Source organism: Pseudomonas sp. TE3644 (assembly GCF_056278815.1).
In genome coordinates this window covers 1-56,620 of record NZ_JBWBQF010000001.1, presented here as the reverse complement: position 1 = coordinate 56,620, position 56,620 = coordinate 1, and the positions used below count along the sequence as shown (strand labels likewise).

Sequence of the window (56,620 nt, the reverse complement as noted above, 5' to 3'; positions counted from 1 at the left end):
AAAGGCACGCGTTGTACCTGTAGCCGCTGCCGCCAGGCTGCGCTGGGCCTGAGCCACACTCAACAGCTCCAGTGCACATCAGGGCCAGCGCAGCTTGGCGGCAGCGGCTACTGGGGATAGGGGGTTGATCGCTGGACCAGGGCCTGCACGTCGAGGCCGCGCGGCAGCGCGCCGTAGACGCGGCCGCTGCCACTCAAACGGCTGGCGATGAAGGCATCGCTGACTACAGCATTGCCTGCTTCCAGGAGCAGCTTGGCCTGCACCGCCAGCGCGATATCTTCAGTGAGCTGCCGGGCCCGGTACTGGATGTCACCGGTGTCCTGGAACGCCGCCTTCAACCCATCGATGTGCGCCGCCAGCCGCCGATCACCATGACCATCGCCCAGTTCGGCGAACAGCGCATCCAGCACACCCGGTTCCTTGGACAAGGCCCGCAGCACGTCCAGGCACTGCACATTGCCCGAACCTTCCCACGTGGAGTTGACCGGCGCCTCGCGGTACAGCCGCGGCAGGATGCTGTCCTCGACATAACCGGCGCCGCCCATGCACTCGGCGGCTTCGTTGATCATGGCCGGGGCGCGCTTGCAGATCCAATATTTGCCCACCGCCGTCATCAGGCGGGCGAACTTGGCTTGCTGATCGTCATGCAGATGGTCCAGCGCCTGGCCCATGCGTAGGCTCAAGGCCAAGGCTGCTTCGCTTTCCAGGGCCAAATCGGCCAGTACGTTCTGCATCAACGGCTGATCGGCCAGCACCCGGCCGCCCACTTGCCGCCAGGCGCAGTGGTGGGCCGCCTGGGTCAGGGCCTGGCGCATCAGGGCGCTGGAGCCGACCATGCAGTCGAAGCGGGTCATGGCCACCATCTCGATGATGGTCGGCACCCCGCGCCCCTCCTCGCCGATCATCCACGCCAGTGCGCCACGAAACTCCACTTCGCTGGAGGCATTGGAGCAGTTGCCCAGCTTGTTTTTCAGGCGCTGGATGTAGAACTCATTGCGGGTGTCATCAGGGCGATGGCGCGGCAGCAGAAAGCAACTCAGGCCCTTGTCGGTCTGCGCCAGGGTCAGGAAGGCGTCGCACATGGGCGCCGAGCAGAACCATTTGTGGCCCACCAGTTCATAAGCCTGCCCCGGCCCGGGCGTGCCCACGGCAAAGGCACGAGTGGTGTTGGCGCGCACGTCGGTGCCGCCCTGCTTCTCGGTCATGGCCATGCCCAGGGTGACCCCTGCCTTGTGCGCCATGCCGACGTTGCGCGGGTCGTACTCGGTGGCCAGCACTTTGGGCAGCCACTGTTCGGCCAGGTCGGGCTGCAGGCGCAGGGCGGGCACGCTGGCGAATGTCATGGTCAGCGGGCAGCCGCTGCCGGCCTCGGCCTGGGTGTGCAGGTAGGTCATGCCGGCACGGGCCACGTGGGCGCCAGGGCGAGGATCGGTCCAGGGCAGCGACGGCAGGCCGTGCTCGACGGCAGCGCGCATCAGTTCGTGGTAGGCGGGATGAAACTCCACCAGATCGATGCGATGGCCAAATCGGTCATGGCTGCTGAACACGGGTTTGTTCTGGTTGGCCAGGAAGCCTGCCGCCATCAGCGGGCCGCCGGCCAGCGCGCCGTAGGCATCGATGCGCGACTCGGCCCAGCCACCGCCACTGCGCCGCACCCAGTCCTGCAACGGCAGGTCGATTCGCCACAGATTGACGCCGTCCAGCGCGGGCGGCTGATTGGTGACTTCGTGGGTTTCGGCGAACTGATGCAGGTTCATCGCAGGCTCCTGGGGACAGGTTCATGCCCCAGTGAACCATGCCCCCCACCTGCATCAAAGTGACATATCGGCCTAAATGTCGGCGCTTTCGCCCTGCGCCTTGACCAGCAACCAGCGGTGCAGTGCGGTCTGCAGGTCTTCGAAGCGCACGGGACGATTCAGGCATTCCGTCATCCCGGCTTCCAGGCAGCGCTCGCGCTCGTGGCGATGGGCGACCACCGCCAGCACTGGCAGACGCGCGCAACCGGGCAGCTCGCGCAGGCGGCGACAGGTGGCGAAGGCGTCGGTCAACGGCGTCTGGCAGTCCAGCAACACCGCGTCGAAGCGTTCACGGTGCAGCAGTTCCAGCGCGGTGATGCCGTCATCGGCGGTGCGTACCCGGTAACCCAGTTTCAGCAGCATGCCGCGGATCACCAACTGGTTGATGCTGTTGTCATCCACCAGCAGCACAGTGCAGTCATGGGGCGCACGCTGCATGCTCTGCGGGTTGGGGCGCAGGCCCGAAGGCGTGACGCCAGCGTGGTGCACTAGGCCCAGTTGCACCGTCAGCTCAAACCAGCTGCCATGCCCGAGCTCGGAATGATGGTGGATTTCGCCGCCCATCAGGTCCGCCAACTGACGGCAGATCGCCAGGCCGATGCCCAGGCCGCCGTACTCGCGGGTCATGGAGCCGTCGACCTGGAAAAAGCGTTGGTACAGGGTGGCGTCGGCCAATTGGTTGAAGCCGATACCGGTGTCGGTAACCCGGAACGTCAGCGCCAGGCTATCGGCGGTGCGGGCACCGACGCGCACGCGCAGGCCGACTGCGCCCTGGCGGGTGAATTTGATGGCGTTGTCCAGCAGGCAGCCCAGGCACAACGCGAGCTTTTTCGAGTCGCCCTGCAGGCGCTCGGGCAGGTCGCTGTCGGTTTCCACCGAGAACGCCAGGTGCTTGGCCTGGGCGGCGCGTGAGTACTGCATCTGCAGGCTGTCCAGCAGGGCCTGCACGCCGAACGGCTCGTGGCGCGGGTACAGTCTGCCGGCCTGCAGTTCGGTGAGGATCAGCATGTCATCGACCATGCGCATCATGTCCCGCGCCGAGCCCGAGGCGGTTTGCTGATACTGCGCCAGCTCCGCGTCCATGGGCACGGTCTGCATCAGTTCCAGCGAACCGATCACGCCATTCATCGGCGTGCGCAGTTCGTGGGTGACGGTGGCCAGGAACTCGTCTTTCAAGCGGTTGCTGTTGGCCAGTTGCTGGTTGAGCAGCTCCAGCTTCTGCCCGGCCTCCAGCAGTACGCGGGCCTGTTGCTCGCGCATGGAATTGATGCGGTCGGCCAGCGCCAGCGACAGTAGGCCCACTTCCAGGGCGGAGCCGATCTGGCTGGCGTACATGGTGATGAACACGTTGGGCAGGTAGCCCAGCACCATCAGGGTATTGATGATGCCGCCGGCCAGGAAGGCGGTCCAGGCAATGATGAAGTAGCGCGCCAGGCGCAGGCCACGCCACCAGGCAATCAGGCCGGCACTGAAGACCACTACCGTGAACACCAGCGCCAGCGCCGTGGCCAGGCGCAGGGCCAGGCCGTAGGTGGAGGTCAGCGACAGCATCATCGTGACCAGGCCCCAGCCCATCAACCCCATCAGCAGACGGTCCAGCCAGCGGCTGTGTTCGGCGGTCTGCAGGAAGCTGCGGGCAAACTGGCAACCGAACAGGGCGGCCGAGCCGATCAGGAAGGGTGTGGCAGCATTGGCCCACCACGGGCTCTCGGGCCAGAAATACTGCACGCCGGCGCCGTTGACCGACACCTGGTACATGCCGAACGAGGCGATGTAGAGGATGTAGTAAAGGTAGCTGCGATCACGCACGCTGAGGTAGATGAACAGGTTGTACACCAGCATCCCCAGCAGCACGCCATAGATCAGACCCAGCACGTACAGGCGCGTGGGCTGGTCTTCGATGTAGGCGTCATAAGACCACAGGTTCAGCGGCGCCTGCACCGAGCCTTCGCTGTGGATGCGCAGGTAGACGGTCTTTTGCTGATTGGCCGGGAACGGGATGGCGAACACATAGTTGTTCTGCTTGATCTGGCGCACCGAGTACGGCAGCTCGTCGCCCGTGCTCTGGGACAGGCGGAACCTGCCAGTGCTGTCGGGCAGGAACAGCTCGATGCTGTCCATCGGCGGGTAAGCCAGCTCCAGCAGCCAATTGCCGACGGCCTCCGGGTCTTTCGGGGTGAAGCGCAGATCAACGCGCAGCCAGAACACCGAACGCGAATAGCCGGCGTTGAGCACGGCTTCGCCTTGCCGATGAAATTTATCGGCAAAGGCCGCGGAGGTCACCTGCTCGATGCTGGCATTGCCTTCGACGTCTTCATACACCTGCATCACGTGCCCCAGGGGAAGGGTCCGCGTGGTCTCGTCAAAATCGAGCGCGCAGGCCAGCAGCGGTAGCCAGCCCACCAGTAAAATCAGGAAATAGCGCATACAGCCCCAGCGTAGCCTGTCCGAGCGCGTCAGGAAGCCCCCATTCCCTTTGAGACGACGTCGTCCGGCAGTGCCTGTTATCGGTTTCGGAGCACTCTAGCATAGCTTCTTGCCACCAGTGCACCGCCCGTTAAAAAATGTAACAGAGGCTCTAAATCAGCGCTCCCAGCGAATGTAGCAAAATCGTACAAATGCGCTGCGGGAAAAAATCCATCTGCCCCGGCAAACCCCGCAAAAGCGATTGGTGGTAAGCTCGCGCACCATGAATATCTATAGCTCCCGCCCCGTTGTCCTCTGTCTCTCCGGCCACGACCCCAGTGGCGGCGCCGGCCTGCAGGCAGATATCGAAGCCCTGATTGCCCAAGGTTGTCACGCCGCCCCCGCGGTGACCGCCCTGACCGTTCAGGACACCGTCAATGTCACCGACTTCCGCGTGCTGGATCGCGAGTGGGTATTGGCCCAGGCCAATGCCGTGCTCAACGATTCAGACGTGGCGGCGGTCAAGCTGGGCATGCTCGGCTCGCTGGAAATGGTCGACACTGTGGTCGAACTGCTCAGCCAGCACCCGCACCTGCCGATGGTCTGCGACCCCGTGCTGCGTGCCGGCGGCGGCGGACGCCTGGGCAAGGACGAGGTGGGCTACGCCATGCGCGAACGCCTGCTGCCCCTGGCCATCATTGCCACCCCCAACCTGCCCGAAGCGCGCATCCTGGCCGAACTGCCCGAAGGCACTGCCGACGAGTGCGCGGAAAAACTGCTGCCCTACGTGCGTAACCTGCTGATCACCGGCGGCCACGGCGATGAAGTGGAAATCCACAACCGCCTGTATAGCCGCGACGGCCGCCGCCAGACCTTCACCTGCCAGCGCCTGCCGGGCAGCTATCATGGTTCGGGTTGCACCCTGGCCAGCACCCTCGCCGGCCGCCTGGCCCTGGGCGAGCAACTGGACAGCGCGGTGCAGTCGGCGCTCAATTACACATGGCGCACCCTGCGTGACGCCGAACAGCTGGGCAAGGGCCAATACGTACCCCGCCGCCTGCCGCTGGACTTCTGCTCGTAACGCCACGCCATTTAGAGGTGCGCTTGATGAAACTACGTGGCCTTTACGCCATTACCGACAGCCAACTGTTGGCCGGCAAGTTCCTTGATTACGTCAAGGCGGCCCTGGACGGCGGCATCGTGCTGTTGCAATACCGCGACAAAAGCAGTGACGAGGCCCGCCGCCTGCGCGAGGCCGAAGCCCTGCGCAAGGTGTGCGAACCGTACAAGACCCAGCTGATCATCAACGATGACGCCGAGCTGGCCGCCAAGCTGGGCGTGGGTGTGCACCTGGGCCAGACCGACGGCCCGCTGACCCCGGCCCGCGCGCTGCTGGGCCGCAACGCCATCATCGGTTCCACCTGCCACGGCCAGTTGCCGCTGGCCGAGCAGGCTGCTCGCGAGGGCGCCAGCTACGTGGCCTTCGGTGCGTTCTTCGATTCCAGCACCAAGCCCGATGCCGGCCTGGTACCGCTGGACACCCTCAGCCAGGCCCGCGCCCAGTTGAAGCTGCCGATCTGCGCGATTGGCGGCATCACCCTGGACAACGCCCCACGACTACTGGAACAGGGCGCCGACCTGCTCGCCGTGGTCAATGCCCTGTTTGGCGCCGACACCGCCCAGGACGTGACCCGCCGTGCCCGCGCCTTCAATGCCCTGTTCGAATCCGCCTGATTAAAAGAGACGACTGCCATGTCCCGCTCCGAAACCCTGTTTGCCAACGCCCAGAAACACATCCCCGGCGGCGTCAACTCGCCCGTCCGTGCCTTCAAGAGCGTGGGCGGTACGCCGCTGTTCTTCAAGCACGCGGCCGGCGCCTACGTCACTGACGAAGACGACAAGCGCTATGTCGACTACGTGGGCTCCTGGGGCCCGATGATTCTGGGCCACAGCCACCCTGACGTGCTGGACGCGGTGCGCAAGCAACTGGAGCACGGCCTGTCCTACGGCGCGCCAACCGAGATGGAAACCCAGATGGCCGACCTGGTCTGCTCGCTGGTACCGTCCATGGAAATGGTGCGCATGGTCAGCTCGGGCACCGAAGCCACCATGAGCGCCATTCGCCTGGCCCGTGGCTTCACTGGCCGCGACAGCATCATCAAGTTCGAAGGCTGCTACCACGGCCACTCCGACAGCCTGCTGGTGAAAGCCGGTTCCGGCGCCCTGACCCTGGGCGTGCCAAGCTCGCCGGGCGTGCCCGCAGCGTTTGCCAAGCACACCCTGACCCTGCCGTTCAACGACCTGGCCGCCGTGGCCGAAATGCTCGGTGAAGTGGGCCAGGAAGTGGCCTGCATCATCGTCGAGCCGGTGGCTGGCAACATGAACTGCGTCCCCCCGGCGCCTGGCTACCTGCAAGGCCTGCGCGAGCTGTGCGACCAGCACGGCGTGGTGCTGATCTTCGACGAAGTGATGACCGGCTTCCGCGTGGCCCTGGGCGGCGCCCAGGCCTACTACGGCGTTACCCCGGACCTGAGCACCTTCGGCAAGATCATCGGCGGCGGCATGCCGGTGGGCTGCTTCGGCGGCAAGCGTGAAATCATGTCGCACATCGCCCCCCTGGGCCCGGTCTACCAGGCCGGCACGCTGTCGGGCAACCCGCTGGCCATGGCCGCCGGCCTGACCACCCTGAACCTGATCAGCCGCCCGGGCTTCCACGACGAGCTGAGCGACTACACCTCGCGCCTGCTCGACGGCCTGCAACAGCGCGCCGACGCTGCCGGCATCCCGTTCGTGACCACCCAGGCGGGCGGCATGTTCGGTCTGTACTTCAGCGGTGCCGATGACATTGTCACCTTTGAAGACGTGATGACCAGCGACGCCGAGCGCTTCAAGCGCTTCTTCCACCTGATGCTGGAAGGCGGCGTGTACCTGGCGCCTAGCGCGTTCGAGGCGGGCTTCACCTCCATTGCCCATGGCGATGCGGAACTGAAGATCACCCTGGACGCGGCCGAGCGCGCTTTCGCGGCCCTCAAGTAACCACCGCACCCGTAGCCGCTGCCGCAGGCTGCGCTGGCCCTTTCATCCGCAGGTGATTCCTGGGTTGAAACACAGGGCCAGCGCAGCCTGTCGGCAGCGGCTACAGTGGTCCATGTGGCCCGCAGAGCAGAAAAACGAGTAAAGACTTTGTAAGGACGGCCCGGCTTATTTCATAATGTGCCACCAGTCCATTGTTCTGGCCGGGTCCGCCCGTTTCCTGTTGAGGTAAGTCGATCCCCATGAACCGCACCGGCCGCGCCCTTGCCCTGGGCTGCCTGTTGCTTCTTCAGCCTCTGCTGGCATCTGCCGGCGGCAATTCGTTGTTGATCCCGGCGATGGGTCGCTGCACCCTCAACACACAGCCGCAGGACCTGCCACAGGCCCTGGCTGCCTGCCAGAAAGCCGCCAAGTCCGGTGATGCCCAGGCGCAGTACGAGCTGGGGCAGTTCTACTACGATGGCAAAGCCACCCCTCGCGACCTGAACCAGGCGCTCAATTACTTCGAGCAGGCTTCGCTGCAAGGCCATGCCGATGCGCAATACCATCTGGGCATGATGTTCTTCCACGGCGAAGGCGTGGCCGCCAACAATGTGCAGGCCTACATCGTGCTGAAGATGGCCGCGGTCAATGGCCAGGAAGATGCGCTGGACAGCGCTGACGAAGTGGCCGCGCAGATGCCGCGCGACCAGCTGGAAATGGCGACCCAGGTGCTGGGCCAGATTTTCCGCAAATACCTGCTGGAATTGCAGACCGCTGATGGGCGTTCGCCCTTCTCGCCGCTGCCTTGAGTCCAAGGCTGGCGACGCCGCTCTAACAGGCCATGGCACGTTGCAACAAATGTAGGACCGGGTTCTACCCGGGAAGCGCCGCGCGGGCGGCGCTCGATCTCAAGGGCGATAGAAAAACATCGCCTGGCACCTAGTGGCTGTGACGCGACCTCCAGCCGAACCCTCGAAGAACACCCGAAGTGCCTGTCGTGAAACTGCATCAGGGCTTAAAGGTGCATGCCTTGGTTTTTCTATCGCCTTTGAGATCGCGCGCCGCCCGCGCGGCGCTTCCCGAGCTTCGCCCGGTCCCACATCTGTTTCGGGCCAGTTATGTCTGTGGGATCACCTGGTCCGCCTTGGGTTTTACTTCTCCGGCATCGGCATCGGGAACGGCATCACGTTGCTCACGCCGCGCGCTTCGCTGATTTTCGGCGTGCCCAGGCGTTCCACTTCGTCAATGCGCACGATGGAGTGCATGGGCACGAAGCTGCGTACCACACCTTCGAACTGGGCCTTGAGCTTTTCTTCGCTCGGGTCCACGACCACTTGGGTGCGCTCGCCAAAGACGAATTCCTCGATTTCCAGGAAACCCCACAGATCGCTCTGGAAGATCTGCTTGGCGTACATCTCGAAGACCTGGCCCTGGCTGAGGAAAATCACTTTGTAGATTGGAGCTTCGCGTTTGGTCATCTTGGGTGGGTATACAGTCGGGGGAGGTAAAGAGGGCGAAAACTATAGCATAGGCGCCGGGCAGGCAATGCTAGGAAGGTCGACCGTTGGCCCCTATAATGTGCGGTTCTTTGAATGACCTGATGAGCTCGCATGGCCAAGAAGCTTTACATCGAAACTCACGGTTGCCAGATGAACGAGTACGACAGCTCGCGCATGGTCGACCTGCTGGGTGAACATCAAGCCCTGGAAGTCACTGCCCGCGCAGAAGACGCCGACGTCATCTTGCTCAACACCTGCTCCATCCGCGAGCGGGCCCAGGACCGCGTGTACTCGCAACTGGGCCGCTGGCGCGAACTGAAACTGGCCAACCCGGACATGGTGATTGCCGTGGGTGGCTGCGTGGCCAGCCAGGAAGGCGAAGCCATCCGCGACCGCGCGCCCTACGTGGACGTGGTGTTCGGCCCGCAAACCCTGCACCGCCTGCCGGAAATGATCGACGCGGCGCGGGTCACCAAGCTGCCCCAGGTGGACATCTCGTTCCCCGAGATCGAGAAGTTCGACCACCTGCCCGAGCCGCGCATCGACGGCCCCACCGCCTACGTGTCGGTGATGGAAGGCTGCAGCAAGTACTGCACCTTCTGCGTGGTGCCCTACACCCGTGGCGAGGAAGTCAGCCGACCGTTCGACGACGTGATCGCCGAGGTGTTCCACCTGGCCGAGAACGGCGTGCGCGAAGTGACCCTGCTGGGCCAGAACGTCAACGGTTACCGCGGCCTGACCCACGATGGCCGCCTGGCCGACCTGGCCGAGCTGATCCGCGTGGTGGCCGCTGTCGACGGCATCGACCGCATCCGCTACACCACCTCGCACCCGCTGGAGTTCTCCGACAGCCTGATCCAGGCCCACGCCGAGGTACCGGAGCTGGTCAAGCACCTGCACCTGCCCGTGCAGTCGGGCTCGGACCGTGTGCTGGCGGCCATGAAGCGCAACCACACGGTGCTGGAATACAAGTCCAAGCTGCGCAAGCTCAAGGCTGCCGTGCCGGGCATCTGCATCAGTTCGGACTTCATCGTCGGCTTCCCGGGGGAGACCGAGAAAGACTTCGAGCAGACCATGAAGCTGGTGGCTGACGTGGGCTTCGACTTCTCCTACTCGTTCGTCTACAGCCAGCGCCCGGGCACCCCGGCCGCCGATCTGGCCGACGACACCCCTGAAGCGTTGAAGAAACAGCGCCTGGAGGCCCTGCAACATCGCCTCAACCAGCAGGGTTTCGAGATCAGCCGACAGATGGTGGGTACCACCCAGCGGATTCTGGTCACCGACTACTCGCGCAAGGACCCGGGCGAGCTGCAGGGCCGTACCGAGAACAACCGCATCGTCAACTTCGCCTGCCTGGACGCCAAGCTGATCGGCCAGTTCGTCGACGTGCACATCGGCGAAGCCCGCCCGCACTCGCTGCGCGGCACGCTGATCTGACCCAGCGCGTTCCCCTGTAGCAGCTGCCGCAGGCGGCGTCCGCAGGCGCTGCGGTGTCGCGGCCGGACGCCGCCTTCGGCAGCTGCTACAGGGAACGTGCCAGGGCGTAGATGACCACTGGCCCACTGGGGCCTTTCGCCGGTGGCCCACTGGGGTTATCCTTGAAACCATCTCAATTGCCGTCGGGCGGCTAAAAACGACCTTGAACGCACCCATAGAACCTCATCGCTTTATCCTCGAGCCCTTCGAGGCTCGCCGTTTCGCCAACCTGTGCGGGCAGTTCGACGAACACCTGCGCCTGATCGAACAACGTCTCGACATCGAGATCCGCAACCGCGGCAATCAGTTCGAGCTCATTGGCGAACCTGCCCACACCACCTCCGCCGAAAACCTGCTGCGTCGCCTGTACCGCGAAACCAAGGGCACCGAGCTGTCGCCGGACCTGGTGCACCTGTACCTGCAGGAATCGGCCATCGAAGAGCTGGACAACCCTGCCAACAACGAAGTGCCGGTGTCGTTGCGCACGCGCAAGGGCATGATTCGCCCGCGCGGGCTGAACCAGCAGCGCTACGTGAAGGAGATCCTGGGCAACGACATCAACTTCGGCATCGGCCCGGCCGGTACCGGCAAGACCTACCTGGCCGTGGCCTGTGCAGTGGATGCACTGGAGCGCGAACAGGTGCGTCGCATCCTGCTGGTGCGCCCGGCGGTGGAAGCCGGTGAAAAGCTGGGCTTTTTGCCCGGCGACCTGGCCCAGAAGATCGACCCGTACCTGCGCCCGCTCTACGACGCGCTGTACGAGATGCTGGGTTTCGAACACGTGGCCAAGCTCATCGAGCGTCAGGTGATCGAGATTGCACCATTGGCCTACATGCGCGGTCGTACGTTGAACAACAGCTTCATCATCCTCGACGAAAGCCAGAACACCACCGTTGAACAGATGAAGATGTTCCTGACCCGTATCGGTTTCGGCTCCACCGCCGTGATCACCGGCGACATCACCCAGGTCGACCTGCCCAAGGGCACCAAGTCGGGGTTGTCCCATGTGATCGACGTGCTGGACGGCGTGCCGGGCATCAGCTTCACCCATTTCAAGCCCAAGGACGTGGTACGCCACCCCCTGGTACAGCGCATCGTCGAAGCCTACGAGCGCTTCGATGCCCGCACGGTCGACAAGGACAGCGCACGCAATGGTTGAACTGGACCTGCAGGTTGCCACCAATGACCCGGTGCCCAGCGAGACGCTCTTCCAGCAATGGTGCGAGACGGCGCTGGGCATGCGCAAGGGTGATTCGGAGCTGACCATCCGCCTGGTGGACGTGCCCGAAGGGCGCGAGCTCAATCACACCTACCGTCATAAAGATTACGCCACCAACGTCTTATCCTTTCCGGCAGACGTGCCTGACGACATGCTCGACATCCCCCTGCTAGGCGATCTGGTGATCTGCGTGGCGGTGGTGGAGCGCGAAGCGGCCGAACAGGGCAAATCGCTGGAAGCGCACTGGGCGCACCTGGTCATTCACGGCTGCCTGCACCTGCTTGGTTTCGACCATGAAGAGGACGAGGAAGCCGAGGAAATGGAAGGCCTGGAACGAGAGTTGCTTGCCAAACTGGGTCATCCTGACCCGTATGCAGACGACGATGAACACTAATTTCCACCACCGAAACAGCAAGGATCACGAGAAAAGGGCCATGAGCGAAGATCGATCGAGCAACGGGCAGAAGTCATGGCTGGGTAAAATCACCCAGGCTTTTGCCCATGAGCCGAAAAACCGCCAGGAGCTGCTGGAGCTGCTGCGCGAAGCCCACCAGAACAAGCTGCTCGACAGCGAAGCGCTGACCATTGTCGAAGGCGCCATCCAGGTTGCCGACCTGCAAGTGCGTGACATCATGGTCCCGCGTTCGCAGATGATCAGCATCAAGTCGACCCAGACCCCTCGCGAATTCCTGCCTGCGGTGATCGACGCCGCCCACTCTCGCTATCCGGTCATCGGCGACAGCCATGACGACGTGATCGGCGTGCTGCTGGCCAAGGACCTGCTGCCCCTGATCCTTCAGGAGAACGGCGCCGGTTTCAACATCAAGGATCTGCTGCGCCCGGCCACCTTCGTGCCCGAGTCCAAGCGCCTGAACGTGTTGCTGCGCGAGTTCCGCGCCAACCACAACCACATGGCCATCGTCATCGACGAATACGGCGGCGTGGCGGGCCTGGTGACCATCGAAGACGTGCTGGAACAGATCGTCGGTGACATCGAAGACGAGCACGACGTGGAAGAGGACAGCTACATCAAGCCTCTGCCCAGCGGTGACTTCCTGATCAAGGCGCTGACGCCGATCGAGAACTTCAACGAGTTCTTCGACAGCGAATTCTCCGACGATGAGTTCGACACCGTCGGCGGCCTGGTGATGAGCGCCTTTGGCCACCTGCCCAAACGCAACGAGACCACGGAAATCGGCGCTTACCGTTTCCGCATTCTCAATGCCGACAGCCGCCGGATACATTTGCTGCGCCTGACCCCCATTTCCCGCTGAAAACGCATTAAGGATCGAGATGCGCTGGATCACCCGCCCCGGCTGGCCCGGTAACCTGCTGGCCGTGGCGGCCGGTGCCCTGACTCCCCTGGCGCTGGCGCCTTTCGACATCTGGCCATTGTCGCTGTTGTCGCTGGCGCTGCTGTACCTGGGCCTGCGCGGGCTCAGCCCGCGCCAGGCGTTCATGCGTGGCTGGGCCTACGGCTTCGGTCTGTTCGGCGCCGGCACCAGCTGGATCTACGTCAGCATCCACAACTTCGGCGGTGCCTCGGTGCTGCTGGCCGGCTTCCTGATGCTGCTGTTCAGCATTGCCGTGGCGCTGTTCTTCGCCCTGCCCACCTGGCTGTGGGCACGCTGGATTCGCCGCAACGAAGCGCCACTGGCCGACGCCTTGGCGTTCGGCGCGCTGTGGGTGGCCCAGGAGGCTTTCCGCGGCTGGTTCCTGACCGGTTTCCCGTGGCTGTACGCCGGTTACAGCCAGCTCGACGGCCCGTTGGCCGGCCTGGCGCCGGTGGGCGGCATGTGGCTGATTTCCTTCGTGCTGGCAATGACCGCGGCGCTGCTGTGCAACCTGCACCGCCTGCGCCAGCGCACGTCCTTCCTGATCGCCGGTATTGTGTTGCTGCTCGCCCCCTGGGGCATCGGCATGGCGCTCAAACATCACGCCTGGACGGAGCCTTTGGGCCAGCCGCTGAGCGTGGCGGCGGTGCAAGGCAACATCGAGCAGGAAATGAAGTGGGACCCGGCCCAGGTGGATGCCCAGTTGGCGCTGTACCGCGACATGACCTTCACGGCGAAGAAGACCGACCTGATCATCTGGCCGGAAACCGCCGTACCGGTGCTGATGGACAACGCCCAGGGCTACCTGGACATGATGGGCAACTTCGCCAGCAGCCGTAATTCGGCGCTGATCACCGGGGTGCCGATCCGCCAGATCGTGCGTCACGAGAAGCAGTACTACAACGGCATCACCGTGGTGGGCCAGGGTGACGGTACGTACCTGAAGCAGAAACTGGTGCCCTTTGGCGAGTACGTGCCGCTGCAGGACCTGCTGCGCGGGTTGATCACCTTCTTCGACCTGCCCATGTCGGACTTCGCCCGGGGGCCGGCCGATCAGGCGTTGCTGCAGGCCAAGGGTTATCAGATCGCGCCGTTCATCTGCTACGAAGTGGTGTACCCGGAGTTCGCGGCAGGCGAGGCAGCGCGCGCGGACCTGTTGCTGACGATCAGCAACGACACCTGGTTCGGCACCTCCATCGGCCCGCTGCAACACTTGCAGATGGCGCAGATGCGCGCACTGGAAGCGGGGCGCTGGATGATTCGGGCGACCAACAATGGCGTGACGGCGCTGATCAACCCGTTTGGGCAGATCACCGAGCAGATTCCGCAGTTCCAGAAGGGGATCATGTACGGCGAGGTGGTGCCGATGCACAACCTGACGCCTTACCTGCAATGGCGCTCGTGGCCGTTGATCATTCTGTGCCTGGGGTTGTTTGGCTGGGCGCTGCTGGCCAGCCGGATTGCCAGGACTGTATAGCCTGTAGCCGCTGCCGCCAGGCTGCGCTGGCCCTTTTCTACACTGGAGATCTCCAGTGGGCATCAGGGCCAGCGCAGCCTTCGGCAGCGGCTACAGGTCAGCGGTAGAACAGCCGGTAACCGACCAACCCCACCGCCTCATTCAACAACTGCCCGCTCTGCCAGAACGCCTTCCCCTCCGGCATCCACCCGCCAAACGCGCGCGCATTGTCGATGCCCAGGAACCCCACCGGGGCACTCACCACCTCCAGCCCCGCATGCTCGAAACTCCAGCGCGCCCGTGGCATATGCCACGCCTGGGTCACCACGACCACACGATGGATACCCGCTGCCTTCAATATCTCTGCGCTCATGGTGGCGTTTTCCCACGTGGTGCGGCTGGCGCCCTCCTGCCATTGGGTCGCCACGCCGAAATCGTCACGCAACGAAGTGGCCATGATGTACGCCTCACTCGGCGGTGTGCCGTAGTGCAAGCCGCCCGACGTCAGCACCGGCAACCCCGACGCCTTGGCCAGCCGCGCCGCATAGCGCACGCGCTCGAGGTTCACGCCGGTGGGCTGGTCTTCGCCGCCCCAGGCCGGATCGCCACGCTCGCGGCCCGCGCCCAATATCACAATGGCGTCGGCACGCTGGGCCAGTTGCGACCATTGATCAAAGGTCAGCGCCGGCTCCTGCTCCAGCGCATGGGCCGACCCCTGCACCACCTTGGGCAAGCTCATCAGCCACAGCCCACCCAGCCCCAGCACGAAGAACACACCCGCCAGGCGCGGCCGCGAACGGCGCAGCCACCACGCCAGCAGCAGGCACAGGAAAAGAACGCCAGGTGGCAGGATCAATTGTTTGATGAAGTAACGAAAAGGCATCGAGCATCTCCCAGGATGCTCGAAGCCTAAGGGTAATGGCGCAAGGGCTCAATCTGTATGTAGCGCAGGATGCAGCGTCGGGGGTGTGGGTGCATGGGCATCACCTCCCGATCTATTTGAAATGCACTGACCTGGCTTTGTTCACAGGCTTCCTCGAAGCCTTGTCTTTGATCCACACTACATTGTTGTTGCTGGCGGCCGGCAGCGGTTCCTTGCGGTCGCGAACCACGGCACCAGCGTGCACGCCCACGGGCATCGAATCCAGATAGGCGTTGATAAGTTCCACCTCGGCACGGCTCAGGCCGCGCAACTCCAGCTCGTCAGGCGCTTCGTTGCGCAACCGAACCGACGTCCTGGCAACGTCCAGGGCCAGCCCCAGGCGATCGATCAAACGTTCAAACAGCTCCGGTTTCAAACCTTCCACATGTGACTCAACCATCCGTTCACCTCATTGAAGATAAAACACACTCCCCATTGATGAGCTTAGCGGTGCAAGCGAATCCAGCCCGCCGCTGCGACCAACGGCCAGTATCTGCGGGGCTTTGCTGGCATTCGGGCGACGGTTGCGGGCACTGTTTGATGCAATCAGGGTTTCCCTCCTTTGAGCGGGGTCATGTATGCTACGGCGTTTCAAGATCGCCACCGGATTGCCGGGTGCAGCGGATGTCGCGCTGCCTGGATAAGGTCACCCATTTCTCAGCGCAAAGTAGCCATGCACGAACTCTATCAGCCCCGCGAAATCGAAGCCGCCGCCCAGTCGTTCTGGGATGAGCAAAAGTCCTTTGAAGTAAGTGAGCAGCCAGGCAAGGAGACCTTCTACTGCCTGTCGATGTTCCCCTACCCCAGCGGCAAGCTACACATGGGGCACGTGCGCAACTACACCATTGGCGACGTGATCTCGCGCTACCACCGCATGCAGGGCAAGAACGTCCTGCAACCCATGGGGTGGGACGCCTTCGGCATGCCGGCAGAAAACGCCGCCATGAAGAACAAGGTCGCGCCGGCCAAGTGGACCTACGAAAACATCGCCTACATGAAAACCCAGCTCAAGAGCCTGGGCCTGGCGATCGACTGGTCGCGCGAAGTCACCACCTGCAAGCCCGACTACTACCGTTGGGAGCAGTGGCTGTTCACCCGCCTGTTCGAAAAAGGCGTGATCTACCGCAAGAACGGTACCGTGAACTGGGACCCGGTCGACCAGACCGTACTGGCCAACGAGCAAGTCATCGACGGCCGTGGCTGGCGTTCGGGCGCGCTGATCGAGAAGCGCGAAATCCCGATGTACTACTTCGCGATCACCGCTTACGCCGAGGAGCTGCTGGAAAGCCTGGACGAACTGGACGGCTGGCCTGAGCAGGTCAAGACCATGCAGCGCAACTGGATTGGCAAATCCCGCGGCATGGAAGTGCAGTTCCCCTACCACCAGGCATCGATCGGCGAAGCGGGCACCCTCAAGGTGTTCACCACTCGTCCCGACACCCTGATGGGCGCCACCTACGTGGCCGTGGCCGCCGAGCACCCGCTGGCCACCCTGGCGGCGCAAGGCAATCCTGAGCTGCAAGCGTTCATCAACGAATGCAAAAGCGGCAGCGTCGCCGAAGCCGACGTCGCCACCCAGGAAAAGAAAGGCATGCCGACGGCGCTGTTCGTCGAGCACCCACTGACTGGCGAAAAACTGCCGGTGTGGGTCGCCAACTACGTGCTGATGCACTACGGCGACGGCGCGGTCATGGCCGTGCCTGCGCACGACGAGCGTGACTTCGAGTTCGCCACCAAATACAGCCTGCCGATCAAGTCGGTAGTGCGCACCAGCGCCGGTGACACCAACCCTGCCCCATGGCAGGAGGCCTACGGCGAGCACGGTACCCTGATCAATTCCGGCGAGTTCGACGGCCTGGACTTCGCCGGCGCCTTCGACGCCATCGAAGTGGCACTGATCAAGAAAGAACTGGGCAAATCGCGTACCCAGTTCCGCCTGCGCGACTGGGGCATCAGCCGCCAGCGCTACTGGGGCTGCCCGATCCCGATCATCCATTGCGACACCTGCGGTGACGTACCGGTGCCGGAAGACCAACTGCCGGTCAAACTGCCGGAAGACGTGGTGCCGGACGGTGCTGGCTCGCCCCTGGCACGCATGCCCGAGTTCTACGAGTGCACCTGCCCTAAATGCGGCGCGGCGGCCAAGCGTGAAACCGACACCATGGACACCTTCGTGGAGTCGTCGTGGTACTACGCCCGCTACGCCTCGCCACAATACGACCAGGGCATGGTCGACCCGGCTGCGGCCAACCACTGGCTGCCGGTTGACCAGTACATCGGTGGTATCGAACACGCCATCCTGCACCTGCTGTACGCACGCTTCTTCCACAAGCTGATGCGCGACGAAGGCCTGGTCAGCTCCAACGAGCCGTTCAAGAACCTGCTGACCCAGGGCATGGTGGTCGCCGAGACCTACTACCGCCTGGAAGATAACGGCGGCAAGACCTGGTTCAACCCGGCTGACGTGGAGCTTGAGCGCGACAGCAAGGCCAAGGTCATCAGCGCCAAGCTGATCAGCGACGGCCTGCCAGTGGAAATCGGCGGCACCGAGAAGATGTCGAAGTCGAAAAACAATGGCGTCGACCCGCAGTCCATGATCGATCAGTACGGTGCCGACACCTGCCGTCTGTTCATGATGTTCGCCTCGCCGCCTGACATGAGCCTGGAATGGTCCGACTCCGGCGTCGAAGGTTCGCACCGCTTCATGCGCCGTGTATGGCGCCTGGCCCAGGCCCACGTGGCCCAGGGCTTGCCGGCAGCACTGGACGTTGCCAGCCTGAACGATGAGCAGAAGGCGATCCGCCGCGCCACGCACCTGGCCATCCGCCAGGCCAGCCAGGATATTGGCCAGCACCACAAGTTCAACACCGCCATCGCCCAGGTGATGACCCTGATGAACGTGCTGGAGAAAGCCCCGCTGGCCACCGAGCAGGACCGTGCCCTGGTCCAGGAAGGCCTGGAAACCGTAGCCCTGCTGCTGGCCCCGATCACCCCGCACATCTGCCACGAACTGTGGAATGCGCTGGGCCACGCCGGCGCCGTCATTGACGCCGCCTGGCCAGTACTGGACGAAAGCGCCCTGGTGCAGGACAGCCTGACCCTGGTCATCCAGGTCAATGGCAAGCTGCGCGGCCAGATCGAGATGCCGGCCAGCGCCAGCCGCGAAGAAATCGAAGCAGCAGCCCGGGTCAACGAAAACGTGTTGCGCTTCATCGACGGCCTGACGATCCGCAAGGTCATCGTCGTGCCTGGCAAACTGGTCAATATCGTCGCCAGCTGATCGGATCAGCGCGCCCGGGCAACCGGGCGCCCTATACAGAGTCGGCCTACAAGGTTTCTAGGGAGCATCAAGATGATCAAACGCAATCTACTGGTTATGGGCCTGGCCATGCTGCTGGGCGCCTGCGGTTTCCAGTTGCGCGGCACCGGCACCAACGAAATGGCTCTCAAAGAGCTGAACGTGACCGCCCGCGATGCCTACGGCCCTACCGTCACCCAACTGCGCAAGCAGATCCAGGCTGCCGGTGTGAAAGTCTATGACGGCGCACCGTACAAGCTGGTGTTGAGCCGCGAGCAGGAAGACCAGCGTTCGGCCAGCTACACCAGCGGTACGCGTTCGGCTGAGTACGAGCTGACCACCACCCTGAGCTACGACATTGTCGGCCACAACAACCTCAACCTGATCAGCGACAAGATCATTGTCGACAAGACCTACACCCAGGATGGCAACAACCTGGCAGGTTCCGACCAGGTGGCCCTGCAGACCCGCGAAGAAATCCGTCGCGAGCTGGTACAGCGCCTGATGTTGCGCCTGGAGCAGGTCAAGCCTGAGCAACTGGCAAAACTGCAGGCTGACGCCGACGCCAAGGCCAAGGCCCTGGAAGAGCAGGAAGCCGAGGCCCAGCGCATTCGTGACGCGACGCCTCAGCAGTCGCCGATTCAGATCCCTTCGAAGTAAAAGAGGAACGGGGCGCTCAGGCGCCCCTTCTTTCATCACCATGAAACTGACCCCCGCCCAGCTCAACAAGCACCTGCAAGGCAGCCTCGCGCCGATCTACGTGATCAGCGGCGATGACCCGCTGCTGTGCCAGGAAGCCGCCGACGCCGTGCGCGCCGCAGCCCGCCAACAAGGTTTCGACGAACGCCAGGTATTCAGCGCCGACGCCAGCTTCGACTGGGGCACCCTGCTGCAGGCCGGCGCCAGCCTGTCGCTGTTTGCCCAGCGCCGCCTGCTGGAACTGCGCCTGCCCTCGGGCAAGCCCGGTGACAAGGGCGCCGCGGCCTTGATCGAATACTGCGCCCGCCCTGCCGAAGACACCCTGCTGCTGATCAGCCTGCCCAAGCTGGATGGCAGCGCGCAGAAGACCAAGTGGGGCAAGGCCCTGATCGAGGGCCCGCAGACCCAGTTCGTGCAGATCTGGCCGGTGGATGCCAACCAGTTGCCGCAATGGATTCGCCAGCGCCTGTCCCAGGCCGGCCTGGCGGCCCAGCAGGATGCGGTGGAGCTGATTGCCGCGCGGGTGGAAGGCAACCTGCTGGCGGCCGCCCAGGAAATCGAAAAGCTCAAGCTGCTGGCCGAGAACAACCAGGTCACCCTGGAGACCGTGCAATCGGCGGTGGCCGACAGCGCGCGTTTCGACGTGTTCGGTCTGGTGGACGCCGTGCTCAATGGTGAAGCGGCCCACGCGTTGCGCATGCTCGAAGGGCTGCGTGGCGAGGGCGTGGAGCCGCCGGTGATCCTGTGGGCACTGGCGCGCGAGCTGCGCACCCTGGCCAATATCTCGCTGCAGTACAGCCAGGGCACGCCGCTGGACAAAGCCTTCAGCAGCGCCAAGCCACCGGTGTGGGACAAGCGCAAACCGCTGATGAGCAAGGCCCTGCAACGCCACTCGGCCAAGCGCTGGGGCGAGTTGCTGCAGGATGCCCAGCACATCGATGCGCAGATCAAGGGGCAGGCGCAAGGGTCGGTGTGGATCAGCCTGTCGCGGTTGTCGTTGTTGATGGCGGGGCAGCGGTTGGTGCTTCCGGCCCAGTAGCCGTCGCCCCCATCGCGACCAAGGTCGGCTCCTACGCTGACCGTGGTAGGAGCCGACCTTGGTCGCGATGCAGGCGACGCGGTTTCGAGGTATTGCGCTGGAGCACAGCAAGCGTATCATCGCGGCTCCAACCCAGGAGACCCGCCATGAGCAAAAAGCGCCCCAACAAGGCCAAGTCCATCATCGCCCAGCCCCTGTTCCGCAGCCGCCAGGAACGACCCACCAAGGGCAAGGGCAGCTACAAACGCGAAGCCTTCCAGTCGAAAAACTGGGAGGCTTCTCCTTTTCTGGCCGCCTGAAACCACCGTTCACCACGAACTTCCCCGCGCATCGCCCCTCGCCCCCCGCTCTCGTGATATGGTCCGCATCTGACTTGAAATACCTGGACCTGTGAATGTCTCTTCGTCGTCTCCAGCGTGTGCAAATGCGTCATCTGCTCGCTGCTTCCACCCTCGTTCTGCTGGGCGCCTGTGCTGAAAAGCCTACGGTTGCCGCCGATGCCCTGCCCGTCCCCGCGCAAAAAACCTCGCCCGCTGCCCCGCTGACTACTGCGGCGCCCGTGGATGCCGATGGCGTGATGCTGCCGGCCGAGACCTTTGCCCAGTGGGAGGACGGTTTCCGCCAGCAAGCGCTGCAGGCAGGCATTCGCCCTGATCTGTTCGATCGTGCGTTTGCCGGGGTTACCCCCGACCCTAGCGTGGTCAAGGCTGACCGCAGCCAACCGGAATTCACCCGGCCAGTATGGGAGTACCTGGACGGCGCCATCTCGCCGGTGCGCGTGCGCAAGGGCCAGGCACTGCTGAGCCAGTACGCCGACGCCTTGCAGCGCATCGAGCAACGCTATGGCGTGGATCGCCAGGCGCTGGTGGCGGTATGGGGCATGGAAAGCAGCTTCGGCCAGTTCCAGGGCGACAAATCGGTGATTCGTTCGCTCGCCACCCTGGCCTATGAGGGCCGTCGCCAGAGCTTCGCCCAGGACCAATTGATCGCGGCGTTGCAGATTCTGCAAAACGGCGATATCCAGCCCGAGGCCATGCTGGGCTCGTGGTCGGGCGCCATGGGCCAGACCCAGTTCATCCCCACCACCTACAACTCCCACGCCGTGGACTTCGACGGTGACGGGCGTCGCGACATCTGGAACAGCGCCCCGGATGCACTGGCCTCCACGGCCCACTACCTGCAAAGCTCGGGCTGGCAGCGTGGCCAGCCATGGGGCTTTGAGGTGCAACTGGCGCCGGGCTTTGACTACGCCCAGGCCGATGGTGCGCTGCGCAAGTCGGTGGCTGAATGGATACAGATGGGCGTCAAGATCACCCCGGGCACGCGCCTGCCGGCTGGCAGCGAGCAGTTGTCCGCGTCCCTGCTGTTGCCAGCGGGCTATCGCGGCCCAGCGTTCCTGGTGCTGGACAACTTCCGGGCGATCCTGAAGTACAACAACTCGTCGTCGTATGCGCTGGCGGTGAGCCTGTTGTCGCAACGCTTTGATGGCGGTGGTTACGTGATGGGCGACTGGCCCCGTGATGACCTGCCGCTGAGCCGCACCGAGCGGGTGGAACTGCAGACGTTGTTGACGGCCAAGGGTTACGAGGCCGGTACGCCGGACGGCATCATTGGTGCCAATACCCGCAAGTCGATTCGCCTGGCCCAGCAGGCGCTGGGGTGGCCGGCGGATGGGTATGCCAACCATAAGTTGCTGGATAGTCTGCGCGGCCAATAACCCGTAGCCGCTGCCGTCAGGCTGCGCTGGCCCTTGCGTACACTGGAGATTTTCAGCGGGGCACAGGGCCAGCGCAGCCTGGCGGCAGCGGCTACAGGGTTAACGCACTACATCCTGCTCCAGCATCAACGTCTTCTGCCCCGCATCCAGGCGCACCTGGGTGTTCAGCGGCAGGGTCAGGTTGGGGTCGCAGTGCCCGCTGCGCCAGCCGGCCAGTACGGGAATGCCCATCGGCCCAAACACTTCCTTGAGCAACGGCGTCAGCCGCGGCACATCCAGCCCCGCGAAATCCCCCACCAATACCCCGCGAAGGCCCTTGAAACGCCCTGCAAGGCGCAAGTGGGTCAGCAGGCGATCAACCCTGTACAAGGGCTCGCCGACGTCCTCAATGAACAGTATGGCGCCGTCCAGGTCGATCTCGTAATCAGTGGCCAACGTGGCGCAGATCATTGACAGGTTGCCGCCCGTCAGGCGGCCACTGGCAACGCCGTGCTCGATGCAGGTCAATGGATGCGCCACCGGGTGCGCCAGCAGGTCGCCCTTGCGTAACTGCCCGCGCAACAGACGACGCATGGAGTCTTCGGTGGGCGCCTGACGGTTGGCCAGCAGGTCGGAGGTCAGCATCGGCCCGTGGAAACTGACAAAGTTGCAGTGGCGCGCAAACGCCAGATGCAGCGCGGTCAGGTCGCTGTAGCCGATGAAGGGTTTGACGTGGCGGCCGATCAGGTCGTAGTCGATGCGGTCCAGCAGCCGTGGCGTGCCGTAGCCGCCACGCAGGCAGATGATGGCGTCGATCTCGGGGTCGGCGAAGGCGTCGTGCAGGTCTTTGAGACGTACATCGTCGCTGCCGGCCAGATAGCCCTGGTGTTGCAACACACCGGGGTAGACCTTGAGCCTGTGGCCACGGCTGCTCACCCAGCGCTCGGCCGCCTTGACGTCGAAGTCCTTGGGACCGGCAGGGGCGATCAGGGCGATGTTGGCTTCGGTGGGCACCCGACGCGGCAAAGTGGCAGCGTCGACAACGGGCGTGTGTTTCATTCGATGGGCTCCTTGCATGGATCGATAACCCCTACTGTAGAGGGTTCCCCATGACAGAACAGCATAGCCTTGTAACTGCATGCCTCGCAAAAACAACAATGCCGGCCGTGGTTGCATCAACCATCGTCCGGCATCGGTGTCGCAGGCGTGGATCAGAGCTTGATCTTGGCCTCGTGCGCTTGCTGGTCAGCGTGGTACGAAGAACGCACCAGCGGGCCGGAAGCCACGTTCTTGAAGCCCATCTTGTAGCCTTCCTCGGCGAACCAGGCGAAGGTGTCCGGGTGCACGAAACGCTGCACCGGCAAGTGGCTGCGCGACGGTTGCAGGTACTGGCCCAGGGTCAGCATGTCGATGTTGTGCTCGCGCATGCGATGCATCACTTCGATCACTTCTTCGTCGGTCTCGCCCAGGCCCAGCATCAGACCGGACTTGGTAGGCACGTGCGGCACCAGTTCCTTGAACTTCTGCAGCAGGGTCAGCGACCACTGGTAGTCCGAACCCGGACGCGCAGCCTTGTACAGGCGTGGCACGGTTTCCAGGTTGTGGTTGAACACATCCGGCGGCTCGGCGGCAGTGATTGCCAAGGCAACGTCCATGCGGCCGCGGTAGTCCGGCACCAGGGTTTCCAGTTGCACGCCCGGCGACAGCTTGCGGATTTCACGCAGGCAGTCGGCAAAGTGCTGGGCACCGCCGTCGCGCAGGTCGTCGCGGTCCACCGAGGTGATCACCACGTACTTGAGGCGCAGGTCGGCGATGGCCACCGCCAGGTTCATCGGCTCGTCGGCGTCCAGTGCTTTCGGACGGCCGTGGCCGACGTCGCAGAACGGGCAGCGACGGGTGCAGATGTCACCCATGATCATGAAGGTGGCGGTACCGCCGGAGAAGCACTCGCCCAGGTTCGGGCAGGACGCTTCTTCGCAGACGCTGTGCAGCTTGTGCTTGCGCAGCAGTTGCTTGATACGGTCGACTTCAGGCGAAACCGGGATGCGCACGCGGATCCAGTCGGGTTTCTTCGGCAGTTCGTCGGTGGGGATGATCTTCACCGGAATACGCGCAACCTTCTCGGCACCACGCAGCTTCACGCCAGCTTCGACTTTTGGCCGGGGCGGCGTCACGTTGGTCACCGGGATGATGGTTTGCACGGATTCAGCTGTGTCTTGCGCGGTAGTCATATCAATCGATTCCGCCCGTCAGGGTCGTCTGCTCAGCGTAGTCGAGGTGCTTGACGAGCTGCGCGCGCAGCCGGGCACCAACCTCGGCATATTCAATCTGTTCTGCATGATCGCACAGCTGGGTCATCGCCAGCCCGGCATATCCGCAGGGGTTGATACGGCGGAACGGCGCAAGGTCCATGTCCACGTTCAAGGCCAGGCCATGAAAGGAACAACCATTGCGTATCCGCAGGCCCAGCGAGGCGATTTTCGCGCCCTGGACATACACACCCGGGGCATCGGCCTTGGCCGCCGCCGGTACACCATACTCGTCCAGCAGCGCGACGAGGGTCTGTTCGATGCGCGTGACCAGGTCACGCACGCCGTAGCCCAGGCGTCGCACGTCCAGCAACAGATACGCCACCAGCTGGCCAGGGCCGTGGTAGGTCACCTGACCGCCGCGATCCACCTGCACCACCGGGATATCGCCGGGCACCAGCAGGTGCTCGGCCTTGCCCGCCTGGCCCTGGGTGAATACCGAGGGGTGCTGTACCAGCCACACCTCGTCACCCGTGGCCGGGGTACGCTGGTCGGTGAAACGCTGCATCGCGTGCCAGACCGGCTCGTAGGCCATCAGGCCCAGCTCGCGAAAGCCCAGGCATTGCGGCATCAGAGCACCATTTTCACGACGCCGGTGGCACGCAGCTCACTGTTGATGTCGTACAGCTGCTCCTGGCTGGTGGCCAGGATGTGCAATTGCAGCGTGGTGTAGTTGCCGTTGCTGCTTTGGCGCTCGGCGGTTTTCTCGTGCTCGATGGTGGCATGGCTGGCCACGATCGCGATCACTTTGTCTTTGAAGCCCACGCCGGTATCACCGATCACTTTGATCGGATAATCGGCGCAGGGGAATTCGATCTTAGGAGCCTTGACTTCGGTGTCTGTCATAGCAGTAACGGCCTCGCAAGCCGTGAAGACGGACAAACCCCCTGGCTGCACGGCGCGGCCAGGGGGCATGCTGTTCACGTAATCAGTTGAACAAGCCGTAGAAGAATAGACGAATGCTATCCCACATGCGGCGGATGAAGCCACCTTCCTCGACGCCGTCAAGGGCGATCAGGTCGGCGCTGTGGACAACCTGGTCACCATTCTTGACTTCCACTTTACCGATCACGTCGCCCTTGGCGATTGGCGCGGTCAGTTGCGGTTTCATGGTCATGGTGGCGGTCAGGCCTTTGAGCTGGCCTTTTGGCAGGGTCATGGTCAGGTCGTCGGCCAGGCCGGCGCGCACTTCATGAGTAGCGCCTTTCCATACCGGCGCCTTGGCCAGTTCGGTGCCCTTCTGGTAGAAGGTCTGGGTTTCGAAGAAGCGGAAACCGTAGGTCAGCAGCTTCTGGGTTTCAGCAGCACGCGCAGCTTCGCTGGTGGTACCGAACACGACCGCGATCAGGCGCATGCCATCACGTACGGCCGAGGCCGCCATGCAGTAGCCGGCTTCTTCGGTGTGGCCGGTTTTCAGACCGTCGACGGTCTTGTCGCGCCACAGCAGCAGGTTGCGGTTAGGCTGCTTGATGTTGTTCCAGAAGAACTCTTTCTGCGAGTAGATCGCGTAGTGGGCCGGGTCGATGTTGATGATCGCGCGGGCCAGCTTGGCGATGTCGTGCGGGGTGGAGTAGTGATCCGGGTTCGGCAGCCCGGTAGGGTTCATGAAGTGGCTGTTCTCCATGCCCAGGTCGCCGGCGGTCTTGTTCATCATGTCGGCGAAAGCGTCTTCGCTGCCGGCGATGTGCTCGGACAGGGCCACGGTGGCGTCGTTGCCCGACTGGATGATGATGCCGTGCAGCAGGTCGCTGACCGACACTTGCGAGCCGACCTTGAGGAACATCCGCGAACCACCGGTGCGCCAGGCGTTCTCGCTGACGGTCACCGGATCGTTCTCACCGATCTGGCCGCGCTTGATCTCCAGGGTGGCGATGTAGGCGCTCATCAGTTTGGTCAGGCTGGCTGGCGGCAGACGCTGATCGCCGTTGCTGTCCACCAGGACTTGCCCGCTGGATGCTTCCATCAGTACGTAGGCCTTGGCAGCCAGTTGCGGCGCCGCAGGCGTCATTTGCTCGGCCGACATGGCAACTGGGGCGATCAGCAGCAGTACAGGCAGGCACAGGCGTTTGGCAAAGGTGGTGATGTTCATCCGTCTCTCGAAATTGCTAATGGGCACATGCCCTCTCGGGCAAAATCTGGTTGTCGGGGCACACTGCCCCGGGTGTCGCTTGACCTTCTGCGGGCCTTTGTCTTAAACGATTGTCGACGGCCACAAGGCACAGTCGACAAGCGGGTTCCGACCTGTTGCCAGGCCGGGGAAATCATTCGGCGGTGACCACGCTCGGCGAGCCCAGGTTGGCCAGGCGCACGCTGTCCTGGGTCTGCTGCACTTCACCCGGCGTGCCGATCGGCCCCATCCGCACTCGATACAGTGTCTGCTGGTTGCGCACTATCGAGCTGACGAACACCGGGGCCCTCACCATCGAGCTCAGCTTGGACCTCAGCAGCTCCGCAGCGTCCGGATTGGCGAACGCTCCCACCTGGAGAAACTGGCCAGAGACTGGAACAGAAGCGTTTTTTTTTGCGTCGATCTGCGCAGGCAGGACGGCGGCGGCATGCTGTTGCGGCGGCGGCGTCCATTGCTCGATGGTACCCGCCGAGGCGGTGATGACCGGCTTCTGGGGCGCTTGCGCGACCTGCGGCTGATCCAGCATCAGCGGCGCCGGACGGCCACGCTGGGCCCAGTACTGGGCCGGGTCGATACCCTCGACCTTGACCCGCGCGGTGCCGATTTCGGCATAGCCCAGCTTCTTGGCTGCGGCGTACGACAGGTCGATGATGCGGTCGGAGTAGAACGGACCGCGGTCGTTGACCCGCAGGATCACGCTGCGGTTGTTGTCCAGGTTGGTGACGCGCACGTAGCTGGGCAACGGCAGGGTCTTGTGCGCGGCACTCATGCCGTACAGGTCATAGACCTCGCCATTGGCGGTGTTCTGGCCGTGGAACTTGGTGCCGTACCACGACGCCGTGCCCGTGGCCGCATAGTGGCTGGCATCGGTGAGCGGGAAGTAGGTCTTGCCCAGCACGGTATACGGGTTGGCCTTGTAGGGGCCGGTGTGCAGCGTCGGCACCGCGTCTGGGATGCGCGAGACATCGACGTCCCACCACGGCGCGCCGTCCTTGTGGGCCCGGTTGATGTCCAGGCCAGGCTGCGAACGCACGGCATAGCCGCCGCTTTGCGGGGCACGGCTGGTCGACGAACAGCTGGCGACCAGCAGGGCGAGGGCTGCGTAGCCCATCAGCTTCAGTGGTGTGCGAATCGGCATTGTCCGCATTACTTGACGCCCCGTGCTTGGACCAGTGCTTGCGACAGTTGATAGACCGCCATGGCATACATGGCGCTGCGATTATAGCGAGTGATGGTGTAGAAGTTGCCCAACCCCATCCAATATTCCGGACCGAACTCACCGTCGAAGCGGAAAGCAGTCACGGGCATATCGTCGCGCAGCGCATCATGACTCGACCAGCCCAGTGCTCGCAACTGTCCGACGTTCTTTACCGGATCAATGCCCGGGCTCAGGCCTTCGTCCACGTGCTCGCCGCGCACCGAGGCACGGCTTACCACCGGCTGGCCCATGACCCAGCCATGCTGCTTGAAGTAGTTGGCGACACTGCCGATGGCGTCATCGGGGTCACTCCAGATGTTGATGTGGCCATCGCCGTCGAAATCCACCGCATAGGCGCGGAAGCTGCTGGGCATGAACTGCGGCAGGCCCATGGCGCCGGCATAGGAACCCTTGATGCTGAGCGGGTCAACCTGCTCTTCACGCGACAGCAGCAGGAATTCGCGCAGCTCCTTGCGGAAGAAGTCGGCACGCGGCGGATAATCGAACGCCAGGGTGGAAAGTGCGTCGATCACCCGGTAGTTGCCGGTGTTTCTACCGAAAAACGTTTCGACACCAATGATAGACACGATTATCTGCGCCGGCACGCCGTATTCCTGCTCGGCGCGCTTGAGGGCGGCTTCATGCTGGCGCCAGAAGTCCACGCCACGGGCGATGCGCGCATCGGTGATGAACAGCGGGCGATAGTCCTTCCAGGGCTTGACGCGCTCGGCCGGCTTGGAAATGGCGTCGAGGATGGCCTGCTTGCGCTGCACTTCCTCGAACACGCCAATCACCTGTTCGCCGGCAAAGCCGTAGTCGCGGGTCATTTCACCGACGAACTGCGCCAGTTGCGGGGTGCCATCGTAATCGCCGGCCGTCGCCTGTTGCGACGACCCGAGGATGCCTACCAGGCCGACCCAGGGAATGCACCGAGCGGCCCAGTTGCATACTGCTTGCATGAAATTCTTCACCTTAATCAAACCTGCGCGATCCACTTGCGATGGGTATGGATCGACATCAAAACCCCAAACGCTGACATCAGCGTCACCAGCGAAGTTCCGCCGTAACTAATGAAGGGCAACGGCACGCCTACGACGGGCAACAGGCCGCTGACCATACCGATATTGACGAAAACGTAAACAAAAAACGTCATGGTCAGGCTGCCGGCCAGCAGCTTGCCGAACAGGGTCTGGGCCTGTGCGGTAATCACCAGGCCACGGCCGATCAGCGCCAGGTACAGCAGCAGCAAGGCGCAGATGCCCACCAGGCCGAACTCTTCACCCAGTACGGCGATGATGAAGTCGGTGTGGCTTTCAGGCAGGAAGTCCAGATGCGACTGGGTACCCAGCAGCCAGCCCTTGCCGAACACCCCGCCCGAACCGATGGCGGCCTTGGACTGGATGATGTTCCAGCCAGTGCCCAGCGGGTCGCTTTCGGGGTCGAGGAAGGTCAGGATCCGCTGCTTCTGGTAGTCGTGCATGATGAAAAACCACATGCCCACCGCCACCGGCACTGCCGCGGCAACCACGCTGATAATCCAGCGCCAGCGCAGGCCGGCCATGAAGAGTACAAATGTACCCGAGGCCAGAATCAGCAGCGAGGTGCCCAGGTCCGGCTGGCGGACGATGAGGATGAACGGGATGCCGATCAGCACCAGGCTGGCCCCCACGTGCTTGAGCGTGGGCGGCAGGGTGCGCTTGGCCAGGTACCAGGCGATGGTGGCCGGCATGATGATCTTCATGAATTCCGACGGCTGGAAGCGGATTACCCCCGGAATGTTGATCCAGCGCGTGGCGCCCATGGCGTTGTGCCCCATGACGTCCACCGCGACCAGCAGGATCACCCCCAGGCAATAGGCCAGCGGCACCCAGCGCGCCATGAAGCGGGGTTCAAGTTGCGCGATCAGCAGCATCGAGGCCAGGCCGATGCCGAACGAGGTGGCCTGCTTGATCAGCAGGTCCCAGCTTTTGCCGCTGGCCGAATACAACACGAACAGGCTGCCGGCGGCCAGGGTCAGCAGCAGGATCAGCAGCGGGCCGTCGATGTGGATGCGCTGCAGCAAGGTGGCGCGGCGGCGCATCACGTCCTCGCTGGAGAGCATGCGATCGAAATTACTCTTCACGTGCGGTGGTCTCCGTTGCGGTATTGCTGGCGTACTCGGGCTTGAGCTGGCCATCGGGGCCCAACAGCCAGGCGTCCATCACCTGGCGAACCACGGGGGCCGCGACACCGGAGCCGGACTCGCCGTTCTCCACCATCACCGCAACTACAATTTTGGGATTGTCAGCCGGCGCGAAACCCACGAACAGGGCGTGGTCGCGATGGCGTTCCTGAAGTTTGGAGCGGTCGTATTTCTCGCCCTGCTTGATGGCCACGACCTGGGCAGTGCCGCTTTTACCGGCAATGCGGTATTGGGCGCCCACCGAGGCCTTGCGGGCGGTACCACGGGCACCGTGCATCACTTGCTGCATGCCGTGGTTCACGCGGTCCCAGTCGTTGGGGTCGCGCAACACAATGTCTTCCATGGGGTTCTCGTCCACCGGCGGTTCACCTTCGATGGTGCGCGCCAGGTGCGGACGGTTCCACTTGCCCTTGTTGGCCACCAGCGCGGTGGCCTGGGCCAGTTGCAGCGGGGTGGCCTGCATGTAGCCCTGGCCAATCCCCAGAATCAGGGTTTCACCCGGGAACCACGCCTGGCGCCGGGTGATGCGTTTCCAGTCCCGCGACGGCATCAGCCCCGGGGACTCTTCGAACATGTCCAGCGAGACCTTCTGGCCGATACCGAAGCGGTTCAGGTAGCTGGACAGGCGATCGATACCCATCTTGTGGGCCAGATCGTAGAAGTAGGTGTCATTGGACCGCATGATCGCGGTATCCAGGTCTACCCAGCCATCGCCGCTGCGGTTCCAGTTGCGGTATTTGTGGTCAAAGTTGGGCAACTGGTAGTAACCAGGGTCGAACACCCGGGTACTGGCGGTGACCACACCGGTGTCCAGGCCGGCGATGGCCACGGCCGGCTTGATGGTCGAGCCTGGCGGGTACAGGCCGCGCAGCACGCGGTTGAACAGCGGGCGGTCGATGGAGTCCCGCAGCTCGGCATAGGCCTTGAAGCTGATGCCGGTGACGAACAGGTTGGGGTCGAAACTGGGTTGGCTGACCATGGCCAGCACTTCGCCGGTCCTTGGGTCGAGGGCCACGATGGCGCCACGACGCCCGCCCAGCGCGGCCTCGGCGGCCTCCTGCAACTGGATGTCGAGGCTCAGGACGATGTCCTTGCCGGGCACCGGGTCGGTACGCTTGAGCACGCGCAGCACGCGGCCACGGGCGTTGGTCTCGACTTCCTCGTAGCCCACCTGGCCGTGCAACTGCGGTTCGTAGAAGCGCTCGATGCCGGTCTTGCCGATGTGGTGGGTACCGCTGTAGGCCACGGGGTCGAGGGTTTTCAGCTCTTTTTCATTGATGCGCCCCATGTAGCCCACCGAGTGCGCGAAATGCGGCCCCTGCGGGTAATGGCGCACCAGTTGCGCCACCACTTCCACCCCGGGCAGGCGGAACTGGTTGACGGCAATTCGGGCGATCTGTTCTTCGCTGAGCTCGAACAGGATCGGGACCGGCTCGAACGGCCGGCGCCCCTGCTTCATGCGCTTTTCAAACAAGGCGCGGTCGTCAGGGGTCAGTTCCAGCACCTGGACGATGGTGTCCAGCACCTGCGCCCAGTCCCCCGCCCGCTCACGGGTCATGCTCAGGCTGAAACTGGGGCGGTTGTCGGCGATGATCACGCCATTGCGGTCATAGATCAGCCCACGTGACGGCGGCAGCGGCTGCACATGCACCCGGTTGTTTTCCGACAGCGTGGAGTGATACTCGTACTGAATGACCTGCAGGTAATACAGGCGTGCCACCAGCGCGCACACCATGACCATTACCACGATTGCCCCGACCACGACGCGGCCACGCACCAGGCGTGCATCTTTCTCGTGATCCTTGAGGCGAATCGGCTGGGACATGAAAGGCGGCTTATTTGTGGTAAGGGTGCCCGGACAGGACGGTCCAGGCGCGATACAGCTGCTCGCCGATCAGGATGCGTACCAGCGGGTGGGGCAAGGTCAGCGGCGACAGCGACCAGCGCTGATCGGCACGCGCGCACACTTCCGGCGCCAGCCCCTCGGGGCCACCGACCATGAAGTTGACGGTGCGCGAGTCCAGCCGCCACTTGTCCAGCTCCACCGCCAACTGCTCGGTGCTCCACGGCTTGCCGTGTACTTCGAGCGTGACAATGCGCTCACCCGGCTGCACCTTGGACAACATGGCTTCGCCTTCCTGACGGATGAAGCGCGCCACGTCGGCGTTCTTGCCACGGGTGTTGAGCGGTATTTCCACCAGATCAAGCGCAAGCTCGGACGGCAGACGCTTGGCGTATTCCTGCCAACCGTCTTCCACCCACTTCGGCATGCGCGAGCCGACCGCAATCAGACGCAGACGCATGGCCCGGCCTTATTCGTTGCCTGGGGTGTGATGCGCGCCGCTGGCGGCACGGCTTTGCTCGGCACCCTGCCACAGACGTTCCAGGTCGTAGAACTGACGGGCAGCGGCGGTCATCATGTGCACGATGACGTCGCCCAGGTCCAGCAGTACCCAGTCGCTTTCGCCCTTGCCTTCTTCACCCAGTGGCTGTGCGCCCTTGGCCTTCACGTTCTCGCGAACCTTGTCCAGCATGGCGTTGATCTGGCGGTTCGAAGTACCGGTAGCGATGACCATGTAGTCGGTCAGGCTGTGCTTGTCTTTCACGTCGATGACCAGGATGTCCTGGGCCTTGACGTCTTCCAGGGCGGCCTTGGCCAGTTCGACCAGCTCTTCGCCGGATACGCTGATTTTTTGCTTAGTCATATAAAACTCGTTCAGTTCAATTGGACGCACGGTACAGCCCGTGCGCCTCGATGTAGGCCAGTACCGCGTCAGGCACCAGGAAACGTACCGACTTCCCGCTGGCCAGCAGTTGACGGATCTGGGTGGCCGACACCGCCAGGGGTGTCTGCCAGACGAAAGTAATATTCCCGCCGGGCCCTTCAAGGGCCAACGGGTCGCTGACCGACCGCGCGGCCAGCAGGTTGCGCAAGGCATCCGGCGGCTCGCTGTCGGCGTCAGGCCGCTGCAATACCAGAATATGGCAGTGCTGCAGCAGTTCTTCCCAGCGATGCCAGGAAGGCAGGCCACAGAAGGCATCCCAGCCCAGCAGCAGAAACAGCTGGTCGTCAGCGGCGAGTTCCGCGCGCATCAGCTCCAGCGTATCAATGGTGTAGGACGGCTTGTCCCGTTGCAGCTCCCGGGCATCCACCGTCAGGGGCGCCACGCCCTGCACCGCGCATTGCACCATGGCCAGGCGGTCCTGCGGCGTCACCTGGGGGGTGTCGCGGTGCGGGGGCCGGGCATTGGGCGTCAGGCGCAACTCGTCCAGATGCAGGGCATCGGCCACTTCCAGCGCGCTGCGCAGGTGGCCGATGTGCACCGGGTCGAAGGTACCGCCCAGCACGCCGATACGGCGCGGCGCGGGCTTGTTGCCAGGCTGGCTCAGGTCACCCAAGTCAGGCTGGCTCCTGGCCGCGCAGTTGGCCGTCGCCGACCACAATGTATTTCTCGCAGGTCAGGCCTTCCAGGCCGACCGGACCGCGGGCGTGGATCTTGTCCGTGGAAATCCCGATCTCGGCACCCAGGCCATACTCGAAGCCATCGGCAAAGCAGGTCGGGGTGTTGATCATCACCGAGGCCGAGTCGACTTCGGCGGTGAAGCGCCGTGCTTCGGCCAGGTTCTCGGTGGCGATGGAATCGGTGTGGTGCGAACCGTAATGGTTGATGTGCTCGATGGCCTGGTCCAGGCCGTCGACCACGCGAATCGACAGGATCGCGGCCAGGTACTCGGTGTGCCAGTCTTCTTCGGTGGCCGGCAGTACCTGGATGATGTCGCGGGTGCGCTCGCAGCCACGCAGCTCCACGCCCTTCTCGGCGAACTGGGCAGCCATGGCCGGCAGGAAGTGGGCGGCAACGGCCGCGTCCACCAACAGGGTTTCCATGGCGCCACAGATACCGTAGCGGTAGGTCTTGGCGTTGAAGGCGATGCGCTGGGCCTTGGCCAGGTCGGCGTCGGCGGCGACGTAGATGTGGCAGATACCGTCCAGGTGCTTGATGACCGGCACCTTGGCGTCGCGGCTGACACGCTCGATCAGGCCACGGCCGCCACGTGGGACGATGATGTCCACGTATTCGGGCATGGTGATGAGCGCGCCCACAGCTTCGCGGTCGGTGGTTTCCACCACTTGCACCACGGCGGCCGGCAGGCCGGCTTCGGCCAGGCCGCGCTGCACGCAGGCAGCAATGGCACGGTTGGAATGGATGGCCTCGGAGCCGCCACGCAGGATGGTGGCGTTGCCGGACTTCAGGCACAGGCTGGCGGCATCGATGGTCACGTTGGGACGCGATTCGTAGATGATGCCGACAACGCCCAGCGGCACGCGCATCTTGCCCACTTGAATGCCCGATGGCCGGTAGCTCATGTCGCGGATCGCACCGACCGGGTCCGGCAGGCTGGCCACCTGGCGCAGGCCGACGATCATGCCGTCGATGCGCGCAGGGGTCAGCGCCAGGCGCTCGAGCATGGCCGGCTCCAGGCCGTTGGCCCGGCCAGCGGCCAGGTCCAGCTCGTTGGCGGCGGTCAGCTCGCTGCGGGCGCCGTCCAGGGCGTTGGCGGCAGCCTGCAGTGCGCGGTTTTTCTGCGCAGTGCTGGCGCGCGCGATCACGCGGGAGGCTTCGCGGGCGGCGCGACCCAGGCGGGTCATGTAGTCAAGAACGGACTCAGTCATGGTCTCTGTGGTCTTGGCAAAGAGGAAAGCGGCTGATTATAGCTGTCTCGAAGGTCCGCTGACAGCGGTGGCAGGCGGATGGTCGAAAACAGTCGGGCAAAGGGCAACGATTCAGCCGTGATTAAGCCACAGATGAATATTATCCTTGGGAGCTCATTCGTATCTTCCGGTAACCGTCCGATGCTGCCTGCCGCCCTGCCCTGGCCCGATGCTCGCCCCCTGCCCGACGCCTTTTTCGACCGCGACGCGCAGTTGCTGGCCCGCGAGCTGCTGGGCAAGGTGATCCGTCATCGCCAGGGGCCGTACTGGCTGTCGGCGCGCATCATCGAGACCGAGGCTTATTACTGCGCAGAAAAAGGCAGCCATGCTTCGCTGGGTTATACGGAGAAGCGCAAGGCGCTGTTTCTGGATGGCGGCCACATCTACATGTACTACGCCCGGGGCGGCGACTCGCTGAATTTCAGCGCCCAGGGTGCCGGCAACGCGGTGTTGATCAAGTCGGGGTACCCCTGGGTGGACCAGCACGCCGATGCCAATGCGCTGGCGCAGATGCAGATGAACAACCCCGACGCCAGCGGCCAGCCTCGGGCGCCGGAACGCTTGTGCGCAGGCCAGACACTGCTGTGCAGGGCGCTGGGCCTGAAGGTGCCGAACTGGGATGCCAAGCGCTTCGACCATGAGCAATTGTTTGTCGAGGACCTGGGAATCATCCCGAAACAAATTATTCAGACCACACGCCTGGGCATCCCCCATGGGCGCGACGAACATCTGCCGTACCGCTTCGTGGACGCCGAGCATGCCCGCCACTGCACAAGGAACCCCTTGCGCCGCGGGCAAGTCGAAGGTCGCGACTTTTTCATCCTGACGCAAGGAAACTGACACATGGGCCCATGGCTCGACGGGCTGACCGCCTGGTTAACCGCCCACCCACAATGGCTGGGGCTGGCGATCGTGCTGGTGGCTTGCACCGAATGCCTGGCGATTGTCGGGCTGATCGTGCCAGGCACCGTGATGCTGTTCGCCATTGCCGTGCTGGCGGGCAGCGGCAGCCTGTCCTTGGGTGAAACCCTGTTGCTGGGCTATATCGGCGGGCTGCTGGGCGATGCCTTGTCCTACTTCACCGGACGACATTTCCATCAGAACATTCGGCGCTTGCCAGGCCTGCGGCACCACCCCGAATGGATCGGCCGCGCCGAGGGCTATTTCCAGCGCTACGGCATAGCCAGCCTGCTGGTGGGCCGTTTCATCGGGCCGCTGCGCCCGATGCTGCCGATGGTAGCGGGCATGTTCGATATGCCGCTGCTGCGGTTTATCGGCGTGAGCCTGCTGGCCGGGGCTGGCTGGGCGGTGGTGTACCTGATGCCGGGCTGGGCCACTGGCGCCGCCCTGCGCCTGCCCTTGCCCGAAGGTTTCTGGGGCGAGGCCGGCGTGCTGGCGGCCGGTTTCGCGGTGTTGATCGGGCTAAGCATTCATTCCGCCTGGCGCGCCCGCCCGCACGGTACGCGGCTGGTCACGGGCATGTGCCTGGTGCTGCTGGCAGGCGTGTTCCTGGGCTGGCCGTACCTGGCGCATTTCGACCAGGGGATCATGACCCTGGTGCAGGAGCATCGCGGGCCGACCGGCAATGAAGTGGCGGTGATGCTGACCAAGATGGGCGATTTCCGCAGCCAGTTCGTCCTGGCGGGCGTGCTGTGCAGCTTGCTGCTGTTGCTGCGCCAGTGGCGCCCGGCCGTGTTCGCGCTCGGCACCCTGCTGTTCACCGCCTTGGGCAACACGCTGATGAAGCATGTCTTTGCGCGGGCGCGGCCCGAGGTACTGACCGATCCGTTGAGCAGCTTCAGCATGCCCAGCGGCCACAGTTCGGCGTCGTTCGCGCTGTTTCTGACCCTTGCCGTGCTGGCTGGGCGTGGCCAGCCCCCGCGTCTGCGCCTGACGTGGCTGTTGCTGGGGATTCTGCCGGCGGCCTTGATTGCGCTGTCGCGGGTGTACTTGGGCGCGCATTGGCCGACTGATGTGCTGGCCGGGACCCTGCTGGCGTGTTTTGTCTGCGCGGCCAGCCTGACCCTGAGCCAGTGGCGCCAGCCGCTGCCGGCGATGGCGCCGCGGGTGTGGTGGGTGGTGTTGCCGATTTTGCTGGCGGTACTGGCGTACTTCGCCACACGCGGGTTTGCGCATTCGCTGGAGCGGTACGCGTATTGAGCCCACTGTAGCCGCTGCCGAAGGCTGCGCTGGCCCCGCCCCACGCTGGACATCTCCAGGGTTCACCCCGGCCAGCGCAGCCTGCGGCAGCGGCTACGGGTCAGGCGAATGTAGCAGCGGCCGCCAGGCCGCGTCATTGACGACGCGGTATCAGGCGAACAGTTCGCCCTGCAGATCATCGAGCAGCACCTGGATCGCCGCCAACCGTTCGGCCGGTTCATCCAGCCCCAGCAGGTCGATCTTGTCCTGCTCGGGGAATGGCAGCAGATACCCCAACTGATTGGCCAACGACTGCCGCCCCGGCACGTTGCTGCCCATGTCCAGCGCCGCCACCATGGGGTGCTCGGCCAGGGCATGCAGCAAGGCCACCAGGTCGGCATCGTCTTCCTGCAACGGCTGGTCGCCCCGCTCGGCCAGCCAATCGACGTCGGCCACCAGCAACTGATCGCGCTGCAAAGCGGTACCGGTCACCCGAAAGCGCCGCACGCCCTCCACCCGGATACCCAGCAGGCCGTTGTCCTGCTGCTGGAAGTCGCGAATCACGGCTTCGCAGCCGATCATGGCGTGGCCGGTGGGCGCCGGGCCCACTTCCTGGCCTTCGAGGATGCAGACCACGCCAAACCCCACGCCCTGCTTCATGCAGCGGCCGATCATGTCCAGGTAGCGTGCCTCGAATATCTGCAAGTCGAGGATGCAGCCCGGGAACAGCACGGTGTTGAGCGGAAACAGCGGCAACGTCATAGTGGTTTCCTTAAACGAACAGGCTGACGGCCAGCGGCAGGAACACCGCGGTCGACACCCCCATCAGGCTCATCGCCAACGCAGCGAAAGCCCCACATTCCTCACCTTCCTGCAGCGCCACCGAGGTCCCGACCGCATGGGCAGTCATGCCCAGGGCCATGCCACGGGCTGCGGGGCTGTGCACGTTGAGCATGGACAACATTCCCGGCCCAAAGATCGCGCCGATCACCCCGGTGATCAACACAAACACCGCCGCCAGGGCCGCCACGCCGCCAATCTGTTCGGCCACCAGCATGGCGATGGGCGAGGTGACCGACTTGGGCGCCAGGGTCATCAGGATCATGTGCTCGGCGCCAAAACTCCACGCCAGCAGCAGCCCCAGGCTGGTGGCAAACACCCCGCCTATCACCAGCGTAGCCAAGACCGGCGCCAGCAATTGGCGAATGCGCCGCAGGTTCAGGTACAGCGGCACCGCCAGCGCCACGGTGGCCGGCCCCAGCAGGGTGCCGAGGATCTCGGTGCTCTTGCGGTACTCGCCGTAGCTGACGCCGGTGAACAGCAGCACCCCGATCACCAGCAGCATCGACACCAGCACCGGCTGCAGGAAAATCCAGCGCGTGCGCTCGTAACCCGCCAGCACCAATTGATAGGCGCCCAGGGTGATGCCGATGCCGAACAACGGGTGATGAATGACCGATTCGACGGCGCCGTGCCAATCCAGCAGCATCAATGATCACCCCGCCGCGCCAGCATTTTCTGCATCAGCCAGCCGGCCAGGGCCATGGACACCAGCACGGAAATGAACAACGTGCCGACGATGGCCCAGAAGTCGGCGGCGATGTCGCTGGCATAGGCCATCACGCCCACGGCCGGCGGCACCAGCAGCAACGGCAGGTAGCGCAGCAGGCTGCCGGAGGCTTCGCTCAATGGTTTGCCCACCTCGCCGCGCATCACCAGGAACCCCAGCAACAGCAGTAGCCCGATGATGGGCCCCGGCAGCATGGTCAGCACCAGACGGTTGAGGGCTGTGCCCAGTAATTGAAAAACGATCAGCCACGTCAAACCACGTAACAACATTTTTATCTCCGCCCCCGGCATCCTTGGCCATTATAAGCACGCAAGGTTGGCGCCTATAAACCGCCATTCGCCATAGCCATGGACGCTTGACCCGACAGCGGTGCCATGGTGATCTAAGTGAGCGCACGCCAACGCGCCCCATCAACAAGGAGAGTCACGATGCCCTTTGTACCTGTAGAAGAACTCAAGCAGTACGTAGGTAAGGAACTGGGGTATTCCCAATGGCTGAAAATCGATCAGGCCCGCATCAATCTGTTTGCCGAGGCTACCGGTGACTTCCAGTTCATCCACGTCGACCCGGTCAAGGCCGCCAAGACCCCGTTCGGCAGCACCATCGCCCATGGTTTCCTGTCACTGTCACTGATCCCCAAGCTGATGGAAGACCTGCTGGTCGTCCCCGAAGGCCTGAAGATGGTGGTCAACTACGGCCTGGATAGCGTGCGCTTCATCCAGCCGGTGAAGGTGGACTCCAATGTGCGCCTCAAGGTCGAACTCACCGAAGTGACCGAGAAGAAGCCCGGCCAGTGGCTGCTCAAGGCCACCGCCACGCTTGAAATCGAGGGTTCGGAGAAGCCTGCGTATATTGCTGAACCGTTGTCTCTCTGCTTCGTGTAATAACCGAACAGCGGGCAATGCCGCCGGTGGCTGTTTCACCGGGGGCATTGTGCGGCATACTCGCCGCCTTACTTGCCCGGATCCCGCCATGCGCCCACTCGTTCCCCTCGCCCTGACCTTATTGATCACCGCCTGCGGCGATGGCGAGTCCCTGTCCCCTCCCGACGCCCGCCTGCCCGATGGCGGCCGTTACCGTGGTGAGGTGGTCAATGGCCTGCTGCAGGGCCAGGGGCGGATCGACTACCCCAATGGCAGTTGGTACGCCGGCGCCTTCCTCAATGGCCAGTGGCATGGCGAGGGCGAATGGCACGGCAGCAACGGCGAGGTCTACCGGGGCGGCTTCCAGCAGGGCCTGTTCCACGGTCAAGGCAGTTTGAGCGCCAACGGCACCACGTACGTAGGCACCTTCAAGCTGGGCCGGCGCGACGGCGAAGGCACGCTCAAGGAGCCGGGCCAGACTTACCGCGGCGAGTTCAAGACCGACCAGTATTCGGGTGCCGGCCACCTGGAGCTGGATGACGGCAGCGACTACCAGGGCGTGTTCGCCCACGGCAAACCCAACGGCGAAGGGGTGCGCAGCGACGCCAGCGGCAATCAGTTCACCGGCAACTTCGTCAACGGCGAGCTGGAAGGCCATGGCACCTTCAGCAGTTCGGAGGGCGATCAGTACATCGGCGACTTCCATGCCAATCAATTGCACGGCCGCGGCCGCTACGAAAGCGCCGAGGGCGATGTGTGGATCGGCTCGTTCAAGGAAGGCGCACTGACCGGCGAAGGCGAAATGTTCGGCAGCGACGGCAGCCACTACAAGGGCCGCTTCGATGACTGGCACTTCTCCGGCCCCGGCAGCCTGACCCTGGCTGACGGCAGCAGTTACGCGGGCACCTTCAACAACGACACCTACGATGGCAAGGGCACGCTGATACACAAGGACGGCGCGGTGGAAAGCGGCCTGTGGACAAACGGCCAGCGCGTGCGCGACGCCCAGGGCAAGTTGCTGCCCGATAGCCTGGAACTGGGCCTGCTGAACCAGGGAGCCTTGCTGGACAAGGCCCTGGCGGCAGTGCCCAAGTCCACCGGCGGCGACATCCAGTTGTACAGCCTGACCTTGGCCGGTGATGGCAAGCAAAGCGTGTTCATGCGCGAGGCCGACTACGTCAACCATATGCTGGCCAGCCGCTTCGGCGCCGTGGGCCAGGTCAATCTGGTCAACCACCGTGACCACCTGGGTGACCGCCCCATGGCCACTCGCGAAACGTTGAGCCGCGCGGTGGAAACCATCGCCCAGCGCAGTGGCGCGGAAGACCTGGTGTTCATCTACCTGACCAGCCACGGCACCCACGAAAATGAACTGGTGCTGGACCAGCCGCGCCTGCAGCTGTCGGACCTAGAACCGGACGAACTCGCCAATGTGCTGGCGCCATTGAAAAACCGCGACAAGATCGTGGTCATCTCGGCCTGTTACTCAGGTGGTTTCATCCCCGCGCTGAAAGATGAGCATACACTGGTGATGACAGCCTCCCGTGCCGACCGCGTATCGTTCGGCTGCTCGGAGGAATCGGACTTCACCTACTTCGGTGATGCCCTGTTCGCCCAGGCCCTGAACGAGACCGATGACCTGCAACAAGCGTTCGAACTTGCTCGCAAGCACGTTGCCGAACGTGAGGAGGCAGACAGCTTCGAAGCCTCGGACCCACAAATCTGGGCACCCAAAGGCGTAGTTGCCCACTGGCAGCGTCTGCGCCAACAGCAGGCCAAGCGGGCGTTGCAGAGTGCGGCAGTGAGCGCGCAAGCAGCAAAAAGTGCAGGGAGCCACTAAGCTTGCTGTAACAGGGGAGAGACATCATGTACTTGACGCCGCAACACATCCTGCTTGCTGGAGCCACCGGTTTGACGGGCGAGCATTTGCTCGACCGGCTGCTCAATGAACCCACGGTGAACAGGGTGCTGGCGCCTACCCGCCGCCCCCTTGCCGAACACCCTCACCTGGAAAACCCGGTCGGCAAATTAGGTGATCTGCTGCCTGGCCTGGGTGGCCGCGTGGATGTGGCCTATTGCTGCCTGGGCAGCACCATCAAGCAGGCCGGCTCGCAGGAAGCCTTCCGCGAAATCGATCACGACCTGGTGGTGGCGTACGCCAAGCGCGCCCGCGAACTGGGTGCGCGCCATCTGCTGGTGATCAGCGCCATCGATGCCGACGACAAGTCGAAGATTTTCTACAACCGCGTGAAGGGCGAGACCGAGCGCGACCTCAAGGCCATGAACTGGCCACAGCTGACCATCGTGCGACCTTCCTTGCTGCTGGGCACCCGCGTGGAGCCGCGCTTGGGCGAGCAGTTGGTGGCGCCGATTGCCAAGTTGATTCCCGGCAAGTATCGCGGCATCGAGGCGTGCCAGCTGGCGCGGGCGCTGTGGCGGTTGGCGCTGGAGGAGCAGGATGGGATTCGGGTGGTGGAGTCCGATGAGTTAAGGCGGCTGGGTAAATAGCCCCCCCCGCCACCCTTGTGGGACCGGGCGAAGCTCGGGAACTAGCGCAGCAGGGGCTAGCGGTGCCCCCTTCCCGAGCTTCGCCCGGTCCCACAGGGGGGAGTCACAACCCGCCGTGGGCTTGTACGCCAAACCCGAGAACCGTCAGCGCCGACACCGGCAACAATAGCGTGTCCAGCAAGGTGCTGAACGGCAAGTCCACCCACGGCAGGGCCGGCGCCTCAACCCCGAACTTATCCACAGGGCAACAGCCGCCTTCAATTGCATACCAATCCAGCCGCGCCCCGGAATACACCACCGGCGCCCCAGGCTTGGCGGCATTGAGCGTGCTCACACTGGCACATCCACTCAATTGCAGCCCCGCCACAAGGCAAATCAGCGCCTTATTCATCGCCGCCCAGGTGATACTCGCCCCAACGCGGCAGCATGTCCTGGGGAATGTTGAGCAGGTTCAGCACCCGCGCCACCACAAAATCCACCAGGTCATCGATGGTTTGCGGCTGATGATAGAAACCTGGAGAGGCCGGCAGCATGATCGCGCCCATCTGCGACAGCTTGAGCATGTTTTCCAGGTGGATGGTGGAATACGGCGCCTCGCGGGGCACCAGGATCAGCTGGCGGCGCTCCTTGAGGGTGACGTCCGCCGCACGCTCGATCAGGTTGTTGCAGGCACCCGTGGCAATCGCCGACAGCGTGCCGGTGGAACAGGGCACCACCACCATCGCTGCCGGCGAGCCGGAGCCTGAGGCCACGGGCGACATCCAGTCTTCCTTGCCGTACACCCGAATCTGGTTTGCCGCAGCGCCGGTGTATTCAGTCAGGAAGGCCTGCATGGCCTGGGGCTTGGGTGGCAGCACGACATCGGTTTCCGTGGCCATCACCAATTGCGCGGCCTTGGAAATCAGGAAGTGCACTTCGCGGTCTTCGCGCACCAGGCAGTCGAGCAAGCGCAGGCCATACTGGGAGCCCGAAGCCCCCGTCATGGCCAGCGTGATACGTTCCGGGCCACTCATTTGAGCGCCTCGGCCAGCTTCAAGTGCAGGCCGCCGAAGCCGCCGTTGCTCATGATCACCACATGGGTACCAGGTTGGGCCTGGCTTTGGACCCGGGCGATGATCGCCTCCAGGGAATCGGCAACGATGGCCGGTACCGGGCATTGCGCGGCGGTGGCAGCCAGGTCCCAGCCCAGGTTTGGCGGGGCGTACCAGATCACTTGGTCGGCATCACGTACGCTTTCCGGCAGCCCGTCGCGGTGCGCGCCCAGCTTCATGGAGTTGGAGCGCGGCTCGATCACCGCGATCAGTGGCGCATCGCCGATGCGTTTACGCAGGCCATCCAGCGTGGTGGCGATCGCGGTCGGGTGGTGGGCGAAATCGTCATAAATCGTGACGCCCTGCACCTGGGCCACGGTTTCCATGCGGCGCTTGACGTTCTTGAACGCGCTCAGCGCTTGCACGCCCATGGCCGGCACCACGCCCACATGGCGGGCAGCGGCCAGGGTCGCCAAGGCGTTGGCGACGTTGTGCTGACCGGTCAAAGGCCAATTGACTGTGCCCTCGAGCTTGCCGTCGAACAGCACTTCAAAGCGCGAACCGTCTTCGCTCAACAGGCGGGCTTGCCATTGACCGCCGTCGCCGGTGGTCTGCACCGGGGTCCAGCAACCCATGTCGATGACGCGCTTGAGCGCCGGTTCCGTAGTGGGGTGGATCACCAGGCCTTCGCTGGGGATGGTACGAACCAGGTGGTGGAACTGGCGCTCGATGGCAGCCAGGTCGGGGAAGATATCCGCGTGGTCGAATTCCAGGTTGTTGAGGATGGCCGTGCGCGGGCGGTAGTGAACGAACTTGGAACGTTTGTCGAAGAAGGCACTGTCGTATTCATCCGCTTCCACCACGAAGAAGGGCGTATCGCCTAAACGCGCCGACACCGCGAAGTTCTGCGGCACACCGCCGATCAGGAAGCCCGGCGCCATGCCGGCGTGCTCCAGCACCCAGGCCAGCATGCTGCTGGTGGTGGTCTTGCCGTGGGTGCCGGCGACGGCCAATACCCAGCGGCCTTGCAGCACGTGGTCGGCGAGCCATTGCGGGCCCGATACGTAGGGCAGGCCCTTGTTCAGTACATATTCCACCGCCGGGTTACCCCGCGACAGGGCGTTGCCGATGACCACCAGGTCAGGCGCCGGGTCCAGTTGCGCGGCGTCATAGCCCTGGGTCAACTCGATGCCCTGGGCCTCCAGTTGAGTGCTCATGGGGGGATAGACGTTGGCGTCGGAACCGGTGACGTGGTGGCCGGACTCCTTGGCGAGTACCGCCAGCGAGCCCATGAACGTGCCGCAGATACCGAGAATGTGAATATGCATGATTGACCTCGCGAAACATCGAGGCAGGTTAACTTAGGGTAGGAAAAATCTCACGTGCTGATTGTGCCGCTACACCTTTGTAGGAGCCGGCCTTGGCCGCGATGGAGCCACCGCCGTTCCAAAGTCGATCCGCGTTGGCCGCATCGCGACCAAGGTCGGCTCCTACAAGACGTTCAGTTGGCGGCTGAGGCCATGTTTGCGCAACTTTCTATATAAGGTATTGCGGCTAACACCCAACTCTTGCGCCACATGGGTCATGTGCCAGCGCTGGCGCTCCAGCGCCCCGAGCAATGCCGTACGTTCGGCCTCGGCCAGCGGCTGCTCAGGCAAAGTGGCAGCAGGTGCCTGGTCACGCAGGTAACCGGGCAGGTCAGTGAAGGTCACCCGCCCGTCTTCGCTCAACGCCACCAAGGTGCGCAACACATTGCGCATCTGCCGCACGTTGCCCGGCCAGCCAAACGCCAGCAACGCTTCGCGTGCCCGGGTATCCAGTTGCACCAGTTCACCCCCTGCCTCCTGGTGCAGGATGAAATCCAGCAACGCTGGTTTGTCGGTTCGATCGCGCAACGCCGGCAGGTCAATTTCCAGCCCGTTGAGGCGGTAGTACAAATCTTCCCGGAAACTGCCGTCGCGTACCCGTTCCAGCAGGTTGCGGTGGGTGGCGCTGATGATGCGCACATCCACTGCCACGGCTTCGCCGCCCAGCGGTACCACCATGCGGTCTTCGAGCACGCGCAGCAAACGGGTCTGCAGTGCCAGGGGCATGTCGCCGATTTCGTCGAGCAACAGGGTGCCACCGTCCGCCTGCTGCAGCTTGCCGCGCATGCCTTCCTTGCGCGCCCCAGTAAAACTGCCGCCGCGATAACCGAACAACTCGCTTTCGATCAGGCTCTCGGGCAGCGAGGCACAGTTGAGCGCCACGAACGCCTTGCCCGCGCGCTGACTGGCCTGGTGCACGGCCTTGGCGAAGGCCTCCTTGCCCGAGCCGGTTTCGCCGTGGACCATCAGCGGCACGTCGCGTTCGAACACTTTAAGGGCCCGGCGAAAGTCCAGTTGCAGGCGCTCGTCACCCAGGCAGATATCCGCCGCTGGCAATACAGGCTGAGCCACCGGCACGGCAACGGCCAAGGCGCGCGGCCGGCCCTTGAGGCTGGCGAACAGCGAGCGACCATCACGGGTGCGCAACGGCCAGCTGGTACTGGCTTCGGTGGTGGCGCGGCCCAGCAATTCGCCCAAGGCGCAGTCGAAAAAGGCATCCACGGGCTGCCCCACCAGGGTGCCACGCCCACGCCCCAGCAGGTTCAGCGCACTCTGATTGACGGCCGCAATACGGCCCTGTTCGTCGAACGCCAGCAAGCCTTCGCTGAACATGCCCACCGACTCGGCCTGCAGATGGAAGCGCAGCAGCCACTGGTCCTCGAAATGACGCATGAAGTAGCAGCTCTCGATCATCTTCGCCGAGAGATTGACCAGGGTCATGGTGTGGAACTGGCTTTGACGGGAGGCATCAGCTCGCGCCGAAGATACGTCGAGCACCGCCAGCAGTTCGCCGCTGGGGTCGAACACGGGGCTGGCTGAACAGGTCAGGCCGGTATGCCGACCTCTGAAATGCTCGTCCTGATGAATGGTCAGGGCCTGGCGCTCGACCAGGCAGGTGCCAATGCCGTTGGTGCCCTCACAGGCCTCGCTCCAGTCGGCACCCAGCCACAGGCCGGCGCGCTCGAACACCTTGCGCTCGGTAGGCGCAGTGACACAGTTGAGGATGACGCCCCGGGCATCGGTCAGCAGCACCGCATGGCCGGCGCCGGACAGTTGCTGATGCAGGCTGGCCATTTCGCTGCCGGCGATCTGCAGCACTTGCTGCATGCGCGCGCGACTCTCGAGGATGCGCCCGTGCTCCAGCACGGTGGGGGCTACCGCCAGCGAGGGGTCGAGGTGGTAGTCCTCCAGGCAACGCAGCCAGGAGCGGGCGATGGACGGGTCGCTGGCCGGGCCGCGCGCAGGCTGCCCACCACGGGTGACGGTCAGCACTTGGTGCGCATGACGGCTGAGATGATCACTGTGCACTTTTTATTATTCTCCAGTGGAGTTCATCCCAAGCATCCTCCAGGCGCCCAGGCAATGCAATGCCACCTTCGACCCATGGGTCACCGCTGTGCCAACGATGGCACACAGTGTCACCCCGGCTGTCGCGAACCTGCCACGAAGCACGGCTAAAACGAGCCGTCAGATGGGCTGGAACCCGCCGTTTTGCTGGGTCTCAAGGCAGTGGCCCAACACTTGCTCTACGCTATTAAACGCCGCAAACGCGTCCTCCACCCAAAAGACAAGAATCAAGGAGAAACTCACCATGCGTTACGCACATCCTGGTACCGAAGGGGCTCTGGTCAACTTCAAGAGCCGCTATGGCAACTACATCGGCGGCGAATTCGTGGCACCGGTCAAGGGCCAGTACTTCACCAACACTTCGCCGGTCAATGGCCAGCCAATTGCCGAATTCCCCCGTTCCACTGCCGAAGACATCGACAAAGCCCTTGATGCCGCCCATGCCGCTGCCGACGCCTGGGGCAGCACCTCGGTGCAGGCCCGCTCACTGACCCTGCTGAAGATCGCCGACCGCATCGAACAACATCTGGAAACACTGGCCATCACCGAAACCTGGGACAACGGCAAGGCCGTTCGTGAAACCCTCAACGCCGACATCCCCCTGGCCGCCGACCATTTCCGCTACTTCGCCGGTTGCCTGCGGGCGCAGGAAGGCAGCGCTGCCGAGATCGACGGCAACACCGTGGCCTACCACATCCACGAGCCACTGGGCGTGGTCGGGCAGATCATCCCGTGGAACTTCCCGATCCTGATGGCAGCCTGGAAACTGGCCCCCGCACTGGCCGCTGGCAACTGCGTGGTGCTCAAGCCCGCCGAGCAGACCCCACTGGGCATCACTGTGCTGGTCGAGCTGATCGGCGACCTGCTGCCGCCTGGCGTGCTCAATATCGTTCAGGGTTTCGGCAAGGAAGCGGGCGAGGCGCTGGCCACCAGCAAGCGCATCGCCAAGATTGCCTTCACCGGCTCCACTCCGGTGGGCTCGCACATCATGAAGTGCGCGGCCGAGAACATCATCCCGTCCACCGTGGAGCTGGGCGGCAAATCGCCGAACATCTTCTTCGAAGACATCATGCAGGCCGAGCAGAGCTTTATCGAAAAAGCCGCTGAAGGCCTGGTACTGGCATTCTTCAACCAGGGTGAAGTGTGCACCTGCCCATCCCGGGCGTTGGTGCAGGAGTCGATCTACCCGGCCTTCATGAAAGAAGTGATGAAGAAGATCGAGCAGATCAAGCGTGGCGACCCGCTGGACACCGAGACCATGGTCGGCGCCCAGGCGTCCGAGCAACAGTTCGACAAGATTCTTTCGTACCTGGATATTGCCAAGAACGAAGGCGCCGAACTGTTGACCGGCGGCAGCGTGCAAAAACTGGAAGGTAACCTGTCGACCGGTTATTACATTCAGCCAACCCTGCTCAAGGGCAACAACAAGATGCGCGTGTTCCAGGAAGAAATCTTCGGCCCGGTGGTGAGTGTCACCACGTTCAAGGATGAAGCCGAAGCCCTGGCCATCGCCAACGACACCGAGTTCGGCCTGGGCGCCGGCGTGTGGACCCGTGACATCAACCGCGCCTACCGCATGGGCCGCGGCATCAAGGCCGGTCGCGTGTGGACCAACTGCTACCACCTGTACCCGGCCCACGCCGCGTTCGGCGGGTACAAAAAGTCCGGCGTTGGCCGTGAAACCCACAAAATGATGCTGGACCACTACCAGCAGACCAAGAACCTGCTGGTGAGCTACGACATCAACCCGCTCGGTTTCTTCTAAGCTGAAAACTGTGTCAGCCCGGTTGTGCTTGCATGACCGGGCTGATTCATTTCAGCGTCCGTTTGATTGCGTTTTCTAATTGTTTTAAGGCAGCATCGGATCGACGGCATGCCGTGGTATTGGTTGCCACCCCTTGTCCAGCACGCGAGGCCCGATATGCGAATTGTTCAAGCAACGCTGGAGCATCTGGACCTGATCGCTCCCTTGTTTGTGAAATACCGCGAGTTTTACGGCGAATTGCCCTACCCCGACTCCTCCCGCGCCTTCCTGGAAAAGCGTCTTCGACGCAAGGAATCGACGATTTACCTGGCCCTGCCAGACGACGATGACAACAAGCTGCTGGGCTTCTGCCAGCTCTACCCCAGTTTCTCCTCGCTATCGCTCAAGCGCGTGTGGATTCTCAACGACATCTACGTCGCCGAAGATGCCCGCCGCCAGTTGGTAGCCGACCACCTGATCCGCACCGCCAAGAAGATGGCCAAGGAAACCCAGGCCGTGCGCTTGCGTGTCTCCACCAGCGCCGACAACGAGGTGGCGCAGAAAACCTACGAGTCCATTGGTTTCCACCAGGACACCGAGTTCCTCAACTACGTGCTGCCCATCAACTCCGATTGAATTCCCCTGTAGCCGCTGCCGCGAGGCTGCGCGGGCCCTATCGCTCACTAGAGATATCCAGTGAGGCTGGGGGCCAGCGCAGCCTGGCGGCAGCGGCTACGGCATCTGCGCAAGATGAAACTGAAACGCCTGGCTACAAACTCGTGGGGCAATCCCGCCATCCGGTCGTATAATTCCGGCCCCTCAGGTTGTACGATTTGTTACCGAACAGCCTACCGTCCCTCAAGTCGCCCCAAAGCCCGTAGCGTCGGGCCCTGCACAGGTGTTGCACATGGATTTCAACCCGCTTGACCTGATCCTTCATCTGGATACGTATCTCGATCTGCTGGTGACCAATTACGGCCCCTGGATCTACGCGATCCTGTTCCTGGTCATCTTCTGTGAAACAGGTCTTGTGGTAACCCCCTTCCTGCCGGGCGATTCGCTGCTGTTCATCGCTGGCGCCGTGGCCGCTGGCGGCGGCATGGACCCATGGCTGATCGGCGCACTGCTGATGGCGGCCGCCATCCTGGGCGACAGCACCAACTATGTAATCGGTCGAACGGCCGGCGAGAAGCTGTTCAGCAACCCCAACTCGAAAATCTTCCGCCGCGATTACCTGCAGCAGACCCATGATTTCTACGAGCGCCATGGCGGCAAGACCGTGACCCTGGCGCGTTTCCTGCCCATCCTGCGTACCTTTGCACCGTTCGTGGCGGGCGTTGCCAAGATGTTCTACCCACGCTTCCTGGCGTTCAGCGTGGTCGGCACGGTGGTCTGGGTCGGCGGCCTGGTGACCCTGGGCTACTTCTTCGGCAACGTGCCGTTCATCAAGAAGAACCTGTCGCTGCTGGTGGTCGCCATCATCCTGCTGTCTCTGGTGCCCATGATCATCGGCGTACTGAAGAGCCGCATGGCCGGCAAGACCGCCAAGGCCTCGTCGCGCTGAGCATGTGGTCGCTGCGCGCCTGGCGCCGCCGTCGGGCGCTGGCTCGACACCCGCTTGATCCACTGATGTGGCAGCGGGTGCGACATAAGCTGGCGATCCTCGACGACATCAGCGCCGAGGAAGACCAGTGGCTGCAGGAGCACAGTGTGCTGTTCCTGCTGGACAAGCAGCTGACCAGCCTTGATGGCGTGCAGCTGGACGACGAGATACGTCTGCTGCTGGCCGCCCAGGCGCAATTGCCCTTGCTGCACCTGGGCGACCTGGACTGGTACGGCAACTTCCACGAAATCGTGCTCTACCCCGACGACTTTCTGAGCCCCCAGCGCCACCGCGACCCCAGCGGCGTGGAGCACAGCTGGGACGGCGAGCACAGTGGCGAAGCCTGGCAGCAGGGGCCGATCATCCTGGCCCTGCCCGGCGTGCTGGCCGGTGGCGGCTGGGAAGCCTACAACCTGGTCATCCACGAACTGGCGCACAAACTCGACATGCTCAACGGTGATGCCAACGGCCTGCCGCCACTGCACCGGGACATGCGGGTCAGCGACTGGGCAGCAGCCATGCAACAGGCCTACGACGATCTCAATCGACAGCTGGACCGCGACCCCGGCGCCGAGACGGCCATCGACCCTTACGCTGCGGAAAATCCCGCTGAGTTCTTTGCCGTCACCAGCGAGTATTTCTTCAGCGCCCCGGACCTGCTGCACCAGGCGTACCCTGCCGTTTACCAGCAGTTGAAAGCGTTCTACCGCCAGGACCCGCTTGTGCGGCTGCAAGGCCTGCAACTGAGCCACCCCGACTACCGGCACAGCCACCACGGCTGAGGCGGCAGTGGTCTGGCCATGCGTGGCAACGCGGGCAATATATGCAATAATCCCTGCCACTTTTTGGCCTAAACGGCCATTTTTACTGGCCTACAACGGGGGCAACGCCCAATGAGCTACAGCAAGATTCCGGCTGGCAAAGACCTGCCGAACGACATCTACGTCGCCATCGAGATTCCGGCCAACCACGCGCCGATCAAATACGAAATCGACAAGGACAGCGATACCCTGTTCGTCGATCGTTTCATGGCCACCCCTATGTTCTACCCGGCCAACTACGGTTTCATCCCCAACACCCTGGCTGACGATGGCGATCCCCTGGACGTGCTGGTTGTCACCCCGTACCCAGTGGCCCCAGGTTCGGTCATCCGTGCCCGTCCGGTCGGCATCCTGCACATGACCGACGACGGCGGCGGCGACGCCAAGGTTCTGGCCGTACCGCACGACAAGCTGTCGCAGCTGTACGTTGACGTGAAGGAATACACCGACCTGCCAGCCCTGCTGCTGGAGCAGATCAAGCACTTCTTCGAGAACTACAAAGATCTCGAAAAAGGTAAGTGGGTCAAGATCGAAGGCTGGGGCGACGCTGAAGCCGCCCGTGCTGAAATCACCAAGTCGGTTGCTGCCTTCAAAGGCTGAACCACCCGGTGACAAAAAAGCCCTGCCCAGTGCAGGGCTTTTTTATGTCTTCAGAAATGTCCTACAGCCTCCTGTCGCCAGGATCGGCAGACTGCCGGCGTCTCCCACAACCCGGAAACCACCATGATCAGCTCCGGTGATCGCCTCAAGACGCTGCTCCAGGAATGCCATCTCACGCCCTCGGATCTGGCGCTGCACCGCAAGGTGCTGCCCCAGCACGTCAACAACTGGATACGTCGCGGCGTACCCATCGCCCGCCTCGACGATATCGCTCAATTACTCTGCGTCCACACCCGCTGGCTGCGTACCGGCCTGGGGCCAAAATACCGATTTCCACCGCCCTTCCCACCTTGCGATCCACAGGACGAGTTTTTCGACCAGGACAACCTGGCCCCACACGGCAACCCCGCCACCCGCGCCGCCAGCACCGATCAGGATATTCTGCTGCCCTTCCATCGCCCCCTTAACCATCAGCTCATCGCCGATGAGCACCATCATCTGCGTCTGCCGATTGCGGCCTTCGATTCACTGGACATCAACCCTGACCAATGTGTGGCAGTGATCATGCCCGACACCGCCATGACACCGCGCATCCAGCCCGGCGCCGCACTAGCCATAGACCGCAGCCTTACTGCCCCTGTCGCCGGGCAGATCTACGCCTTGCTGCGTGAGGACAGGATTTGCGTGCGCACCCTGCATCCCATGGCGTGCGATGCCTTGAGACTGCGAGCAGACAACCTGGGTGAATACAGTGACGAGCTGGTGGGCGTGGATGATGCCGTCGAGGTTCTGGGGTGGGTGTTTTGGTGGTCAACCTTGCAGGCCCAGCGTCCGGATGGCCCGGAGGATGGGAACCAATGACATTTATGCTGGGCTTTTGGCTGGAATGCCGCTATTCTTTGCGCACCTTTTGGCTGGGGCGTTAAGCACCTGGCCACAGTCGAGCAGCAATCATCACTGCCTGGCTAACCGGTAACGCAAGATTACTGGTTCTTACATTTTTAGAAGGCGGTTTGGGTTTGCCAAAAACAAACCAGGACTGTCGACGAGAAGCCGGCCACAAGCCGGCTTTTTAATGCCTGAAAAATGGTGTCAGCCACCTGGATACGCCAGTTCAATCCAGCCGTCTTCCTCTCCCCCATAACCACAATAGTCTCGAGGCACGATCTCAAGGTCGTCCGCTATGCGTTCAATGACATGGCGCAATTCCAAACGCTGCAGCCAGCGTGCCGGAATCGCGGCAGCGCCGTATTCAATGCCCAGCAAATGCCCGGCAATCAACCCGGTGCTGTCACTGTCACCACTGTGATTGACGGCGCGAATGACACCGTCCTCCAGGCTATCGGCAGTCAGCGCGCACCATACACCGATGGCCAGGGCCTCCTCGGCAACCCATCCACCGCCCAGTTCGCCAATGCGCTCAGGCGTGGGATGGAAGCCTTCACGAACAAAGAACAGGACACGCTCCAGCAATTGGCGAATTTCGTCCATATCCGGTTTGTGCCCATGCTCGGCAAGGCTGTCGGTCACTGCCTTCTCCAGCCCCATCACTCGATCTGTCATGCGATGCAGGATGTCGGCGAACAAGCCAGCGGCCAGGTAGCCAGTGGGGTGACCATGAGTCAAACGACCAGCTTGGGCGGCGTATTCGAAGGCATTGGCGAAGAAGGCGCAAGGGGCACTGCGCATAAGGGCGCCGCACCCCTTGCTGTCGTTCTGTGCAGCGCTGCCCAGCTGCTTGCTGGCCTTGAGTGCGCTGATGCAGGTGGAACCGGGGGCACGGCGCGCCCATAGGGCTTTTTCGTCGATCAACCAGCCATCTTTGCTGACCGCAATACCGGGCTGTTCGTTTTGCGTGGTCAGCCAGCGCAGCAAGGCATGGTGGATGACGCTTGGGACGTGGCAGATGCCTCGGGAGCTGCCGCGGACATAAGCACGCAACAGGCCTTCGGCGGTGAACAGCATCATCTGGGTGTCGTCGGTGATTGCGCCGATGCGGCCGTAGGCCGGGGTAAAGTCGGCGATGCCCTGGTCGCCGTACTTGGCTTGTATCACGGGCCACTCGAGAAACTCCACCGGCGCGCCCAGGGCGTCGCCGACGGCGCCGCCCAGCAGGCAGCCTTTGATGCGTTCGAGTTTGTTCATGTGTGTTCCTTACACGGTTGCGTCCACGTCCCATTGTGCCGCATTTCTGTAGTCGCTGCCGTAGGCTGCGCTGGGCCTGGTGTGCGCTGGGGATCTTCAGTGAGGCTTGTGGCCAGCGCAGCCTGGCGGCAGCGGCTACGGCAAGGTGGTGCTACCCCCGCTGTGGGACCGGGCGAAGCTCGGGAAGGGAACGACTCGGTTACCCTGCTCCACAGGGTGGGGGGGGAATGGCGTGATATTTGAAGGGAAAAGTACACCTCGCCTTGGAACGCCTGTAGCCGCTGCCGCTAGGCTGCGCTGGCCCTGGTGTGCGCTGGAGATTTTCGGTGGGGCTTGGGGCCAGCGCAGCCTGGCGGCAGCGGCTACGATGCGATGCGATGCGATGCGATGAGGCCAGGACTGCTGTCCCTGAATTCCAGGCCATAAAGACAAAACCCCCACCTGCTTTCGCAGATGGGGGTTTCGGAATTTAATCTTGACGATGACCTACTCTCACATGGGGAAACCCCACACTACCATCGGCGATGCATCGTTTCACTGCTGAGTTCGGGATGGGATCAGGTGGTTCCAATGCTCTATGGTCGTCAAGAAATTCTGTAGCCAGGATGCCCTTTGGGTGGCATTCCAGCGAATCGGGTATGTGATGGTATTTGTGAATCAGCAAACTTTCGGTTCGTATCATCTTCACAACACCGCAATCTGGCTTCCGCTCAAATTGCTTGGGTGTTATATGGTCAAGCCTCACGGGCAATTAGTATTGGTTAGCTCAACGCCTCACAGCGCTTACACACCCAACCTATCAACGTCGTAGTCTTCGACGGCCCTTCAGGGAACTCAAGGTTCCAGTGAGATCTCATCTTGAGGCAAGTTTCCCGCTTAGATGCTTTCAGCGGTTATCTTTTCCGAACATAGCTACCCGGCAATGCCACTGGCGTGACAACCGGAACACCAGAGGTTCGTCCACTCCGGTCCTCTCGTACTAGGAGCAGCCCCTCTCAAATCTCAAACGTCCACGGCAGATAGGGACCGAACTGTCTCACGACGTTCTAAACCCAGCTCGCGTACCACTTTAAATGGCGAACAGCCATACCCTTGGGACCGGCTTCAGCCCCAGGATGTGATGAGCCGACATCGAGGTGCCAAACACCGCCGTCGATATGAACTCTTGGGCGGTATCAGCCTGTTATCCCCGGAGTACCTTTTATCCGTTGAGCGATGGCCCTTCCATACAGAACCACCGGATCACTAAGACCTACTTTCGTACCTGCTCGACGTGTCTGTCTCGCAGTCAAGCGCGCTTTTGCCTTTATACTCTACGACCGATTTCCGACCGGTCTGAGCGCACCTTCGTACTCCTCCGTTACTCTTTAGGAGGAGACCGCCCCAGTCAAACTACCCACCATACACTGTCCTCGATCCGGATAACGGACCTGAGTTAGAACCTCAAAGTTGCCAGGGTGGTATTTCAAGGATGGCTCCACGCGAACTGGCGTCCACGCTTCAAAGCCTCCCACCTATCCTACACAAGCAAATTCAAAGTCCAGTGCAAAGCTATAGTAAAGGTTCACGGGGTCTTTCCGTCTAGCCGCGGATACACTGCATCTTCACAGCGATTTCAATTTCACTGAGTCTCGGGTGGAGACAGCGCCGCCATCGTTACGCCATTCGTGCAGGTCGGAACTTACCCGACAAGGAATTTCGCTACCTTAGGACCGTTATAGTTACGGCCGCCGTTTACCGGGGCTTCGATCAAGAGCTTCGCGTTAGCTAACCCCATCAATTAACCTTCCGGCACCGGGCAGGCGTCACACCCTATACGTCCACTTTCGTGTTTGCAGAGTGCTGTGTTTTTAATAAACAGTCGCAGCGGCCTGGTATCTTCGACCGGCATGAGCTTACGGAGCAAGTCCTTCACCCTCACCGGCGCACCTTCTCCCGAAGTTACGGTGCCATTTTGCCTAGTTCCTTCACCCGAGTTCTCTCAAGCGCCTTGGTATTCTCTACCCAACCACCTGTGTCGGTTTGGGGTACGGTTCCTGGTTACCTGAAGCTTAGAAGCTTTTCTTGGAAGCATGGCATCAACCACTTCGTCGTCTAAAGACAACTCGTCATCAGCTCTCGGCCTTAAGATCCCGGATTTACCTAAGATCTCAGCCTACCACCTTAAACTTGGACAACCAACGCCAAGCTGGCCTAGCCTTCTCCGTCCCTCCATCGCAATAACCAGAAGTACAGGAATATTAACCTGTTTTCCATCGACTACGCTTTTCAGCCTCGCCTTAGGGACCGACTAACCCTGCGTCGATTAACGTTGCGCAGGAAACCTTGGTCTTTCGGCGTGGGTGTTTTTCACACCCATTGTCGTTACTCATGTCAGCATTCGCACTTCTGATACCTCCAGCAAGCTTCTCAACTCACCTTCACAGGCTTACAGAACGCTCCTCTACCGCATCATCATAAGATGATACCCGTAGCTTCGGTGCATGGTTTGAGCCCCGTTACATCTTCCGCGCAGGCCGACTCGACTAGTGAGCTATTACGCTTTCTTTAAAGGGTGGCTGCTTCTAAGCCAACCTCCTAGCTGTCTAAGCCTTCCCACATCGTTTCCCACTTAACCATGACTTTGGGACCTTAGCTGACGGTCTGGGTTGTTTCCCTTTTCACGACGGACGTTAGCACCCGCCGTGTGTCTCCCATGCTCGGCACTTGTAGGTATTCGGAGTTTGCATCGGTTTGGTAAGTCGGGATGACCCCCTAGCCGAAACAGTGCTCTACCCCCTACAGTGATACATGAGGCGCTACCTAAATAGCTTTCGAGGAGAACCAGCTATCTCCGAGCTTGATTAGCCTTTCACTCCGATCCACAGGTCATCCGCTAACTTTTCAACGGTAGTCGGTTCGGTCCTCCAGTTAGTGTTACCCAACCTTCAACCTGCCCATGGATAGATCGCCCGGTTTCGGGTCTATACCCAGCGACTAAACGCGCTATTAACACTCGCTTTCGCTACGCCTCCCCTATTCGGTTAAGCTCGCCACTGAATATAAGTCGCTGACCCATTATACAAAAGGTACGCAGTCACAGAACAAAGTCTGCTCCCACTGCTTGTACGCATACGGTTTCAGGATCTATTTCACTCCCCTCTCCGGGGTTCTTTTCGCCTTTCCCTCACGGTACTAGTTCACTATCGGTCAGTCAGTAGTATTTAGCCTTGGAGGATGGTCCCCCCATATTCAGACAAAGTTTCTCGTGCTCCGTCCTACTCGATTTCATTGATAAGAGATTTTCGCGTACAGGGCTATCACCCACTATGGCCGCACTTTCCAGAGCGTTCCGCTAATCTCAAATCAACTTAAGGGCTGGTCCCCGTTCGCTCGCCACTACTAAGGGAATCTCGGTTGATTTCTTTTCCTCAGGGTACTTAGATGTTTCAGTTCCCCTGGTTCGCCTCTTGCACCTATGTATTCAGTACAAGATAACCATCTTATGATGGCTGGGTTCCCCCATTCAGACATCTCCGGATCACAGTCTGTTTGCCGACTCCCCGAAGCTTTTCGCAGGCTACCACGTCTTTCATCGCCTCTGACTGCCAAGGCATCCACCGTATGCGCTTCTTCACTTGACCATATAACCCCAAGCAATCTGGTTATACTATGAAGACGACATTCGCCGAAAATTTGCAATTTGAATCACAAATTTTACCTTAGCCTGATCCGTTACCAGTGAAAGTAACGTTCAGTCTATCTTTCTATCACATACCCAAATTTTTAAAGAACGATCT

51 protein-coding genes and 2 rRNA genes are annotated in these 56,620 nt (G+C 62.6%); 25 read left to right on the top strand and 28 right to left on the bottom strand.

Translation table 11 applies throughout. The annotated features are described in order from the left end of the window. Positions 1–107: 107 nt before the first annotated feature. Positions 108–1,757: an acyl-CoA dehydrogenase family protein gene (locus ACZ9GA_RS00265; protein ID WP_457358006.1), complete on the bottom strand. Its 1,650-nt coding sequence runs from the start codon at positions 1,755–1,757 to the stop codon at positions 108–110. Between the two features lie 72 nt (positions 1,758–1,829). Beyond that, on the bottom strand, positions 1,830–4,223 hold the full coding sequence (locus tag ACZ9GA_RS00260) for a hybrid sensor histidine kinase/response regulator (RefSeq protein WP_457358008.1): 2,394 nt from the start codon (positions 4,221–4,223) through the stop codon (positions 1,830–1,832). A gap of 262 nt (positions 4,224–4,485) precedes the next feature. On the opposite strand from ACZ9GA_RS00260, the gene ACZ9GA_RS00255 reads away from it, so the two are divergent. From ACZ9GA_RS00255 to ACZ9GA_RS00240, 4 genes are all read left to right on the top strand, one after another. Further along, positions 4,486–5,283, top strand: coding sequence for a hydroxymethylpyrimidine/phosphomethylpyrimidine kinase (locus ACZ9GA_RS00255; protein ID WP_457358009.1), 798 nt, complete (start codon positions 4,486–4,488; stop codon positions 5,281–5,283). A 26-nt stretch (positions 5,284–5,309) separates the two neighbouring features. Further along, the gene (gene thiE / locus ACZ9GA_RS00250; RefSeq protein WP_457358011.1) at positions 5,310–5,936 is read left to right on the top strand and encodes a thiamine phosphate synthase; all 627 of its coding nucleotides are present in this window, start codon (positions 5,310–5,312) and stop codon (positions 5,934–5,936) included. Between the two features lie 18 nt (positions 5,937–5,954). Beyond that, positions 5,955–7,238 (top strand): glutamate-1-semialdehyde 2,1-aminomutase, encoded by a 1,284-nt coding sequence (gene hemL / locus ACZ9GA_RS00245; RefSeq protein ID WP_457358013.1) that lies wholly within the window; start codon positions 5,955–5,957, stop codon positions 7,236–7,238. Positions 7,239–7,477: 239 nt separating this feature from the next. Then, on the top strand, positions 7,478–8,026 hold the full coding sequence (locus tag ACZ9GA_RS00240) for a tetratricopeptide repeat protein (protein ID WP_457358015.1): 549 nt from the start codon (positions 7,478–7,480) through the stop codon (positions 8,024–8,026). A 342-nt stretch (positions 8,027–8,368) separates the two neighbouring features. Here the strand turns inward: ACZ9GA_RS00240 and ACZ9GA_RS00235 are convergent, their stop codons facing one another. Beyond that, positions 8,369–8,695: a DUF1820 family protein gene (locus tag ACZ9GA_RS00235; RefSeq protein WP_457358017.1), complete on the bottom strand. Its 327-nt coding sequence runs from the start codon at positions 8,693–8,695 to the stop codon at positions 8,369–8,371. 132 nt (positions 8,696–8,827) lie between these two features. On the opposite strand from ACZ9GA_RS00235, the gene miaB reads away from it, so the two are divergent. From miaB to lnt, 5 genes are all read left to right on the top strand, one after another. After that, entirely contained in the window at positions 8,828–10,153 is a 1,326-nt protein-coding gene (gene miaB, locus ACZ9GA_RS00230; RefSeq protein WP_455922217.1) for a tRNA (N6-isopentenyl adenosine(37)-C2)-methylthiotransferase MiaB, read from the top strand. A 202-nt stretch (positions 10,154–10,355) separates the two neighbouring features. Beyond that, positions 10,356–11,351, top strand: a complete 996-nt coding sequence (locus ACZ9GA_RS00225; protein WP_457358019.1) for a PhoH family protein — start codon at positions 10,356–10,358, stop codon at positions 11,349–11,351. Continuing rightward, positions 11,344–11,805 carry an rRNA maturation RNase YbeY gene (gene ybeY / locus ACZ9GA_RS00220; protein ID WP_027981095.1) on the top strand — a complete coding sequence of 154 codons (462 nt, stop codon included), beginning with the start codon at positions 11,344–11,346 and terminating at the stop codon, positions 11,803–11,805. The genes ACZ9GA_RS00225 and ybeY overlap by 8 nt, the downstream gene beginning before the upstream one ends. Positions 11,806–11,845: 40 nt before the next feature. Further along, complete coding sequence (locus tag ACZ9GA_RS00215; RefSeq protein ID WP_457358021.1) at positions 11,846–12,685, top strand: HlyC/CorC family transporter; 840 nt, start codon at positions 11,846–11,848, stop codon at positions 12,683–12,685. Between the two features lie 19 nt (positions 12,686–12,704). Next, positions 12,705–14,222: an apolipoprotein N-acyltransferase gene (gene lnt / locus ACZ9GA_RS00210; RefSeq protein ID WP_457358023.1), complete on the top strand. Its 1,518-nt coding sequence runs from the start codon at positions 12,705–12,707 to the stop codon at positions 14,220–14,222. A gap of 97 nt (positions 14,223–14,319) precedes the next feature. Here lnt and ACZ9GA_RS00205 read toward each other — a convergent pair whose 3' ends face one another. Together ACZ9GA_RS00205 and ACZ9GA_RS00200 are read right to left on the bottom strand one after the other, a co-directional pair. Then, positions 14,320–15,084, bottom strand: coding sequence for a YdcF family protein (locus ACZ9GA_RS00205; RefSeq protein ID WP_457358025.1), 765 nt, complete (start codon positions 15,082–15,084; stop codon positions 14,320–14,322). A 112-nt stretch (positions 15,085–15,196) separates the two neighbouring features. Continuing rightward, a complete protein-coding gene (locus tag ACZ9GA_RS00200; protein WP_457358027.1) occupies positions 15,197–15,523 on the bottom strand; it encodes a hypothetical protein in 327 nt (108 codons plus the stop codon). Positions 15,524–15,796: 273 nt separating this feature from the next. Between ACZ9GA_RS00200 and leuS the strand changes: the two genes are divergently transcribed. The 5 genes from leuS to ACZ9GA_RS00175 all read left to right on the top strand — a co-directional run bounded on the left by leuS (position 15,797) and on the right by ACZ9GA_RS00175 (position 21,876). After that, positions 15,797–18,403: a leucine--tRNA ligase gene (gene leuS, locus ACZ9GA_RS00195; protein ID WP_457358029.1), complete on the top strand. Its 2,607-nt coding sequence runs from the start codon at positions 15,797–15,799 to the stop codon at positions 18,401–18,403. A 72-nt stretch (positions 18,404–18,475) separates the two neighbouring features. Next, entirely contained in the window at positions 18,476–19,081 is a 606-nt protein-coding gene (locus tag ACZ9GA_RS00190) for an LPS-assembly lipoprotein LptE (protein ID WP_457358030.1), read from the top strand. 40 nt (positions 19,082–19,121) lie between these two features. Continuing rightward, the gene (gene holA / locus ACZ9GA_RS00185) at positions 19,122–20,159 is read left to right on the top strand and encodes a DNA polymerase III subunit delta (protein ID WP_457358032.1); all 1,038 of its coding nucleotides are present in this window, start codon (positions 19,122–19,124) and stop codon (positions 20,157–20,159) included. A 146-nt stretch (positions 20,160–20,305) separates the two neighbouring features. Next, on the top strand, positions 20,306–20,458 hold the full coding sequence (gene arfA, locus ACZ9GA_RS00180; RefSeq protein ID WP_027981087.1) for an alternative ribosome rescue factor ArfA: 153 nt from the start codon (positions 20,306–20,308) through the stop codon (positions 20,456–20,458). A 95-nt stretch (positions 20,459–20,553) separates the two neighbouring features. Beyond that, positions 20,554–21,876, top strand: coding sequence for a lytic murein transglycosylase (locus ACZ9GA_RS00175; protein ID WP_457358034.1), 1,323 nt, complete (start codon positions 20,554–20,556; stop codon positions 21,874–21,876). 99 nt (positions 21,877–21,975) lie between these two features. Here the strand turns inward: ACZ9GA_RS00175 and ACZ9GA_RS00170 are convergent, their stop codons facing one another. The 13 genes from ACZ9GA_RS00170 to ACZ9GA_RS00110 all read right to left on the bottom strand — a co-directional run bounded on the left by ACZ9GA_RS00170 (position 21,976) and on the right by ACZ9GA_RS00110 (position 34,344). Beyond that, positions 21,976–22,914, bottom strand: a complete 939-nt coding sequence (locus tag ACZ9GA_RS00170) for a S66 peptidase family protein (protein WP_457358036.1) — start codon at positions 22,912–22,914, stop codon at positions 21,976–21,978. Positions 22,915–23,066: 152 nt separating this feature from the next. Next, positions 23,067–24,086 carry a lipoyl synthase gene (gene lipA, locus ACZ9GA_RS00165; protein ID WP_457358038.1) on the bottom strand — a complete coding sequence of 340 codons (1,020 nt, stop codon included), beginning with the start codon at positions 24,084–24,086 and terminating at the stop codon, positions 23,067–23,069. A 1-nt stretch (position 24,087) separates the two neighbouring features. Continuing rightward, positions 24,088–24,735, bottom strand: a complete 648-nt coding sequence (lipB, locus tag ACZ9GA_RS00160; RefSeq protein ID WP_457358040.1) for a lipoyl(octanoyl) transferase LipB — start codon at positions 24,733–24,735, stop codon at positions 24,088–24,090. After that, complete coding sequence (locus ACZ9GA_RS00155; RefSeq protein ID WP_457358041.1) at positions 24,735–25,010, bottom strand: DUF493 domain-containing protein; 276 nt, start codon at positions 25,008–25,010, stop codon at positions 24,735–24,737. Before ACZ9GA_RS00155 ends, lipB begins: the two co-directional genes overlap by 1 nt. A gap of 82 nt (positions 25,011–25,092) precedes the next feature. Then, positions 25,093–26,253 (bottom strand): D-alanyl-D-alanine carboxypeptidase family protein, encoded by a 1,161-nt coding sequence (locus tag ACZ9GA_RS00150; protein ID WP_457358043.1) that lies wholly within the window; start codon positions 26,251–26,253, stop codon positions 25,093–25,095. A gap of 172 nt (positions 26,254–26,425) precedes the next feature. Beyond that, positions 26,426–27,439: a septal ring lytic transglycosylase RlpA family protein gene (locus tag ACZ9GA_RS00145; protein WP_457358044.1), complete on the bottom strand. Its 1,014-nt coding sequence runs from the start codon at positions 27,437–27,439 to the stop codon at positions 26,426–26,428. Beyond that, positions 27,439–28,449: a lytic murein transglycosylase B gene (gene mltB, locus ACZ9GA_RS00140; RefSeq protein ID WP_457358046.1), complete on the bottom strand. Its 1,011-nt coding sequence runs from the start codon at positions 28,447–28,449 to the stop codon at positions 27,439–27,441. The genes ACZ9GA_RS00145 and mltB overlap by 1 nt, the downstream gene beginning before the upstream one ends. A 17-nt stretch (positions 28,450–28,466) precedes the next feature. Beyond that, complete coding sequence (gene rodA / locus ACZ9GA_RS00135; protein WP_457363606.1) at positions 28,467–29,570, bottom strand: rod shape-determining protein RodA; 1,104 nt, start codon at positions 29,568–29,570, stop codon at positions 28,467–28,469. Between the two features lie 31 nt (positions 29,571–29,601). Further along, on the bottom strand, positions 29,602–31,497 hold the full coding sequence (gene mrdA / locus ACZ9GA_RS00130) for a penicillin-binding protein 2 (RefSeq protein ID WP_027981078.1): 1,896 nt from the start codon (positions 31,495–31,497) through the stop codon (positions 29,602–29,604). Between the two features lie 10 nt (positions 31,498–31,507). After that, positions 31,508–31,975, bottom strand: coding sequence for a 23S rRNA (pseudouridine(1915)-N(3))-methyltransferase RlmH (gene rlmH, locus ACZ9GA_RS00125; protein ID WP_457358048.1), 468 nt, complete (start codon positions 31,973–31,975; stop codon positions 31,508–31,510). 9 nt (positions 31,976–31,984) lie between these two features. Next, positions 31,985–32,377 carry a ribosome silencing factor gene (gene rsfS, locus ACZ9GA_RS00120; protein ID WP_008374761.1) on the bottom strand — a complete coding sequence of 131 codons (393 nt, stop codon included), beginning with the start codon at positions 32,375–32,377 and terminating at the stop codon, positions 31,985–31,987. Positions 32,378–32,393: 16 nt separating this feature from the next. Further along, the gene (gene nadD, locus ACZ9GA_RS00115; RefSeq protein ID WP_457363607.1) at positions 32,394–33,062 is read right to left on the bottom strand and encodes a nicotinate-nucleotide adenylyltransferase; all 669 of its coding nucleotides are present in this window, start codon (positions 33,060–33,062) and stop codon (positions 32,394–32,396) included. Between the two features lie 10 nt (positions 33,063–33,072). After that, positions 33,073–34,344 (bottom strand): glutamate-5-semialdehyde dehydrogenase, encoded by a 1,272-nt coding sequence (locus tag ACZ9GA_RS00110; protein ID WP_457358050.1) that lies wholly within the window; start codon positions 34,342–34,344, stop codon positions 33,073–33,075. 180 nt (positions 34,345–34,524) lie between these two features. Here ACZ9GA_RS00110 and ACZ9GA_RS00105 point away from each other — a divergent pair, with 180 nt between their 5' ends. Then, a complete protein-coding gene (locus ACZ9GA_RS00105) occupies positions 34,525–35,223 on the top strand; it encodes a DNA-3-methyladenine glycosylase (protein ID WP_457358052.1) in 699 nt (232 codons plus the stop codon). 3 nt (positions 35,224–35,226) lie between these two features. Then, on the top strand, positions 35,227–36,543 hold the full coding sequence (locus ACZ9GA_RS00100) for a bifunctional DedA family/phosphatase PAP2 family protein (protein ID WP_457358054.1): 1,317 nt from the start codon (positions 35,227–35,229) through the stop codon (positions 36,541–36,543). A 150-nt stretch (positions 36,544–36,693) separates the two neighbouring features. Here ACZ9GA_RS00100 and ACZ9GA_RS00095 read toward each other — a convergent pair whose 3' ends face one another. The 3 genes from ACZ9GA_RS00095 to ACZ9GA_RS00085 are packed head-to-tail and all read right to left on the bottom strand — an operon-like array spanning position 36,694 to position 38,361. Continuing rightward, entirely contained in the window at positions 36,694–37,284 is a 591-nt protein-coding gene (locus ACZ9GA_RS00095) for an LON peptidase substrate-binding domain-containing protein (protein WP_457358056.1), read from the bottom strand. A 10-nt stretch (positions 37,285–37,294) separates the two neighbouring features. After that, positions 37,295–38,005, bottom strand: coding sequence for an LrgB family protein (locus tag ACZ9GA_RS00090; RefSeq protein WP_457363608.1), 711 nt, complete (start codon positions 38,003–38,005; stop codon positions 37,295–37,297). Between the two features lie 5 nt (positions 38,006–38,010). Next, positions 38,011–38,361, bottom strand: a complete 351-nt coding sequence (locus ACZ9GA_RS00085) for a CidA/LrgA family protein (RefSeq protein ID WP_457358058.1) — start codon at positions 38,359–38,361, stop codon at positions 38,011–38,013. Between the two features lie 159 nt (positions 38,362–38,520). Here ACZ9GA_RS00085 and ACZ9GA_RS00080 point away from each other — a divergent pair, with 159 nt between their 5' ends. The 3 genes from ACZ9GA_RS00080 (at position 38,521) to ACZ9GA_RS00070 (ending at position 41,463) form a co-directional block, all read left to right on the top strand. Beyond that, positions 38,521–38,976 (top strand): MaoC family dehydratase, encoded by a 456-nt coding sequence (locus ACZ9GA_RS00080; protein ID WP_455922239.1) that lies wholly within the window; start codon positions 38,521–38,523, stop codon positions 38,974–38,976. Positions 38,977–39,064: 88 nt separating this feature from the next. Continuing rightward, positions 39,065–40,795: a C13 family peptidase gene (locus ACZ9GA_RS00075; protein WP_457358060.1), complete on the top strand. Its 1,731-nt coding sequence runs from the start codon at positions 39,065–39,067 to the stop codon at positions 40,793–40,795. 26 nt (positions 40,796–40,821) lie between these two features. After that, positions 40,822–41,463, top strand: coding sequence for a Rossmann-fold NAD(P)-binding domain-containing protein (locus tag ACZ9GA_RS00070; protein ID WP_457358062.1), 642 nt, complete (start codon positions 40,822–40,824; stop codon positions 41,461–41,463). 103 nt (positions 41,464–41,566) lie between these two features. On the opposite strand, the gene ACZ9GA_RS00065 is transcribed toward ACZ9GA_RS00070, so the two are convergent. The 4 genes from ACZ9GA_RS00065 to ACZ9GA_RS00050 form a co-directional block, all read right to left on the bottom strand. After that, complete coding sequence (locus tag ACZ9GA_RS00065; RefSeq protein WP_457358064.1) at positions 41,567–41,854, bottom strand: YceK/YidQ family lipoprotein; 288 nt, start codon at positions 41,852–41,854, stop codon at positions 41,567–41,569. After that, positions 41,847–42,476 (bottom strand): flavin prenyltransferase UbiX, encoded by a 630-nt coding sequence (ubiX, locus tag ACZ9GA_RS00060; protein WP_457358066.1) that lies wholly within the window; start codon positions 42,474–42,476, stop codon positions 41,847–41,849. Before ubiX ends, ACZ9GA_RS00065 begins: the two co-directional genes overlap by 8 nt. Further along, on the bottom strand, positions 42,473–43,822 hold the full coding sequence (gene mpl / locus ACZ9GA_RS00055) for a UDP-N-acetylmuramate:L-alanyl-gamma-D-glutamyl-meso-diaminopimelate ligase (RefSeq protein ID WP_457358068.1): 1,350 nt from the start codon (positions 43,820–43,822) through the stop codon (positions 42,473–42,475). The genes ubiX and mpl overlap by 4 nt, the downstream gene beginning before the upstream one ends. A gap of 162 nt (positions 43,823–43,984) precedes the next feature. Beyond that, a complete protein-coding gene (locus ACZ9GA_RS00050) occupies positions 43,985–45,889 on the bottom strand; it encodes a sigma-54-dependent Fis family transcriptional regulator (RefSeq protein WP_457358070.1) in 1,905 nt (634 codons plus the stop codon). A 283-nt stretch (positions 45,890–46,172) separates the two neighbouring features. Here ACZ9GA_RS00050 and exaC point away from each other — a divergent pair, with 283 nt between their 5' ends. The 6 genes from exaC to ACZ9GA_RS00020 all read left to right on the top strand — a co-directional run bounded on the left by exaC (position 46,173) and on the right by ACZ9GA_RS00020 (position 51,557). After that, positions 46,173–47,693 (top strand): acetaldehyde dehydrogenase ExaC, encoded by a 1,521-nt coding sequence (gene exaC / locus ACZ9GA_RS00045; RefSeq protein ID WP_457358072.1) that lies wholly within the window; start codon positions 46,173–46,175, stop codon positions 47,691–47,693. A gap of 156 nt (positions 47,694–47,849) precedes the next feature. Further along, complete coding sequence (locus ACZ9GA_RS00040; protein WP_457358074.1) at positions 47,850–48,308, top strand: GNAT family N-acetyltransferase; 459 nt, start codon at positions 47,850–47,852, stop codon at positions 48,306–48,308. Positions 48,309–48,579: 271 nt separating this feature from the next. After that, entirely contained in the window at positions 48,580–49,236 is a 657-nt protein-coding gene (locus tag ACZ9GA_RS00035; protein WP_457358076.1) for a DedA family protein, read from the top strand. Positions 49,237–49,238: 2 nt separating this feature from the next. Further along, positions 49,239–50,057, top strand: a complete 819-nt coding sequence (locus tag ACZ9GA_RS00030; protein ID WP_457358078.1) for a M90 family metallopeptidase — start codon at positions 49,239–49,241, stop codon at positions 50,055–50,057. 111 nt (positions 50,058–50,168) lie between these two features. Beyond that, positions 50,169–50,696, top strand: coding sequence for an inorganic diphosphatase (ppa, locus tag ACZ9GA_RS00025; RefSeq protein ID WP_027981056.1), 528 nt, complete (start codon positions 50,169–50,171; stop codon positions 50,694–50,696). 123 nt (positions 50,697–50,819) lie between these two features. After that, positions 50,820–51,557, top strand: a complete 738-nt coding sequence (locus ACZ9GA_RS00020) for a LexA family transcriptional regulator (RefSeq protein WP_457358080.1) — start codon at positions 50,820–50,822, stop codon at positions 51,555–51,557. A gap of 231 nt (positions 51,558–51,788) precedes the next feature. On the opposite strand, the gene ACZ9GA_RS00015 is transcribed toward ACZ9GA_RS00020, so the two are convergent. From ACZ9GA_RS00015 to ACZ9GA_RS00005, 3 genes are all read right to left on the bottom strand, one after another. Further along, positions 51,789–52,841: an ADP-ribosylglycohydrolase family protein gene (locus tag ACZ9GA_RS00015; protein ID WP_457358082.1), complete on the bottom strand. Its 1,053-nt coding sequence runs from the start codon at positions 52,839–52,841 to the stop codon at positions 51,789–51,791. 473 nt (positions 52,842–53,314) lie between these two features. Further along, positions 53,315–53,430, bottom strand: a 5S ribosomal RNA gene (gene rrf, locus ACZ9GA_RS00010). Positions 53,431–53,571: 141 nt separating this feature from the next. Next, a 23S ribosomal RNA gene (locus ACZ9GA_RS00005) occupies positions 53,572–56,464 on the bottom strand. Positions 56,465–56,620: the final 156 nt, after the last annotated feature.

Coding starts and splice junctions, on each gene's coding strand:
- ACZ9GA_RS00065 (WP_457358064.1), bottom strand. CDS start 41,854: ATGAATAAGGCGCTGATTTGCCTTGTGGCGGGGCTGCAATTGAGTGGA.
- ACZ9GA_RS00015 (WP_457358082.1), bottom strand. CDS start 52,841: ATGAACAAACTCGAACGCATCAAAGGCTGCCTGCTGGGCGGCGCCGTC.
- ACZ9GA_RS00070 (WP_457358062.1), top strand. CDS start 40,822: ATGTACTTGACGCCGCAACACATCCTGCTTGCTGGAGCCACCGGTTTG.
- rodA (WP_457363606.1), bottom strand. CDS start 29,570: ATGCGCCGCCGCGCCACCTTGCTGCAGCGCATCCACATCGACGGCCCG.
- ACZ9GA_RS00190 (WP_457358030.1), top strand. CDS start 18,476: ATGATCAAACGCAATCTACTGGTTATGGGCCTGGCCATGCTGCTGGGC.
- mrdA (WP_027981078.1), bottom strand. CDS start 31,497: ATGTCCCAGCCGATTCGCCTCAAGGATCACGAGAAAGATGCACGCCTG.
- mltB (WP_457358046.1), bottom strand. CDS start 28,449: ATGCAAGCAGTATGCAACTGGGCCGCTCGGTGCATTCCCTGGGTCGGC.
- miaB (WP_455922217.1), top strand. CDS start 8,828: ATGGCCAAGAAGCTTTACATCGAAACTCACGGTTGCCAGATGAACGAG.
- ACZ9GA_RS00110 (WP_457358050.1), bottom strand. CDS start 34,344: ATGACTGAGTCCGTTCTTGACTACATGACCCGCCTGGGTCGCGCCGCC.
- ACZ9GA_RS00030 (WP_457358078.1), top strand. CDS start 49,239: ATGTGGTCGCTGCGCGCCTGGCGCCGCCGTCGGGCGCTGGCTCGACAC.
- lipA (WP_457358038.1), bottom strand. CDS start 24,086: ATGACTACCGCGCAAGACACAGCTGAATCCGTGCAAACCATCATCCCG.
- ACZ9GA_RS00150 (WP_457358043.1), bottom strand. CDS start 26,253: ATGAACATCACCACCTTTGCCAAACGCCTGTGCCTGCCTGTACTGCTG.
- mpl (WP_457358068.1), bottom strand. CDS start 43,822: ATGCATATTCACATTCTCGGTATCTGCGGCACGTTCATGGGCTCGCTG.
- ACZ9GA_RS00260 (WP_457358008.1), bottom strand. CDS start 4,223: ATGCGCTATTTCCTGATTTTACTGGTGGGCTGGCTACCGCTGCTGGCC.
- ACZ9GA_RS00255 (WP_457358009.1), top strand. CDS start 4,486: ATGAATATCTATAGCTCCCGCCCCGTTGTCCTCTGTCTCTCCGGCCAC.
- ybeY (WP_027981095.1), top strand. CDS start 11,344: ATGGTTGAACTGGACCTGCAGGTTGCCACCAATGACCCGGTGCCCAGC.
- ACZ9GA_RS00095 (WP_457358056.1), bottom strand. CDS start 37,284: ATGACGTTGCCGCTGTTTCCGCTCAACACCGTGCTGTTCCCGGGCTGC.
- lipB (WP_457358040.1), bottom strand. CDS start 24,735: ATGCCGCAATGCCTGGGCTTTCGCGAGCTGGGCCTGATGGCCTACGAG.
- rlmH (WP_457358048.1), bottom strand. CDS start 31,975: ATGCGTCTGCGTCTGATTGCGGTCGGCTCGCGCATGCCGAAGTGGGTG.
- ACZ9GA_RS00105 (WP_457358052.1), top strand. CDS start 34,525: ATGCTGCCTGCCGCCCTGCCCTGGCCCGATGCTCGCCCCCTGCCCGAC.
- ACZ9GA_RS00085 (WP_457358058.1), bottom strand. CDS start 38,361: ATGTTGTTACGTGGTTTGACGTGGCTGATCGTTTTTCAATTACTGGGC.
- ACZ9GA_RS00200 (WP_457358027.1), bottom strand. CDS start 15,523: ATGGTTGAGTCACATGTGGAAGGTTTGAAACCGGAGCTGTTTGAACGT.
- ACZ9GA_RS00240 (WP_457358015.1), top strand. CDS start 7,478: ATGAACCGCACCGGCCGCGCCCTTGCCCTGGGCTGCCTGTTGCTTCTT.
- ppa (WP_027981056.1), top strand. CDS start 50,169: ATGAGCTACAGCAAGATTCCGGCTGGCAAAGACCTGCCGAACGACATC.
- rsfS (WP_008374761.1), bottom strand. CDS start 32,377: ATGACTAAGCAAAAAATCAGCGTATCCGGCGAAGAGCTGGTCGAACTG.
- ACZ9GA_RS00155 (WP_457358041.1), bottom strand. CDS start 25,010: ATGACAGACACCGAAGTCAAGGCTCCTAAGATCGAATTCCCCTGCGCC.
- ACZ9GA_RS00145 (WP_457358044.1), bottom strand. CDS start 27,439: ATGCGGACAATGCCGATTCGCACACCACTGAAGCTGATGGGCTACGCA.
- ubiX (WP_457358066.1), bottom strand. CDS start 42,476: ATGAGTGGCCCGGAACGTATCACGCTGGCCATGACGGGGGCTTCGGGC.
- ACZ9GA_RS00205 (WP_457358025.1), bottom strand. CDS start 15,084: ATGCCTTTTCGTTACTTCATCAAACAATTGATCCTGCCACCTGGCGTT.
- ACZ9GA_RS00035 (WP_457358076.1), top strand. CDS start 48,580: ATGGATTTCAACCCGCTTGACCTGATCCTTCATCTGGATACGTATCTC.
- ACZ9GA_RS00100 (WP_457358054.1), top strand. CDS start 35,227: ATGGGCCCATGGCTCGACGGGCTGACCGCCTGGTTAACCGCCCACCCA.
- ACZ9GA_RS00235 (WP_457358017.1), bottom strand. CDS start 8,695: ATGACCAAACGCGAAGCTCCAATCTACAAAGTGATTTTCCTCAGCCAG.
- hemL (WP_457358013.1), top strand. CDS start 5,955: ATGTCCCGCTCCGAAACCCTGTTTGCCAACGCCCAGAAACACATCCCC.
- ACZ9GA_RS00020 (WP_457358080.1), top strand. CDS start 50,820: ATGATCAGCTCCGGTGATCGCCTCAAGACGCTGCTCCAGGAATGCCAT.
- ACZ9GA_RS00075 (WP_457358060.1), top strand. CDS start 39,065: ATGCGCCCACTCGTTCCCCTCGCCCTGACCTTATTGATCACCGCCTGC.
- ACZ9GA_RS00215 (WP_457358021.1), top strand. CDS start 11,846: ATGAGCGAAGATCGATCGAGCAACGGGCAGAAGTCATGGCTGGGTAAA.
- ACZ9GA_RS00175 (WP_457358034.1), top strand. CDS start 20,554: ATGTCTCTTCGTCGTCTCCAGCGTGTGCAAATGCGTCATCTGCTCGCT.
- ACZ9GA_RS00265 (WP_457358006.1), bottom strand. CDS start 1,757: ATGAACCTGCATCAGTTCGCCGAAACCCACGAAGTCACCAATCAGCCG.
- ACZ9GA_RS00170 (WP_457358036.1), bottom strand. CDS start 22,914: ATGAAACACACGCCCGTTGTCGACGCTGCCACTTTGCCGCGTCGGGTG.
- ACZ9GA_RS00040 (WP_457358074.1), top strand. CDS start 47,850: ATGCGAATTGTTCAAGCAACGCTGGAGCATCTGGACCTGATCGCTCCC.
- leuS (WP_457358029.1), top strand. CDS start 15,797: ATGCACGAACTCTATCAGCCCCGCGAAATCGAAGCCGCCGCCCAGTCG.
- lnt (WP_457358023.1), top strand. CDS start 12,705: ATGCGCTGGATCACCCGCCCCGGCTGGCCCGGTAACCTGCTGGCCGTG.
- holA (WP_457358032.1), top strand. CDS start 19,122: ATGAAACTGACCCCCGCCCAGCTCAACAAGCACCTGCAAGGCAGCCTC.
- ACZ9GA_RS00080 (WP_455922239.1), top strand. CDS start 38,521: ATGCCCTTTGTACCTGTAGAAGAACTCAAGCAGTACGTAGGTAAGGAA.
- arfA (WP_027981087.1), top strand. CDS start 20,306: ATGAGCAAAAAGCGCCCCAACAAGGCCAAGTCCATCATCGCCCAGCCC.
- thiE (WP_457358011.1), top strand. CDS start 5,310: ATGAAACTACGTGGCCTTTACGCCATTACCGACAGCCAACTGTTGGCC.
- exaC (WP_457358072.1), top strand. CDS start 46,173: ATGCGTTACGCACATCCTGGTACCGAAGGGGCTCTGGTCAACTTCAAG.